Source organism: Streptomyces sp. NPDC102360 (genome assembly GCF_044766085.1).
In the GTDB taxonomy this organism is placed as follows: Bacteria; Actinomycetota; Actinomycetes; order Streptomycetales; family Streptomycetaceae; genus Streptomyces.
Window position 1 is genome coordinate 230687 of record NZ_JBIWLG010000007.1, and the last position, 55660, is coordinate 286346.

Consider the following 55660-nt stretch of genomic DNA (forward strand, 5'->3'; position numbering starts at 1 on the left):
CGTCGTCGGTGACGCCAGCCAGACGATCTACTCCTTCACCGGGGCCACCCCCGACCACCTGCTGGGCTTCCGCACACGCCACCCCAGTGCCACCGTCGTCAAGCTGGTCCGCGACTACCGCTCCTCGCCCCAGGTCGTGCACCTTGCCAACGGGGTCCTGACCAGAGCGAGCGGTCGCGCCGCCGAGCACCGCCTGGAACTGATCTCGCAGCGCGAGGCGGGTCCCGAGCCGGCCTACGTCGAGTACGCCGACGAGCCCGCCGAGGCCGAAGGCGCCGCAGGCCGCATCCGGGAGCTGATCGACTCCGGGGTATCGGCCGGCGAGATCGCGATCCTGTTCCGGACGAACGGGCAGTCGGAGATCTACGAACAGGCGCTCGCCGACGCGGGCGTGCCCTACCAGCTGCGAGGCGCCGAGCGCTTCTTCGAGCGGGCCGAGGTGCGCAAGGCGCACCACGAGCTGCGAGCGGCGGCCCGCTTCGGTGACAACGACGCGGGGCTCGACGAGGCTGTCGATCTGCCGTCCCAGGTCAGAGCCGTGCTGTCCGGCGCGGGCTGGACCAGCGACCCGCCCGCGGGTTCCGGTGCGGTACGCGACCGCTGGGAGTCGCTCGCCGCCATCGCCCGGCTCGCGGGAGACTTCGCGAGAGCCGAGCCCACCGCGACGCTGAGCGCGTTCGTGGCGGAACTCGACGCGCGGGCGAGTGCGCAGCACGCCCCGACCGTGGAAGGCGTCACCCTCGCCTCGCTGCACGCGGCGAAGGGTCTCGAGTGGGACGCGGTGTTCCTGGTCGGCCTCGCCGAGGGCATGATGCCGATCACCTACGCCAAGACCGACGAGCAGATCGAGGAGGAGCGGCGGCTCCTGTACGTCGGCGTGACCCGCGCGCGGCGCCACCTCGGCCTTTCCTGGGCGCTGTCCCGCTCGCCGGGCGGCCGCCCGAACCGTAGGCCGAGCCGGTTCCTCGACGGACTGCGGCCGGGGTCGACGGGTTCGGCGGGGCGCGGCGCGAGTGCGGGGCGTGGGGGCATCGAGTTCGGCACCCGTGCGGGCACCCGCGAGCCGCTCGGCACCACACGCCCCAGGGGCGACAGGAAGGTGGCCCGGTGCCACGTGTGCGGGCGCACCCTCGAAGCCGCAGAGATGAAGCTGATGCGCTGCGAGGACTGCCCGTCGGACATGGACGAGGGGCTGTACGAGCGACTGATCGAGTGGCGCGGTCGCACGGCGGCGGGCCTCGGCCAGCCCGCGTTCTGCGTCTTCACGGACAAGACCTTGATCGCCATCGCCGAGACCGCCCCCGAGGATGCGGCCGAACTGTCCCGCATCCCGGGCGTCGGCCGCCGGAAGTTTCGGACGTACGGATCCGATGTTCTGGCCATTTGTGCAGGTCAGACGATTAGTGATCAGGCCGAAGAGGAGGCCGGGGACGCCTGACGCAAACTCGTCGAAAAAATAGTTTGCGCATGCCCCAACAATCCCCATAGGTTCTTAAGCACGAAAGCAGAGGCCTTCTCGGAGGCCCTGGTTCCGTGGTGTACTTGAATGCCGTCGGACCGGTTCGCACCGGTCCCCGATACGCCGAGAGGAGGCGATTCCAGTGATCAGCATCAACGCCAGCTCCATCAGCACCGCCAAAATGACCGATCGCTCAGTCGTCGCTTCCTGCCTGCTCGGCTTCTCGAACCTGGGCACCGGTCTGTCTGGCGTCTCCGCCACGCGTCCGGAGTCCGGCATGTCCCTCGCGGGTCTTCCCATTCGCGAGCGCAATGAGCGACCGACCAAGGCACCGGAAGCAGTAGCGACGGCACAGGCTCAGGCCTATGCCTTTGCGGCGGCCGGTGCCGGATTCCGGAAGCAGACGACGCAGCACCACACGATGTGGGCCTTCCGTGGGCCTGACCCCTGGAGCGATCCAGCCTGATCGACGATCAGGCCGGCGCCTTCAGGGCCGCGGAACCCCACCCGGGATCCGCGGCCCTTCTGTTTTCCCGGAAGACCCAGCGATCTTCCGAGGAACCAGAGCGAAGGGGCCTCGGGACAAGAAAAGAACCCGGTACCACCGCCCCCCGGCCCACCGGCCGGACGACCAGACGAGGAAGCAGACACCGTGCAACTCGAAGCGCACGCCCCGTCCGTACCGCCTTCAGACCCTCTTTCTCAGCCCGTGTCCACGGAGGACTCCACCTTGAACCCGCTGACCGCGCTCACCGCGCTCGATGACGCCATCGAGAACCTCGACGTGCCCGTCCCCTGCCGTGCCTATGACCCCGAGTTCTTCTTCGCGGAGTCGCCGGCGGATGTCGAGTACGCCAAGTCCCTCTGCCGTACCTGCCCGCTGATGGAGGCCTGCCTCGCAGGCGCCAAGGAGCGGCGTGAGCCCTGGGGCGTCTGGGGTGGCGAGCTGTTCGTCCAGGGCGTTGTCGTCGCCCGGAAGCGGCCGCGTGGCCGCCCGCGCAAGAACCCGGTCGTGGCATGAACACCCCCGGAACGATCGACCGCCCCCTGACGCACGACCCCATGAAGCAGGCCCCGATGAAGACGTCCCCGAGCGAGCCCGCAGGTTCCGCGATCCCAGACTTCACCACCGCCGGCGCGAACGAGTCGCGCCAGAACAGGACCCGTCAGATGCAACTCATCCCAGAAGCCCTGGCTCGTGCGCATATGCACGAGCAGCTGCGGGTGGCCGAGAGCGAACGCCGGGCCGTGCGCCTGGTCACCGCCCGCCGAATGCAGCGCCGAGCCGAGCGCGCTTCGCTGCGCGCCCGGCGTGCGCTCGCCATGGCCGTCATGCAGTAACCGATCCGTCGACGCAGTTCGTCGATATACGCCGCGACAGCGCGGCTGCTCCCTCGGGGCCGGTCCGTTTCGGACCGGCCCCGAGGCGTGTGGCGCCCGGCGTTCATCGGCTCATCGAGTTATCGTCGCCGGGTGACGTCTCTTCCTGGCGGGGACTCCGCGACACAATCCGACCACCAGGCCCTCGCGTGCGCGCGATGCGGCATGACAGCCCCGGAAACGCCGTTGACCTGGACATGTTCCGTCGAGGGCGGCACCCGGCGGTACTTCTGCGACGGATGCGCCCGAGAGAACATCAGCGCCATCGAGGGACGGCTCGACTCCGACTGGTGGTGATCAGCCCTCCACCGCCGGCCGGTCCTCGGCGCCCGCCGCATCCTCGGCGGCGAAGCCCGGCACCCAGGCCTCCAGTTCGTCCCGCAGCCGCACGGTGGCCCCGAGCTGGCACAGCACCCCGATCGTGCTGAGCGTCACCCGATGTATCAGCAGGTACGACGGCGGCAGGTTGAGCTGCTTGCCCAGTTGATGGGCGGGGGAGCGGGGGTCGGCTATCCGGGCCGCCTGATTGCGCATCCAGGAGCGGGTGAACGTGAAGGCGTCGACGCGGGCCGGCTCGATGATCGGCAGCAAGTAGTCGAGCACCGCGTCCGGTTCGAGCTCGATCGACTCCTTGACGAAGCCCTCCTCGCAGAGCAGCTCGTAGACCGCCTCCGCCTCCCCGTCGAGCGTCCTGCGCAGGGAGGCACCGATCGGCTCGGGCAGGCCGCCGGGCAGTCGATCGACCGTGCCGAAGTCGAGGACACCGAGGCGCCAGCCGCCCTTCTCGTCCGGCAGCAGCCGGAAATTACCCGGGTGGGGATCCGCGTGCAGCAGGCCTGTGCGCGCGGGCCCCGAGAACAGGAAGTGGGCCAGGAGCTGACCTGCGCGATCGCGCTCGTCCTCGCTGCCGTTGTCGATGATCTCGGCGAGTGGTGTCCCGTCGATCCACTCCGTCACCAGTACCTGCTCGCACTGGTGCACCACGTGCGGCACCACGACATCGGGGTCGTCGTCGAACTCTTCCGCGTGCGTCTGCTGGGCCTGCGCCTCCAGCGCGTAGTCCAGCTCCTCGGAGACCCGGTCGCGCAACTCGGCGATGAGCGGCTTGATGTCCATGCCGGGGACCAGTGGGCCCAACAGGCGTGCGAAGCGGCTCAGTTGGCCGAGGTCCGACAGCAGGGCCGCGCCCGCGCCCGGGTACTGCACCTTCACGGCGACCTCGCGACCGTCGTGCCACACGGCGCGATGCACCTGCCCGATCGACGCGGCGGCCGAGGGCTTGTCGTTGAACTCGAGGAACAGCTCCCGCCATTGCTCGCCGAGCCGCTCGTCGAGCACCGCGTGCACGGTACGGGTCGGCATCGGAGGCGCGGCTTCCTGGAGCTTCGTCAGGGCGGCCCGGTACGGGCCCGCGACGTCCTCCGGGAGGGCGGACTCGAAGACGGACAGGGCCTGCCCGACTTTCATGGCGCCGCCCTTGAGCTCACCGAGCACCTTGAACAGCTGCTCCGCCGTGCGCTGCTGCAGCTCCCGCCCGACGAGCTCGGCGGACTTGCCGCCGATGCGTCTGCCGATGCCCCAGGTCGCCCGACCCGCGAAGCCGATCGGCAGCGCTGCCAGCTTGGCGGTACGGGTAACCGCCTTCCGGGGAAGATCAGACATACACCCCTCCAAGTGCCGAACAGTCATGCCGTGCATGCCCGGGTGCCGTGGTGCCGACAGCCATTGCCTACCCCGCCATTGTGTCGTGCGGCACGGTGTCCACGGAGACCTCCTGCCCGTTACCTCTCTCACCCGCACCACACGGGCACTGCGGATGTGGCCACACCGGTCGGGCGTGCCAGTCCAGACCCGGCGCGGCCGCCTCCCAGCGTGCCCCCGTACTCGACGGCAACTCCCCGTCGAGGAAGGCTAGTCCATGTGCCGCGGCGAGGCCTGCGACAGCGGTGGCAAGGCCCAGGTCACAGGCCTGCACCTGACGGCCGGCCTGCCCCGAACTCCACTGGACGAGCAGCCGGGGCCAGGCCGGATCGCGGTCCGTGCGCCCGAGGAGCAGACAGTGCGCACAGCCCGTCCCGCCGGGCAGCACCAACGGCCCGACCACGCCGGTGGCCTCGACGACACCCGCGTACAGGTGGGGAATGCCGGCCGCCAGCAGGTCCTCGACCGCGGCCGGATCCGGGGAGTGGACCGCGAGTCCGTCACGCGGAGCGATGATCACGAGGGAGAGCGGGGGCTCTTCGGGATCCGGCTCCACAAGGCGCTCGGGGGCCGGCCTGCGCCGATCGGGGCGCGGTGGCCTGGCCGGGGCCATCGCGTGCACCACCCGTCGTGCGGACACGTCCCTGCGCTCGCCCGTCGCCTCCACCGGATGCCCGCCCGGTGCCACGTCCCAAGGCTCGACGCATCCGCCGTCCCGCACGTCGACATGGCCGACGCCCGCGGACGCGAGCACCGAGGCGATGACCGCGCCCACCCGCCCGGCGCCTCTCACCTGGACCCGCATCGCGCGCCGGGCGGTCAACTTCAGTATCGCTTCGGCCGGTTCCGATGTCGTGACGGTCAAGGCGGCGTGGTCAGGGCGGAGCCGATCCATTGCTCGCGTCTGTTTGCGCAGTTCAGCGCCGGGCTTGCCGCCACCGGTCGCGTCGTCGAGGAGCCCCGCTCCGCTCAGCCGCTCCAGGAGTGCGTCCATATGACCGTCCGGAAGGCCCATTTTCTGGGCCTCTTCCCGCAGGAGCGGGACCCCGCGGGTGCCGTCGAGCAGTGTCAGGAAGCTCCCGGTGGCCGTGTCGACCGGGCCGAGTACCACCGCGTGCGCCGGGGTGAGCCCGAATTGCACGGTGCTCAGGTCGTGCCAGCCGCGCCGCAGGGCCGGCTTCAGGATCGGATGCATGGCTGTCCCCCCGTACCGTGCCGACGGTGTCGTTCCCGTCGATCGACCGCCAGCATGCCCGGACGGCCGCAGCCGTGCGGAAAGTTGTCCACAGGGTGTGGGTGATGGTCGTACTAATCGAGGGGCGGGTCGCGGGGCCGCACCGAAGACTTCCGGAGGCGGGACTTCCGCCCGGTCCAGCGGGTAACGTCGGGGCGTGTCCGCCGACCCACTGCACCGTGCCACGAACACGCAGCGCAGCATGACCAGCCCGCCCTCAGGCGGCCTGGGGGCGAGCGCGGTCGAGGTGCGCAGAAGCTCCCGGCGTCGCAGGACCGTCTCCGCGTATCGCGAGGGAGATCGCACCGTGGTGCTCATTCCGGCGCGCATGTCGGAGGCCGAGGAGAAGCGTTGGGTGGGCGTCATGCTCGACAAGCTCGCCGCGCAGGAGAGCAAGCGGGTGCTCGGTGACACCGAGCTGGCGGACCGAGCGGAGCGCCTGTCGGACCAGTACCTCGAGGGGAAGGCCCGCCCCGCTTCCGTCCGGTGGGTCACGAACCAGAACACCCGGTGGGGTTCGTGCACTCCGGCGGAAGGCAGCATCCGGCTCTCGCACCGGCTGCAGGGCATGCCCGAGTACGTCGTCGACTACGTACTCATCCATGAGCTCGCGCACCTGCTGGTCCCCGGTCACGGGCCGCGATTCTGGAGGCTTCTGGACGCGTACCCGCGCACGGAGCGGGCGCGCGGGTATCTCGAAGGAGTGGTCGCGGCCGACCGGCTCCCGCATTTGCCCGCCGCGCGCGGCGACTGATCGTCCCTCAACGCGACTTCTGTACCAGGGGTGTACCGACTTCTCCCGCTGTCGGTGTTTGCGGATAGCCTGGCGCGACGCAATCACCATCGGGATGGGGGACGGTCGTTACGCATGGCCAGGGAATTCCAACGCGGCCACAAGGCCAAGATCAGTGACCTCACCGCTGGCACGGATCTGTACGTGGGTGTACAGATCACCGGCCCCGGACTGAGCTTCGACATCAGCTGCTTCGGCCTCGACGCCGAGGAGCGGTTGTCCGACGACCGGTACTTCGTCTTCTTCAACCAGCCGAAAACCCCCGAGGAATCCGTCCAGCTGCTCGGCGCGCAGGCCGGTGACACGGAGTCCTTCCGCGTCACACTCGAGAAGATCCCCGCGAACATCCAAAAGCTTTCTTTCACCGCGACCATCGACGGTGCGGGACAGATGTCGCAGGTCGCTCCCGGATACATCCGTATCGTCGCCGGTGGTGAGGAAGTCGCGCGGTATTCCTTCCAGGGTGGTGAGTTCTCCACCGAGCGTGCGGTGATGCTGGGCGACTTCTATCTGAAGGACGTGTGGCGGTTCGCCGCTGTCGGGCAGGGCTTCGACGGGGGCCTGGACGCGCTGCTGAAGAACTTCGGTGGCGAGGTCGCGGAGGAGGAGCCCGCCGCCGCGCCGCAGCAGGACGCGGCCCCCAGCTTCGCGCCTCCCGCCCAGGCCGCCGCGCCGCCGTCCTTCGCGGCCCCGGCAGCGCCCGCTCCTGCACCCGCGCCTGCCCCGCCCGCGCCCGCGCCCGCTCCGGCGCCCGAGCCGATGCCGCAGAACGCCGCCCCGGCGCAGGCCCCCACGCCCCCGCCGACCCCCGCGCCTTCGGTGCACGCGGCGCCCACCATCGCCGCGCCGCTCGCCACGCCGCCCGGTACGGTCCCGCCGCCGCCCCCGGCGCCGAGCGCTCCGAGCCCGTACGGTCAGCAGCAGCCGCAGTTCGGTCAGGTCCCCGGCCAGGGCAGTGCGACCCTGCCGCCCGGCTACGGCCAGCAGCCGCAGACGCCGCCCGCTCCGCAGGGCTTCGGGCAGCAGCCCCAGACGCCGCCGGCTCAGCACGTCTTCGGCCAGCCCCCGGCCGCTCCCTCCCCGCAGGGCGCGCCGCAGGGCATCCCGCAGCAGGCCGCCGCGCCGGGCGTGGCCGCCGCCCTGGAGAAGTTCCGTGAGGCTCCCACGGGGCAGCGCTGGACGCTCCAGAACAAGAAGCTGATCCGGGTCGACCTCGGAGCCGCCGGTGACCAGCCCGTCCTCGCCCGCCAGGGCAGCATGGTGCTCTACCAGGGCAAGGTTGAGTTCAGCTACAAGGGCGCCGGGTTCGCGGGCCGCATCGTGGGCAACGCCACCGGCCAGGAGATGCAGCTGATGCGCTGCACCGGCCGTGGCCAGGTCTTCTTCGCGGAAGAGGCCACCCACGTGCACCCCATCGAGCTCCAGGGCGACGCGATCTGCGTCTCCGCGGAGAACGTCCTCGCGTTCGACGAGAGCCTGCAGCACGAGGTGCGCAGGATCGAAGGGCACGGCATCCCCGGAGGGGCCCTGTTCGTGATGCAGTTCCAGGGCACCGGAACGGTCGTCGTGAAGACCCACGGCACGCCGGTCGTGCTGCCGGTCACGCCCACTACGTTCGCCGACTCCAACGCCGTCGTGGCCTGGTCCGCGGCCGCACAGGCGATCGTCTCCAACCAGGTCCGCATGCGCCGCAACGCCTATCCGGGCGACAGCGGCGAAGGCGTCAACCTGCAGTTCCGGGGCGCACCCGGCAACTTCATCGTCGTCCAGCCGTACGAGGTCTGAGGGAGTCCGTCATGAACCAACCGCTCGCGGGCTTCGCCCCGACTCCGGTAGCCGCCCGCATGGAGAACCACGGCAGCAACATGCTGAAGGTCGCCATGCAGACCGGAAACGACCTCTTCGCGCGCGTGGGCTCGATGGTCGCCTACGAAGGCTTCGTCCAGTACGAGCCCAACCCGCCCGCCGTCCGTCAGGTCGCCCGTGACTGGATCACCGGCGAGGGCGCACCTCTCATGAAGTGCTCCGGTGACGGCCTGCTCTACCTCGCCGACTACGGCGCCGACGTCGTCGTCATCAACCTCGGTGGCGAGTCGATCTCCGTCAACGGCACCAACCTCCTCGCCTTCGACGCACACCTCCAGTGGGGCGTCGAGCGCGTCAAGGGCCTCGCCAAGTTCACGGGGCAGGGCCTGTGGAACATCACGATCGGCGGCCAGGGACACGTCGCGCTGACCTCGCGAGGTACCCCCATCGTGGTCGACTGCGGCCGTGGCGAGGACGAGACCTATGTGGACCCCGACGCGCTCATCGCCTGGTCGCCGAGCCTGAAGGTGAAGGGCAAGCGCAGCTTCCGGGCCGGCTCGCTCATCGGGCGCGGCAGCGGCGAGGCCTACCAGATGGGCTTCTCCGGGGAAGGCATCGTCGTCGTACAGCCCAGTGAGGACAGCACCGACCGTCTCCGAGTCCGGGGCTGAGGGGGAGCGAAAACACCATGCAGAGTCCGCTTTTCGCATACACCGAGCAGCAGACCCAGGAGCGCTACACGGTGCAGAACCCGCAGATGCTGCGGGTCGCCCTGGAAGGTCACGACGACATCCTCGCCCGCAAGGGCGCGATGGTCGCCTACCAGGGGCTGATGGAGTTCGACGGTGAGTACCAGACGTCCGGACAGCAGCGCGCCCGCGCGCACACCGGCGAGGGCCTCAGCCTGATGCGCTGCCACGGGCAGGGCACCGTCTACCTGGCGAACCTCGCCCAGTACATCCACGTAGTGGATGTCGAACAGGACGGCCTGACCGTCGACAGCAGCTACGTGCTGGCGATGGACTCCTCGCTGCACCACGAAGTCGTCGCCGTGGACAGCCAGTTCGGCATCTCCGGCTCCGGCAAGTACCAGCTCAACATCACCGGGCACGGCAAGGTCGCGCTGATGACGTCCGGCCAGCCGCTGATGCTCCAGGTCACGCCCGACCGGTACGTCAACGCCGACGCGGACGCCATTGTCGCCTGGTCCACCGGGCTCCGCGTGCAGATGCAGGCGCAGACGCATTCGTCCGGCGTCTGGCGGCGTCGGGGCAACACCGGTGAGGGCTGGGAGCTCAGCTTCATGGGCAGCGGTTACGCGCTGGTCCAGCCCAGCGAGCTGCTGCCGCCGCAGCACGCGGCGGTCGGTGGAGGCCTCGCCGCGCAGTACGGGATGGGGCAGCAGGGCGCCCGCGGCCAGAACCAGGGCAACGTCTGGAGCTAGCCGCTCCGCAGGGACGCGTAAGGGGCGAGCACCAGGGTGCTCGCCCCTTACGCATGTCTTCCTAGAGCCGCGCCCGCGTGGCCTCCACGAGACGGACCACGGACGTGTCGGCGACGTCCGCCACCTCGTCGTAGCCGAACCAGCGCAGGTCCAGGGACTCGTCGCTGATGGCTTCCGTGGCGTCCGCCGGGGCGAGCGCCGCGTACTGCACGTCCAGGTGCTGGGTGCACGGCCCCGGAATCGGGTGCCGGTCCAGACGGACCGGGCCGCCATCGACGAGCGTGAGGCCGGGGATGCCCGACTCCTCCGTCGCCTCGCGCAGGGCCGCGGCCCGCAGGGTCGGGTCGTCCTGCTCGCAGTGCCCGCCCATCTGAAGCCACATCTGCAGCTTCTTGTGGAGCGTGAGCAGCACGCGCCCGCGCGTGGGGTCGACGACAAGCGCGCTCGCCGTGATGTGCCCCGCGGTGCAGGGCTTCCACAAACCGTCGGCGCCGTGCTCCGACAGATGGTCCAGGTACGCCTGGCGCAGTTCCGTCTGGTCCTCGTAGCTCTTGAGTACGAGGACCGTGTCGTCGTACAGGCTCACTTGTCGGAGTCGTCCTCGCCCTTGTCGCCTTCGCCCTTGCCGTCCTCGTCCTTCCTCAGGTTCGGCTTCTCGGGGGAGCCGCCACTCGCAGCCTCGCCGAGCATCTTGTCGATCTCGGAGAAGTCCAGCTGCTCGTCGCGGTGCACGAAGCCGTCCGGGTCGTCCAGGTCGGACGCCGTCGGCAGCATGTCCGGGTGCGCCCACAGGCCGTCCCGCCCGTCCACACCGCGCGCGTCCGTGAGCGAGGCCCACAGGCGCGAGGCGTCGCGCAGCCGCCGTGGACGCAGCTCCAGGCCGATCAGCGTCGCGAACGTCTGCTCCGCGGGGCCACCGGTCGCACGGCGGCGGCGCAGCGTCTCGCGCAGCGCGTCGGCGGACGACAGACGCGGCTTCGCGGCCGCGTGGACCACCGCGTCGACCCAGCCCTCGACGAGCGCGAGAGCCGTCTCCAGGCGGGCCAGAGAGGCCTTCTGCTCCGGGGAGTCCTCCGGCTGGAACATGCCCTGCTGGAGCGCTTCCTGGATCTGCTCGGGGTTCTGCGGGTCGAACTGGCCGACCACGTCCTCCAGCTTCGAGGTGTCGACCTTGATCCCGCGCGCGTACCCCTCGACCGCACCGAACAGGTGCGAGCGCAGCCACGGCACGTGCGAGAACAGCCGCTGGTGAGCGGCCTCGCGCAGCGCCAGATAGAGGCGGACCTCCTCCTGCGGGACCCCGAGGTCCTTGCCGAAGGCCTCGACGTTCAGCGGCAGCAGCGCGGCCTTGCCGGCCGGGGCCAGCGGCAGGCCGATGTCTGTGGACCCGACGACCTCGCCCGCGAGCACGCCGATGGCCTGCCCGATCTGCTGGCCGAACATGGCGCCGCCCATGGAGCGCATCATGCCGATCAGCGGACCCGCCATGGCCTGCATCTCCTCGGGCAGCACATCGCCCATGGCCATGCCGACGCGCTCGGCGACCGGGTCGACGAGCTCCTTCCACACCGGAAGGGTCGCCTCGACCCACTCGGCGCGGCTCCAGGCCACCGCCGAGTGCGCGCCCGAAGGCAGCGATGTCGCGTCGTCCAGCCACAGGTCGGCCAGGCGCACGGCCTCCTCGACCGCGGTGCGATCGGAGGGGCCCACGCTGGTGTCCTTGACGCCGTCCTGCGTGCCCTGGGAGACCGTCTGGCGGGCGATGTCCTTGGCCATGTCCCAGTTCACCGGCCCGCCCTCGTAGGAGAGCATCTGGCCGAGCTGCTGGAAGGCCGCCCCCAGATCATTCGGATTCATCGAGCCGAACATGGCCGCGAAGGGGTTGTCCCCGCCTTCGCCGCCCGGGCCGCCCGCGCCGGGCAGGCCCGGGAACCCGAATCCGAACGGGCCGGCCGGTCCCTGACCGCCACCGCCCTGCTGGTCCTTCTTCTTGCCCTCGTCGCCGTCTTCCGGCTCCTCCGGCGGAAGGCCGAAACCGAATGGGGTGTCACTCACGGGATTCCTCGGCTGGTTGGGCCGCCGGTTTCTGGGCCCGGCGGCGACTGCCCGACTACACACCCAGCGTAGACACCATGACCGGATCGGGCCTCAGTGCTTCGCCGACGAATGGCCTGCGGCAGGATGGATGCCTCCTGGTACGTACGCGTCATACGGGTACGTACTGAAGACAACCGCTGGAGACGCCCGGTGAGTTCCCCAGATCCGCAGGTTCGCGCAGCGCGAAACCCTGCATCCCGTTCAGCCGTCCGCGGCCCCGTCGTCGCGGTCACCGGTGCCGCGTCCGGCATCGGCGCCCTGCTCACCGAGCGGCTCGCCGCGTCGGACGAGATCAAGCAGGTCCTCGCCATCGACGAGCGGCGCGGCGAGTGCACGTCCGCGACCTGGCACGTCCTGGATGTGCGGGACCCGGCCATCGCAGAGAAGCTGCGCGGCGCCGACGTCGTCGTGCACCTGGCCCTCGACCTCGACCTGGAGTCCGACCCCGCGGCCCGCACCGCGTACAACGTGCGGGGCACCCAGACGGTCCTCACCGCCGCGGCCGCCGCGGGTGTGCACCGCGTCGTCCTGTGCACCTCGACGATGGTCTACGGGGCCCTCGAGGACAACGAACTTCCGCTCGCCGAGGACGCGGAGCTGCGCGCCACCGCGGAGGCGACCGGGGTCGGCGACCTCCTGGAGGTCGAGCGGCTCGCCCGCCGTGCCCCGCGCGCGCATCCCGGCCTGAACGTCACGGTGGTGCGCCCGGCGGTGCTCGTCGGCGGTACGGACACGGCGCTCACCCGGTACTTCGAGTCGCCGCGCCTTCTTGTGGTGGCCGGTTCGCGGCCCGCCTGGCAGTTCTGCCACGTGGACGACCTGTGCAGTGCCCTGGAACACGCCGCCCTGGAGAAGGTCGACGGAGAGCTCGCGGTCGGCTGCGACGGCTGGCTGGAGCAGGAGGAGGTCGAGGAACTCAGCGGGATCCGGCGCATGGAGCTGCCCTCCGCCGTCGCCCTGGGCGCGGCGGCCCGGCTGCACCGGATCGGCCTGACGCCCTCCCCGGCGGGCGATCTCGCCTACACGATGTACCCGTGGGTGGTCAGCGGCAGCAGGCTGCACGAATCCGGGTGGAGGCCCCAGTGGACCAACGAGGAGGTCCTCGCGGAGCTGCTCGAGGAGGTCGCGGGTCGGCGCACGGTCGCGGGCCGACGCCTCGGCCGCAAGGACGCGACGGCGGCCGGCGCCGCGGGCGCGACCGTCGCGCTGCTGGGTACGGCGGCCGTGGTGCGGCGGGTCCGCAAGGCGCGACGGCGCATCTGACCACCGCCGGACCTGTAGGAGGCTCCAAGCCGGTACGCGCGCGTGCCGGTCGAAAACGCTATTCACGGTTGTCGGCGGCGTGCGGCACGATGAGGGCATGGCACCCACTGAGCACGACCACCCCGGTGAGCTGAGGGCACAGGACCCGATCAAGCTGCTCGCCATCCGAGAGACACCGCTCACCGTCGACGAGGTCTTCCGGGCCGTCGGCGACGACGCGGCGGGCGGCACCGCGCTCTTCGTGGGGACCGTGCGCAATCACGACGGCGGGGCCGACGTGGACAAGCTGGGCTACTCCTGCCACCCGACCGCCGAAGCGGAAATGCGGCGCGTCGCCGAGAAGGTCGTCGCCGAGTACCCCGTGCGCGCCCTTGCGGCCGTGCACCGAATCGGCGATCTGACGGTGGGCGATCTCGCGGTCGTCGTCGCCGTCTCCTGCCCGCACCGGGGCGAGGCCTTCGAAGCCTGCCGCAAGCTCATCGACGACCTGAAGCACGAAGTGCCGATCTGGAAGCACCAGACGTTCTCGGACGGGACGGAGGAGTGGGTGGGAGCCTGCTGAGGCTCCAGTTGCGTAACCGCCCCCCTGCGGCGAGCGTTGGGACTGCGGATGGTTAATCTGCTGATACGTCAGTGGCAGTCGCTCATGGGGTCGGGAGGTCGGCATGGCAAGTCTCCTGTGGCTGCTCATCCCGGTTGTCGCTGCGGTGGCTGCCGGGCTCTGGGGCAGCTGGGCCGGCCGGCAGCGGCACAAGACCGGGGATGTCACGGAACTCAGTGGTTACGCGCGCTTCCGTGAGGCGATGGAGAAGTCGCACCAAGGCACCTGACGGGCCCGGCCCCACAGGTGCGCCGACAGAGTCGTCCCGTACTGTCGTTCCATGCCACGCCGCACTGCGACGATGCTCGCCTCGACCCTGATGCTGATCGCGCTCTTGTGCGCGGGGGTGCTCATCAAAGTGCCCTACGCGGAGATGTCGCCGGGACCGACGGTGAACACGCTCGGGGACCACGGCGGCGAACCCGTGATCCAGATCTCCGGCCACAAGACGTACGACGCGTCAGGCCACCTGAACATGACGACGGTCCGCGTCACCAGCGCCGACTACAACATGAACTTGGCCTCGGCCGTCTACGGGTGGCTCGCGCACGACAGCATCGTGGTGCCGCACGAGACGCTCTACCCGGACGGGCAGACCGAGCAGCAGTCCTCGCAGCAGAACGCCGAGGAGTTCAGCCAGTCCCAGGAGAGCGCCAAGGTGGCGGCGCTGAACGAGCTGGGCATCCCCGTGAAGTCCTGGGTGATCGTCTCCAGTGTCGTCAAGGACAGCCCGGCGCAGGGCAGGCTGCACGCCGGAGACGTCATCAAGTCCGTCGACGGCACCAAGGTCACCAAGCCCACCGACGTCGCCAAGCTCGTCACCAAGCACAAGCCGGGCGAGAACGTCGTCTTCACCGTCGTGCCTGTCAAGGAGGCGGCCGCCGCCGAGAAGGCCGGCAAGGAGGCGACGCGTACGGAGAACGTGACGATCAAGACGGAGAAGGCCGGGGACGACCGCGCGATCGTCGGCATCCAGGCCGGGACCGACCACACCTTCCCGTTCGAGATCGACATCAAGCTCGCCGACGTGGGCGGTCCGAGCGCGGGCCTGATGTTCTCCCTCGGCATCGTCGACAAGCTCACGTCGGACGACCTGACCGGCGGCAAGTTCGTGGCCGGCACCGGCACCATCGATGACGACGGCAAGGTCGGCCCGATCGGCGGCATCGGTATGAAGACGGTCGCGGCGCGCGACAAGGGCGCTCAGTACTTCCTGACGCCGAAGGACAACTGCGCCACCGCGGCCAAGGACACCCCGGACGGACTGACGCTCGTCAAGGTGGGCACCATGGACGACGCGATGGACGCCCTGAAGGACATCCGCAGCGGCGACACGGCGGACCTGTCCACGTGCACGGCCAAGGGCTGAGCAAGCGCAAACACCGCACTACGTAGAGGGGCGCCACCGGAACTCACCGGTGGCGCCCCTCTACGTAGATGAGGAGAACGTCACTCGGAGAACGTCACCGACAGGGCCTCCGCGAGTCCCGGTACGAGGTTCGAGCCCGTGAGGACCTCCGTCGTCGCGTCCTTCTCGCGCAGTCGCAGCGCCGAGTCGCGGGTGCCGTCGCGCAGGACGCCGACCGTCATACGGACCTCCTGGCGGTCCGGGTGCTCGGCCACCCACTTCGTGAGCTTCGAGTCGCTGAGGCCCTCCGGGACGGACGCCTCCGCGGACGGCGGCAGCATGAGGCGCTCGACCGTCAGCGCGCAGCCCACGACGGCGTCGGGCCACGCGATGGTGCCGAGGAACTCGTCCAGCGGCTTTCCGGCAGGAATCTCGTCCTGCTCGATCGGGGTGAGGCCGGGGGCCTCCTGCTCGCCCTCGAGCCCGAGCTGGGCGGCGAGAGCGGGTTCCTGGGCGCGCAGCGCGGCGGTGTCGACGAGGGCGAAGAGGCGAGCGGGCTGGTCCCAGCCAAGCCCGGCGGCGTACTCGTCGATCTCGAGTACGGCTCGGGTGAGGGGGCTCGCTGCCATGGGAGTGTTGGACATGGTCACAATCCTGCCTCGTTCCTGCCCCGAACCGGGAACTGAGTAAAGCGTGAGTAAGTTGCATAGGTGATGGGTCCGCGATCTCCGGGGCCCGACCGACCGATCGAATACCGAACTTCGAGGTGTACACCTTGGCTTTCCAGATGCCGGACCGCGGCGGGGGCCCGACGGGTCCGCGGATCAGAGTCGGCCGACCCTCCCGGCGCGCCCGGACACTTTTGTTGACGCTGGGCGTCCTGGCCGTGCTCGGCATGGCCTTCGTCATGTTCGCCGGATTCTGGACCGATTGGCTCTGGTACCGCTCGGTCAAGTTCTCGTCCGTCTTCACGACTCAACTGTGGACGAAGATCGGGCTCTTCTTCGTCTTCGGACTGCTGATGGCGCTCGCCGTCGGCGTGAACGTCTGGCTGGCGCACCGGCTGCGCCCGCCGCTGAGCGCCATGTCGATGGAGCAGCAGAGCCTCGATCGCTACCGGATGGGCATCGCGCCCTTCAAGCGCTGGCTGCTCGTCGGCATCACCGCCCTTGTGGGTCTGATCGCGGGAGCATCGGCCGCCAGCCAGTGGCGTACGTGGCTGATGTTCGTGAACGGCGTGCCGTTCAACCAGAAGGACCCGCAGTTCCACATGGACGTGTCCTTCTACGCGTTCGATCTGCCCTGGTACCGCTTCCTGCTCGGCTTCGGGTTCGCGGCAGCCGTCATCGGCCTCGTCGCCGCAGCGCTGACGCACTACCTGTACGGCGGCCTGCGGATCACCAGCCCGGGGGCGCGGGCCACGGCCGCGGCGACGGGGCACCTCTCCGTCCTGCTGGGCGTGTTCGTCGCCCTGAAGGCGGTCGCGTACTGGCTCGACCGGTACGGGCTCGCGGTGAAGCAGAGCGACTTCAAGGCGACGGACAACTGGACGGGCCTCAGGTACGTCGACGCCAACGCGTATTTGCCGGCGAAGACGATCCTGTTCTGCATCGCCGTCATCTGCGCGATCCTCTTCTTCGCGACCCTGTGGCGGCGTACCTGGCAGCTGCCGGTCATCGGCTTCGGCCTGATGGTGCTCTCGGCGATCCTGATCGGCGGCCTCTACCCGGCCATCGTCCAGAAGTTCCAGGTCCAGCCGAACGAGCAGTCCAAGGAAGCCCCGTACATCAAGAAGAACATCGAGGCGACCCGCAAGGCGTACGGCATCGACAATGCCAAGCCCGTGGACTACAAGGGCAAGGGCTCGGACGACGCCGCGAAGCAGCGGACGGAGTCCGACTCGGCGGCCAGCTACCGGCTCAACGACCCGAACATCGTCTCGCCGACCTTCCAGCAGCTCGAGCAGCAGCGGAAGTACTACCAGTTCCCGACGACGCTGGACGTGGACCGCTACAAGGGCCAGGACACCGTCGTGGGTCTGCGCGAGCTCAACCTGAGCAAGCTCGACAAGCGCAACTGGATCAACGACCACTTCGTCTACACGCACGGCTACGGGGCCGTGACGGCGAAGGGCACGGCGACCTCAGGGGGCGCCCCGCAGTTCACCGAGTCGGGCCTGCCGACCACTGGCGACCTCGGCGACTACAACCAGCGCATCTACTACGGCGAGAAGACGTCGCAGTACTCGATCGTCGGTGGGCCGCAGAAGGAGCTGGACTACGAGCAGGACGACGGCACCCAGAAGACGACGAGCTACAAGGGCAAGGGCGGCGTCAATCTGGCGAACCCGCTCAACCGCGCCGCGTACGCCGTCGCCTTCAGCGAGCCGCAGATCCTGTACTCGGGGGCCATCGGTGAAGGCTCGCGGATCCTCTACAACCGCACTCCCAAGGAGCGCGTCGAGGCCGTCGCGCCGTGGCTGACGATCGACGGGGACCCGTATCCGACGGTCGTGAACGGCAAGATCAAGTGGGTCATCGACGCCTACACGACGTCGAACGGCTATCCCTACGCGTCCCGTACGACGCTGGGTGACAGCACCGCCGACTCGCTCAACGAGGCGGACAGTCAGCGCGCCGTGGTGGCGCAGCAGAACCAGGTCAACTACATCCGCAACTCGGTGAAGGCGACCGTCGACGCGGGCACGGGCGAGGTCAAGCTCTACACCTGGGACGACAAGGACCCGGTCCTGAAGACCTGGAAGAAGGCGTTCCCGGGCACGGTCGAGGACAAGAGCGCGATCCCGGCCTCCTTGAAGGAGCACCTGCGCTATCCGCAGGACATGTTCAAGGTCCAGCGTGAGCTGCTCAGCCTCTACCACGTGACGAACTCGAACCAGTTCTACAACGCGTCCGACGCCTGGCAGGTGCCGAACGACCCGACCAAGAAGGACAACAGCGCGGTTCCGCCGTACTACCTGTCCATGAAGATGCCGGGCCAGACCAGCCAGCAGTTCTCGCTGACGACGACGTTCACGCCGAGCGGCAGGCCCAACCTGAGAGCGTTCATGGCGGTCGACGCCGACGCGACGAGCAAGGACTACGGCGCCATAAGGCTCCTCAGAGTCACCGAGGACAAGGTCGCAGGGCCCGAGCAGGTACAGAACACGCTCAACTCCTCGGGCTCCGTGGCCAACTGGGTGCGCGATATGAAGGGTGCCGACTCGACGGTCCTGTACGGCAATCTGCTGACGGTGCCACTCGACAAGGGCTTCCTCTACGTAGAGCCGATCTACGCCCAGGGCCGCAATGCCGAGTACCCACTCATGCGCAAGGTCGCTGTCTCGTACGGCAACAAGATCGGGTTCGCGGACTCGCTGTCCGATGCGCTCAACGAGGCCTTCGACGTGAACGGGGACACGCCTGCCGAGCCGGAGAAGCCCGGCGGGGACCCGAACAAGACGCCTGAGAACTCGACCGTGAAGGATGCGCTCGCGGACGCGGACGAGGCCTTCAAGGACGGCCAGGAGGCACTGAAGGACAACGACTGGACCGCCTACGGCAAGGCCCAGGACCGGCTGCAGGACGCCTTGCAGCGCGCCGAGGACGCGCAGACCAAGGCCGACAAGGCAGCAGGTGACAACAAGAACGACAAGAACAGCGGCACCGGCGACAACAAGGAGGCGGCCGGCGGCTGACCGGTCAGATGCCCCCTCCGCACCGTGGTACGGTTTGAACACAACGGCGCGGGGTGGAGCAGCTCGGTAGCTCGCTGGGCTCATAACCCAGAGGTCGCAGGTTCAAATCCTGTCCCCGCTACTGATGATCGAAGGCTCGGAAGCTAAGGCTTCCGGGCCTTCGGTGCGTCGTGGCCCCTGCTGTCATGAGCCACCGGCATGTGCGAAGCGTGTGCGAACGATGCCTCGCTCGGGGGGAGTTGCGAAAACCGTGTTTCGCTTGTCTCCCTGTGGGCATGTCGACAAAACGCTGAAGTGACCTCACTGGCTGCGGTATACCAGGTGTACCCAGGTTGCAGGTGGTGCGACGATGGACGTTATGGGGGACAAGGCAACTCTGTTGGAGACAGGGCGGTTTGTGCAGCCGACAGATCGGGACGAACCCGGCGAGGCTGCGGAAGAAGCACGCCAGCGGCTGGCCGCGGAGGCCGGCGACGTCGAGGCGATGAGTGTCCTCGGCGCCATGCTGCTGCGCCGCGGAGATCTCGGCGGGGCCGAGCCGCTGCTGCGTGCTGCCACCGGCGCAGGTGACCGGGCCGCGGCCAACAACCTCGGAGTCCTCCTCCACCAGCGTGGCTACGCGGACGAGGCCGCCGGCTGGTGGCGCGTCGCCGCCGTCGCGGGCTCCGCGCCCGCCGCGCACGCCCTGGGCCGGCACTTCCGCGAGCGTGGGGACGAACCCGCCGCCGAGTACTGGCTGCGCCAGGCCGCCGAGCACGGCCACACCCTGGGCGCGTACGCGCTCGCCGATCTTCTGGAGCACCGCAGCGACGTCGGCGCCGAGCGCTGGATGCGGGTCGCCGCGGAGCGCGGGCACCGGGAGGCCGCGTACCGGCTCGCCCGCGCGCTCGACCGGAAGGGCGGCACCGACGTACTCGTATCCGGTGCGGGCAAGGACCCGGCGGAGGAGGCCGAGCAGTGGTACCGGCAGGCCTCCGCGCGCGGGCACCGGCGCGCCGCGCTGCACCTCGGGTCGATCCTGGAGAAGCGCGGCGAGTTGAAGGAGGCCGGGCGCTGGTACCTGACCTCCGCCAAGGACGGTGAGGCGCGTGCCGCGTGCGCCCTCGCGTTCTTGCTGCGCGACGCGGGCGACGAGGAGAGCGCCGCCGTGTGGTGGCTGCGGGCCGCCCAGGACGGCGACGGCAACGCGGCGAACGCGCTGGGCGCCCTGCACGCCGAGCGCGGCGAGACGCAGACCGCCGAGCGCTGGTACCGCGCGGCCATGGACGCGGGCGACAACAACGGCGCGTACAACCTCGGCCTGCTCTGCGCCGAGCAGCAGCGCACCGCGCAGGCCGAGGGCTGGTACCGCCGTGCCGCCTACGCGGGTCACCGCGAGGCGGCCAACGCGCTGGCGGTGCTGCTCCTGCAGAACGGGGACGCGGTCGGCGCCGAGCCCTGGTTCTCCAAGGCGGCGGAGGCCGGAAGCGTCGACGCGGCGTTCAACCTGGGGATCCTGTACGCGAGTCGGGACGACGAGGCGGCCGCGCTGCAGTGGTACGAGCGTGCCGCGGCCGGCGGGCACACGGAGGCGGCGCTGCAGGCCGGGATCGCGCGGCAGCGCGAGGGCGACGAGCAGGCCGCCGAGCGGCACCTGCGGTGCGCGGCGGGGGGCGGCAGCGGCGAGGCCGCCTACCGGCTCGCCTCGCTGCTCGATGTGCGGCGGCCGCCCGCCGTCCGGCACGAGTTGGGTGAGCCCGTCACCGAGAAGAGCGAGTGCGAGGAGTGGTACGAGAGGGCCGCCGAGCACGGGCATCGCAGGGCGCAGGTACGGGTCGGGATGCTGGCCGCCGCGCGGGGCGATGTGGTGGAGGCGGCGCGCTGGTACCGGGAGGCCGCGGAGGCCGGGTCGCGCAACGGGGCGTTCAACCTTGGGCTGCTGCTTGCCCGGGAGGGGAGCGAGCCGGAGGCGGCGCTCTGGTGGACGCGGGCGGCCGATGCGGGGCACGGGCGCGCGGCGCTTCGGCTCGCGCTGCTGTGCGCGCGGCGCGGTGACCTCGCCGAGGGGCAGAAGTGGGCATCCCGAGCGGTCGATCTCGGTCCCGCGGAGGTCGCGGAGCGGGCCGGGCGGCTGCGGGACGCGTTGCGGCAGGAGCTGTCGGCGTAGCGCCGCGGGTGATCGACGACGGGATTTGCGCTGGTCGGGAGGCGTACCGTAGAGTTGTGAACACAACGGCGCGGGGTGGAGCAGCTCGGTAGCTCGCTGGGCTCATAACCCAGAGGTCGCAGGTTCAAATCCTGTCCCCGCTACTGAAAGACTTGAGGCCCGGATTCGTACGGATCCGGGCCTCAGGCATTTCCAGGGGCGTCCTCAGGGCTTGTGGCCGACCGCCTCCTCGTACAGCTTCCTGTTCACCGTCTTCGACTCCGGCAGCGGATCACCCTCGGAGACGCCCGCCGCCTTGTACGCGGCCTGCAGCCGGTCCGTCGTGCCGGAGCGGATCTCCCAGTCCATCCGCAGGGACGGCGTCTCCTCCAGGACCTTCTTGTCCGTCTTCAGGAGGCGGGCCAGCTCGGTCACGAAGGCGGGGTCCTTCTTGTAGTCGCCGCGGAAGTACGTGTTCACGGTCCGGATGTACGCGCGCAGGAACGCGACGCCCGCGTCCGGGTCCTTGCTGAGGAGGTTCGGCCCGTACAGGAGGCCGCCGAGCGGCTCGCCCTGGGGCTGGCCGCCGAGGAACGCGTAGCGCTTGTCGCCGTCGACCTTGCGCCAGATCGGGTCGAGGAGCCAGGCCGAGTCGACCCCGCCGTTCTGCAGCCCGGTCAACACGTCGGCCGAGCCGAGCTGTTGGAACTGAATCTTGTCGAGGTCCCCGCCGTGCTTCTTCAGGGCGATGTTCATCGGGTACGAGGCGACCGACCCCTTGCCGATCAGCGTGCCCATCTTCTTGCCTGCCATACGGACCTGGGCCGCGCTCTGCCCCTTCTTGAGGCGCACCCAAAGACCGCTCTTGGACTTGGGGTCGGGGGAGAAGTTGCCGGACACCCACTTGATGTCGAAGCCGCCGAGGATGCCGTTCATGACCGCCGCCTCCGGGGCGGCCCACTGGGCGTCGATGTCTCCCTTGGCGAGGAGGGGGAGGGCGTCGGGGGTGGGGAGGACCTTCAGCTTCACATCCAGCCCCTCCTTCTTGAACTCGCCCTTCTTGACGGCCATTTCGAGCGGGGCCACGTACTCCGCGCTCAGCGTGCCCGTCGCGATCGTCAGCTTGCGCGGCTTGCCGAGCTTGACCGGCGCGGGCGCGTCCTTGTCGCAGCGGGCCGGTTTCCGGTCGGGGGAACGGTCCTTCGGATCGGTCCAGGAGCCCTCTCCGCAGCCCGCGACCGCCTTGATCGCACGAGGCTTCGCCGCGGCGTCGGACGACGTGTCGCTCTTGGCGCAGGACGTCGTGCCGAGGAGCAGGGCGCCGACCGTGAGCAGGGTCGTACCCAGGTATGTCGTACCTACGTATCTGGTGCGCATGGATCCTCCGTACAAGAATGCGGATGGCAGAAGTCAGGACTGGCCGCGGCCGCGGTCGCGTGGGGCCCAGGGGGTGAGGAACCGGCCTGCCAGGCGCACCAGTTCGGAGAAGAGGACACCGAGGGCGGCGACACAGACGATGCCGACGAACATCACGTCGTTCTGGAAGAGGGCGCGGGCGTCGAAGATCAGGTGGCCCAGGCCGTCGTTCGCGGCGATCTGCTCCGAGGCGACGATGACCAGGACCGCGACACCCGCCGCGATACGCGCGCCGACCAGGACGGCGGGGAGCGAGGCGGGCAGCAGGATGTGCCGGAACATCTGCCAGGGGGACGCGCCGAAGACCTGGCCCGCGTCCCGGTGGCCGGTGGGGACGGAGATCACCGCCGCCATCGTCGAGATCCATACGAAGAAGAAGACCGTCGCCGCGACGAGGGCGATCTGCGGCCCCTCGCCCAGGCCGAACATGTTCAGGAAGATCGGCAGCAGGGCGAGCTTCGGCACTACGTAGAGGGCGTCGAGGAGCGGTTCCAGCGCCGCGCGGACCAGGGAGATCGATCCCATGAGAAGACCGAGGAGGTAGCCCGACACGGTGCCGATGACGTAGCCGGCGAGGACCCGCTTCAGGGTGGCCCATACGTCCGGCCACAGTTCGCCGTCGGCCGCGCGCTGCCAGCCGTCGGCGAGGATCGTGGACGGGGCCGGGTAGATGCGCTCGTCGATCCAGGACTGGGAGGCCGCGAGCTGCCAGAGCAGGATCAGGACCACGGGGACCGCGATCGCGAGGGAGAGTTCGAGGGCGCGGCGCCGGTGTCGTGCGCGGGTGGGGTGGAGTTCCTCCGGGCCCGGAGCGCGGACCAGCAGGTCGTCCGTGGGCTTCGTCGAGGTGAGCGAGCTCATGCCGGGACCGCCTCCTGGTGCACCTCGCAGCGCAGTAGATCCCACAACTCGCCTTTCAGGGAGGTGAATTCGGGGGCGTCGCGGATGTCGCCGGTGCGCGGGCGCTCGAACGGCGGTCGGCGCTCGGCGATCACACGTCCGGGCCGGGCCGACATCACCAGGACCCGGTCGCCGAGGACGATCGCCTCCTCCAGGCTGTGCGTGATGAAGAGCGTGGTGGTCCGCGTCGTCTGCGTGAGCGCCAGAAGCTCGTCCTGGAGGATCGTGCGGAGCTGGGCGTCGAGGGCGGCGAAGGGTTCGTCCATGAGGAGGATCTCCGGCTCCACCGCCAGCGCCCGTGCGATCGCGACGCGCTGGCGCATGCCGCCGGAGAGGGCGGACGGGTAGGCGTCGGCGAAGTCGGCGAGGCCCATCCGGGCGAGCCAGTCGCGGGCGCGGGCGTTCGCCTCCTTACGCGGGGTCTTCTGGATGTCGAGGCCGAAGCGGACGTTGGCCAGGACGGTCTTCCAGTCGTAGATCCCGTAGTCCTGGAAGATCATGGCTGCCGGGCGAGGGCTCGTCGTGCGGATCTCCAGGGTGCCGCTGGAGGGGCGGGTGAGGCCCGCGGCTATCCGGAGCAGGGTGGACTTCCCGCAGCCCGAGGGGCCGACGACGCAGACGAACTCGCCGGGAGTGACCGTCAGGTCGAGTGGTCCGAGGGCGTGCGTGGTGCCGAAAGTCCTGGTGAGTGCGCGGGCTTGGAGCTTGGGGTGCATGGGCCCTCCGGGGTGCGGCGGATTCGCGTGGGCGACCGCGAGAATATGACGACCCGTCAGATTGTGGAAGGGGGTGCGTGGTTGGCTCATGCAATGCAAAAGGCCCGCACCATGCGGTGCGGGCCTTGCGGAGCAGGTAGGTGCCGGAGCTACGCCTTCGCCGCGCAGTTCGGGCACAGTCCCCGGTACGTGACCTCGACGTCCGAGATCGTGAAGCCGAAGCGCTCGTCGGAGGGCAGAGCGGTCAGTGGATTGCCCGTCGGGTGCACGTCGCGGATCTGGCCGCACACGTCACAGACCAGGTGCTGGTGCGGGCGGTGCGCGTTCGGGTCGTAGCGCTTGGCGCGCTTGTCCGTCGCGACCTCGATGACCTCGCCGAGCGAGACCATCTCACCCAGCGTGTTGTAAACGGTGGCCCGGGAGATCTCGGGGAGCTTCGCCGTCGCGCGGGAGTGCACCTCGTCGGCGGTGAGATGCACATGGTCCCCATCGAGCACCTCGGCCACGACGCGCCGCTGGGCAGTCATGCGCCAGCCGCGTCCGCGCAGTCGTTCCAGCAGGTCACTCATAAGGGCCAGCCTAACAGTCAGGGGACCTTGGCCCCGATTGGATGTGACTTTGGAGCTTTCCTTGACTTAGACATTGTCCATTGTAGGATCAGGCTCGGCTATAGCCAAGCGACAGGACGACTCGGGAAGGGCACCCAATGTCCGAGAAGCAAGAAGAATTTGTGACGGACCCCAACGCGGAGGCGGGCGGTTGTCCGGTCGCGCACGGGCGAGCCGCGCACCCGACGCAGGGCGGCGGGAACCGGCAGTGGTGGCCCGAGAGCCTCAATCTGAAGATCCTTGCGAAGAACCCGGCCGTGGCGAACCCGCTGGGTGAGGAGTTCGACTACGCCGAGGCGTTCAACTCCCTGGACCTCCCGTCGGTGAAGCGCGACATCGCCGAGGTCCTGACCACTTCGAAGGACTGGTGGCCGGCCGACTTCGGCCACTACGGCCCGCTGATGATCCGGATGGCCTGGCACTCCGCCGGTACGTACCGCATCAGCGACGGCCGCGGTGGTGCGGGCGCGGGCCAGCAGCGCTTCGCCCCGCTCAACAGCTGGCCGGACAACGGCAACCTGGACAAGGCCCGCCGGCTGCTGTGGCCCGTGAAGAAGAAGTACGGCCAGAACATCTCCTGGGCCGACCTTCTGATCCTCACCGGCAACGTCGCCCTGGAGACCATGGGCTTCGAGACCTTCGGCTTCGCCGGTGGCCGCGAGGACGTGTGGGAGCCGGACGAGGACGTCTACTGGGGCCCCGAGCAGATCTGGCTCGACGACAAGCGCTACACGGGCGACCGTGACCTCGAGGACCCGCTGGGCGCCGTCCAGATGGGCCTCATCTACGTCAACCCCGAGGGCCCCAACGGGAACCCGGACCCGATCGCCGCGGCCCGCGACATCCGTGAGACGTTCCGCCGCATGGCGATGAACGACGAGGAGACCGTCGCCCTCATCGCCGGTGGCCACACCTTCGGCAAGACGCACGGCGCGGGCGACGCGGACCTGGTCGGTGCCGAGCCCGAGGGCGCGCCCATGGCGCAGATGGGCCTCGGCTGGAAGTCGGGCCACGGCTCGGGCAAGGGCCGCGACGCCATCACCTCCGGCCTCGAGGTGACCTGGACCGAGACGCCCACCCAGTGGAGCAACTACTTCTTCAAGAACCTCTTCGAGTACGAGTACGAGCTCACGCAGTCCCCGGCCGGCGCCAACCAGTGGGTGGCGAAGAACGCCGAGGCGATCATCCCGGACCCCGAGGACGCCTCGCAGAAGCGTCTGCCGACGATGCTCACCACGGACCTCTCGCTGAAGTTCGACCCGGTCTACGAGCCGATCTCGCGGCGCTTCTACGAGAACCCCGAGGAATTCGCCGACGCGTTCGCCCGCGCCTGGTACAAGCTGACGCACCGTGACCTGGGTCCGGTCGTCCGCTACCTCGGCCCGGAGGTCCCCTCCGAGGAGCTGCTCTGGCAGGACCCGCTGCCGGCGCGCGAGGGTGAGCTCATCGACGCCTCCGACGTCGCGGCGCTCAAGCAGCAGATCCTCGCCTCGGACCTCACGGTCCCGCAGCTGGTGTCCGCCGCCTGGGCCTCGGCCTCCTCCTTCCGCGGTGGCGACAAGCGCGGCGGTGCCAACGGCGCCCGGATCCGCCTCGAGCCGCAGCGCGGCTGGGAGGTCAACAACCCGGAGAGCCTCGCGCAGGTGCTCCGCGTCCTGGAGGGCGTCCAGGAGTCCTTCAACGCCAAGGGTGGCAAGAAGGTCTCCCTGGCCGACCTGATCGTGCTCGCGGGCTCCGCGGCCGTCGAGCAGGCCGCCAAGGACGGCGGCGTCGAGGTCGAGGTGCCGTTCACGGCCGGCCGTGTCGACGCCTCGCAGGAGCAGACGGACGTCGAGTCCTTCTCGGCCCTTGAGCCGAAGGCCGACGGCTTCCGCAACTACGTGGGCAAGGGCAACCGACTCCCGGCGGAGTTCCTGCTCACCGACAAGGCGAACCTGCTGACCCTCAGCGCCCCCGAGATGACCGTCCTCGTCGGCGGTCTGCGCACCATCGGGATCAACGCGGGCGGGTCGAAGCACGGCGTCCTGACCAACCGTCCGGGCACGCTGAGCAACGACTTCTTCGTCAACATCACGGACATCGACACCCAGTGGGAGTCGACGACCGAGGCGCAGGACGAGTTCGTGGGCCGCGACGCCTCGGGGCAGGTCAAGTGGACCGGCACCCGAGCCGACCTGGTCTTCGGCGCCAACTCCGAGCTGCGTGCGCTCGCCGAGGTGTACGCGAGCGACGACGCCAAGGAGAAGTTCGTGAAGGACTTCGTCGCGGCGTGGACCAAGGTCATGGACCTCGACCGGTTCGACGCGCGCTGATCGCGGACTGTTGAGCAGAGAGGGCCGGTTCCCTTCGGGGAGCCGGCCCTCTCTGTCGTGGGTCTACGCAGGGAGCGGAGCGGGCTGTCGCCGGGCCGGGGCCCAGCGGCGGATGATGTCGCGGACCGAGACGATGCCGACCGGCTCCTGTCCGTCGAGCACGATGAGGTGACGGAAGCCGCCGTGCGCCATGGCGGCGGCGGCCTCCTCGACGGTCCACGAGGGGGCGGCGAAGACGACGTCCGTGGTGGTGTGGGCGCCGGCGGTCTCCAGGTCCGGATTCTGGTTCTGGCCCAGGGCGTTGAGGATGTCGCGCTCGGTCAGGATCCCGACGCCGCAGCCGTCCGGATCGAGGACGACGGCGGCGCCGATGCGGCGCGCGGACATCAGCCGGGCCGCTTGGCGCAGGGTGTGGTCGGGGCCGATGGTGAGGACCATCGTGCTCATGGCGTCACGGACGAGCATGGATGGAGCCACCTTCCTGTGTGAGGCACTTGTGGCACCGGGCCCGTGTGGAACGAGAAACGGTTCACAAGTTCACAAGTGGGGGGACTCTCAGAGTTGCAGGTAAAGGGAATGTCAACAAGGGGGCGCGAGAGGTGAGTTCAGCCGCGCGGGTGGCTCAACCCGAGGTGCGCGAGTGGCTCACCACGCCCTGCGCCGGTCGATCACACCGAAGCGCGCAGGTAGCTCAGCAACTGGTCGTGGAGCAGGCCGTTCGAAGCCGCCGCGTTGCCGCTGTGCGGGCCGGGGCGTCCGTCGAGCCCGGTGTAGCTGCCGCCCGCCTCGGACACGACGATCGACGGCGCCGCCATGTCCCACAGGGAGAGCTCCGGTTCGGCGCACAGGTCGATCGCCCCCTCGGCGACCATCATGTACGGCCAGAAGTCCCCGTAGCCGCGCGTGCGCCACACGGCCCGCGACAGGTCGAGGAACCCGTCGAGCCTGCCCTGCTCCTCCCAGCCGGTCAGCGAGGAGTACGCGAACGAGGCGTCCTCCAGGCGGCTCACCTTGGAGGCGTGGATGCGCGACGCGGAGGTCAGACTGCGGCCCGTGTACGCGCCCGCTCCCTTCGCCGCCCACCAACGACGCTGCAGCGCCGGGGCGGAGACGACGCCGACGACCGGCTGGTAGCCGCCCTCGCCCGCCTCCATCAGGGAGATCAGCGTGGCCCAGACCGGGACGCCGCGCACATAGTTCTTGGTCCCGTCGATCGGGTCGATGACCCAGCGGCGCGGGCCCGTGCCCTGCATCCCGTATTCCTCGCCCAAGATCGCGTCGCGCGGCCGCGCCCGTTGGAGGTTGCCGCGGATCAACTCCTCGGCGGCCTTGTCCGCCTCGCTCACCGGAGTCATGTCCGGCTTGGTCTCCACCTTCAGGTCGAGAGCCTTGAACCGGTCCATCGTCGCGGCATCGGCGACGTCCGCGAGGACGTGGGCGAGCCGCAGATCATCTTGGTAGTCGGGCATGAGTGCACAGTATCGATCGTGGTACGCCGACTGCTACAGGGACCGATCCGACGAGGGGCCCGGTGTGCCCGACGAGGGGCCTTGACACCGCGTACGAGCGCGTCAACTGTGGCCACACAGGCCTTACGAAACCCGGCGAACCGGGGAGGCGACGATGCCTGCAGCGCGGGAATCCCTTCTGGAAGCGGCTTACACGGCGCTCGCGCGGCGACCGTGGGGCGGTGTGCGGATGGTCGACGTGGCGGCGGTCGCCGGGGTCTCCCGGCAGACCCTCTACAACGAGTTCGGCAGCAAGGAGGGCCTTGCTCGCGCCCTCGTGCGCCGGGAGGCCGACGCCTATCTCGCGGGCGTGGACCGGGCGTTGAAGGAGGGCGGGCTCGACGGCGTGGCCGAGTGGACCGTCGCCAGCGCGCGGCGCAATCCGCTCGTGCGGGCCGCGCTCACCGGGTGCTGGAGCGAGCGCCTGCCCTCGCCGACGCTGTCCGCCGTACCGTCCTCCTCGTCCGTGCCGGCCCAGCGCAGAGCGGACGGGCCGCTGCCGGGGCCCGGCGACTTCGTGGTCGCGGTGCGGGATCGGAGCGTGGCCGCGCTCGGGGTGCCGGGCGTCGCGAAGAGCGAGGCGGAGGCGCTGGCGCGGGACTGCGAGGTGGCGGTGCGGCTCGCGCTGTCGTGCGTGTTGGCTCCGCCGGGGGTGGACGGGGGTGCGGGGCGGCTCGTCCGGGAGGTGCTGGGCCGCTCGCGCGGCGCGAGCTGACCCGTGGCCGGGGCCGTCGTATCTGTTGCGCGGCACCGGGCGCCGCCTTGCCCACCCTGCCGCCCTTGGCGGCAGATTGCCCAAGGCGGCCGGGCGGCAGATTGCCCAGGGCGGCCGAGCGGCGGATTGCCCAAGGCGGCCGGGCGGCGGATTGCCCAGGGCGGCCGAGCGGCGGATTGCCCAAGGCGGCCGGGGCGGCAGATTGCCCAAGGCGGGGCGGTCCCGAGGCGGTCGCAGGAGCTAGTGCGCCGAGCCCGAGAGTTGGAGGCCGATCACGCCCGCGATCACCAGGCTGATCGAGACGAGCTTCAGGACCGAGACCACGTCGCCGAGGAAGACCATGCCGTAGATCGCCGTGCCGGCCGCGCCGATGCCCGTCCACACCGCGTAGGCGGGCCCCACGTCGAGCTTCTTCAGGGAGAGTGTGAGGAGTCCGAAGCTGCCGAGGGCGAACGCGGCGAACGCGACCGTCGGCCACAGTCGCGTGAAGCCGTGGGAGAGCTTCAGGCAGACGGCGAATCCGGTCTCCAGGATCCCCGCGACGACGACCAGCAGCCACGCCATGTCCTTGTGCCTCCCGCGTTCCACTGATCTCTGAATGTCTGCGATCTTGCGTCCGGCTTGGTGCGATTATGCCCTTACCTGTGTGGCGCGGCAGCAAACAAGTGCGAGTCAGTCGCCCTCCCGGCGCTCCCGCGTCGCGAGGAGACGGCGCAGCGAGTACAGCCGGGCCGGATCCGCGTGCCCCTCCTCCACGTAGGCGTCCAGGGCGCAGTCGGGCTCGTCGTGGCTGCACGCGCGCGGGCAGTTCTCCGTGCCCGGCACCAGGTCCGGGAAGGCGTTGATGACGCGCGACGGGTCCACGTGGTGCAGTCCGAACGACCGCACGCCGGGCGTGTCGATCACCCAGCCGGCGTCCCCCGACAACGGCAGCGCGAGCGCCGACGTCGTCGTGTGCCTGCCGCGGCCCGTGACCGCGTTGACGTGCCCCGTCGTACGCCGCTGATCGTCCGGCACCAGCGCGTTGACCAGCGTCGTCTTTCCGACGCCCGAGTGGCCGACGAACGCCGTGATCTTCCCGTCGAGCTGCTCGCGCACCCGCTCCACGGCCGTGCCGTCCTCCAGCTCCGTACGGCTCGTGACGACGTACGGGATGTCGAGCGCCCCGTACAGCTCCAGCATCTTGTCCGGCGGGGCCAGGTCCGACTTCGTCAGGACGAGGAGCGGGGTGAGGCCGCCGTCGAACGCCGCCACCAGACAGCGGTCGATCATGCGCGGGCGCGGCTCCGGGTCGGCGAGCGCCGTGACGATGGCGAGCTGGTCGGCATTGGCGACGACCACCCGCTCGTACGGGTCGTCGTCGTCCGCCGTGCGGCGCAGCAGGGAGCTGCGGCCCTCGATGCGGACGATGCGCGCGAGGGTGTCCTTCTTGCCGGACAGATCGCCGACGACGGAGACCCGGTCGCCCACGACCGCCGCCTTGCGGCCCAGCTCGCGGGCCTTCATCGCGGTCACGGGGACGTCGTCGATGAGGACGGTGAGGCGGCCGCGGTCGACCGTCAGGACCATGCCCTCGGCCGCGTCCTCGTGCTTGGGACGGATATTGCTCCGCGGCCGGTTGCCCTTGCGGTTCGGGCGCTGGCGGATGTCGTCCTCGTCGGTGTGCTTGCCGTAGCGGCGCATCGCGGTGTGCCCCTACGCCCGGTCGGTCCCGAGCATCGCGGCCCACATGTCGGGGAAGTCCGGCAGCGTCTTCGCGGTGGTCGCCACGTTCTCGATCTGTACGTCCTTGACCGCGAGGCCGATGATCGCGCCCGCGGTGGCCATGCGGTGGTCGTCGTACGTGTGGAAGATCCCGCCGTGCAGCCTGCGCGGGCGGATGTGCAGACCGTCGGCGGTCTCCGTCACGTCACCGCCCAGCTCGTTGATCTCCTTGGTGAGGGCGGCGAGCCGGTCCGTCTCGTGCAGGCGCAGATGGGCGACGCCGCGCAGGGTGGACGGGGAGTCGGCCAGGGCCGCCACCGCGGCGATGCCGGGGGTCAGCTCGCCGACCTCGCTCAGGTCGACGTCGATGCCGTGGATCGACCCCGACCCGGTGAACTCGAGCCCGCGCTCGGTCAGCTCACAGCCGCCGCCCATCTGCGTGAAGATGTCGCGCAGCGCGTCGCCGGGCTGCGTGGTGTGCTCCGGCCAGTCGGGGATCGTCACCTTGCCGCCGGTGACCAGGGCCGCGGCCAGGAACGGCTGGGCGTTCGAGAGGTCCGGCTCGATGGTGATGTCCCGGCCGAGCAGGGCGCCGGGCGTGACCCGCCACACGTTCGGCTCGCCGCCCGACTCCGGGGTGTCGACCTGGGCGCCGACCGCGCGCAGCATGTCGACCGTCATGCGGATGTGCGGCATGGAGGGGAGCGCCGAGCCCGTGTGCCGGACCTCGACCCCCTGGTTGAAGCGCGGGCCCGACAGCAGCAGGGCGCTCACGAACTGGGAGGACGACGAAGCGTCGATCTCCACCGGGCCGCCCTCCAGGGCGCCCCCTCCGTGCACCGTGAGCGGGAGCGCGCCGCGCCCCTCGTCGTCGATGCGTGCGCCGAGCGCGCGCAGCGCGTCGATCACGCCGTGCAGCGGACGCTCGTACGACCGCGGGTCGCCGTCGAACCGGATCTCCCCGTCGGCGAGCGAGGCGACCGGCGGCAGGAAGCGCATCACGGTGCCCGCGTTGCCGACGTCGACCGTGGCGGGCCCCTGAAGGCCGGACGGGATGACGCGCCACGCCTCACCGGACCCGTCGGGCCCGCCCGCGACGGAGGAGCTCGAGGACACCGTCTCCTCGATGCCCACGCCCATCTCACGCAGCGCGCCCGCCATCAGGAGCGTGTCGCGGGAGCGCAGCGGGCGGCGCAGCCAGCCCGGCTCCGCGGCGAGCGCGGCGAGCACGAGCGCCCGGTTGGTGACGGATTTGGATCCCGGCACCTGAACAGTCGCGTCGACGGCTCCGCTCGCGAGAGGGGCGGGCCAGAGGGCGGTGTGGGCCGGGTTCGAGGTCATGCCCCAACTCTAAGCGGCCTCGGGGAAGACCTGGCACGTCCCCGAGGCCGCTTGGCCCCCGGGAAGGCACCTGCTCACAGCCCCAGCAGCCAGCGGCCACCGCCGAGCAGTGAGCACAGGGAGACGGCGTGGAAGAAAAACAGCCACATTCCCGCGGGGACGTGCGTGAGGCGCGAGAGCTGGTCGGCGTCCGAGTCGCCCGCGCCTCCCCTGTGGCGCTTGCGCTGCAGCTCGAAGGCGGGGCGTACGCCGCCGATGAGCAGGAACCAGACGACCGTGTACGCGAAGGCGGCCTGGACCTGCGGCCCCGCGAGCCAGGAGACGAGGACGAAGGCGCCGCCGGTGACCACCACGGTCAGCGCTCCGTACGCGTTCCGGATCATCACCAGCATCACCACGAGCAGCGCCGTGGCCAGCCACAGCAGCAGCGTGATGTGCCCATCGGAGAGCAGGGCCGCGCCGCCGAGGCCGAGCAGCGGCGGGGCCGTGTACCCGGCGGCCGCGGTCAGGACCATGCCGAGCCCGGTCGGCTTGCCCCGGCTGACGGTCAGACCGCTGGTGTCGGAGTGCAGCCGGATGCCGTCCAGCTTGCGGCCCATGAGGAGCGCGATCAGGCCGTGGCCGCCTTCGTGGGCGATCGTGATGGCGTTCCGGGTCAGCCGCCAGACGGCGTGCGGGACGATCGCGGCGAGCGCGACGACGGCCGTGGCGATCGTCACCCACTGGTCGGGGTCGGACTGGGTTCCGAAGATCCGGTCCCAGAGGCTGGAGTCCATGGGTGGAGGCTGCTCCCGTTCGGGTTCGGCGGCGGGTCGGCATCTGGCACTGTGGCACGTATGTGCGGACGTTATGCATCGAGTCGCAGGCCCGAGGATCTCGCAGGAATCTTTGAGATCGAGAAGTGGGAGCCGGAGGAGGCCTATGAGGCCGACTTCAATGTGGCTCCCACCAAGGAGGTCTACGCGGTTCTCGACCGCCCTGTGAGGGACGCCGGGACCGCGTCTCAAGGTTCCTCCGTCACGGGCGGTCCGGTTCGCCAGTTGCGCAAGCTCAAGTGGGGGCTCGTGCCGTCGTGGTCCAAGACGCCGGAGGGCGGCGCCCGCATGATCAACGCGCGGGCGGAGACGGTCCACGAGAAGCCCTCGTACCGCCGTGCCTTCACCACGCGGCGCTGCATCCTGCCCGCGGACGGCTATTACGAATGGGTGACCGCGGCGGCCGAGCGCGACCTGGAGGTCGAGGGCAAGAAGAAGCGGCCCCGCAAGCAGCCGTACTTCGTGACGCCCGCGGACGGCTCGGTCTTCGCGATGGCCGGGCTCTACGAGTTCTGGCACGACCGGACGCTCCCGGATGAGCACCCGCTCGCCTGGTGGGTGACGTGCACCGTGATCACTACGGAGGCGGAGACCGCGCCGCTCGGGGTCGCGCCGGAGGAGGGGCCGCGGTCGCTTGCCGATATTCATCCTCGGATGCCGTTGATGCTGACGCCCGACCGGTGGGACGAGTGGCTGGACCCGGCGCGTACGGACGTCGACGATCTGCGCTCGCTTCTTGCCCCTCCTCCGGAGGGGCTGATGCGGGCGTATCCCGTGTCCACGGCGGTGAGCAATGTGCGGAACAACGGGCCGTTGCTGGTGGAGGAGCTGGAGGGGCCGGAGGAGGGCACGCTCTTCTGAGGTGTGCGGTGGGCCGGGGGTGACGTCTCGGGGCTCTGCCCCGGACCCCGCTGCTCAATCGCCGCAGGGGCTTGATGTGGCCCAGCGGCCTGATGTGCCGCAGCGGTTTGATCCTCGGTGCACCATGGCCATGTGACCCGTAGTGAAATCGTCTCCACCGAAATCGGTGACGCCCGCGTTACCTGGTACGTCGCCAAGAATCCGAAGCTGGTCCTGGCCGCGAGTCATGGGGCAGGGGGCGGGATCGAGGCGCGGGATCTGCAGGCCCTCGCCGCGACGCTGCCCGCCCATGGCGTGAGCGTCGCCCTCGTCGAGCAGCCCTGGCGCGTCGCGGGGAAGAAGCTCGCGCCTGCCCCGAAGACGCTCGACAAGGCGTGGCGGGGCCTGTGGCCCGCGCTGGAGAAGCCCGGGCTCCCAGTGGCCGCCGCAGGGCGGAGCGCGGGAGCCCGCGTCGCCTGCCGCACCGCGGGGGAGCTCGGCGCCGCCGCCGTCCTCGCGCTCAGCTTCCCGCTGCACCCGCCGGGCAAGCCGGAGAAGTCCCGTGCCGACGAACTCCTCGGCGCGGGCGTGCCCACCCTCGTCGTACAGGGTGGCAACGACCCCTTCGGGAAGCCCGCCGAGTTCCCGGAGCAGGGCACGTACGAACTCACCGAAGTCCCCTACGGGGACCATGGCTTCGCCGTTCCGAAGCGCGCGGACATCACCCAGGACGAGGCCCTCGCCGTCATCACCGACGCGGTCACGAAGTGGACCCGGTCACTCGTCTAGGGCCCTTCTGACGGATCTTGCTGGAGTCGCGGAGCCGAATGACGCGGCCTCCCGGGCCCAGCCTGATCCGTCAGAAGGACCCTAGCGGCCGGGAATGTTGAGAGCGGGACCACTGTTGTGCGGACTGTCGGTGCACAGAGTTCGTACGAGAGGAAGTCCGCCGCATGGGTTCAGTCGCTTGCCCCAGCCGTGCCACCGCTCCTGACCTGGAGTGGAGCGTGCTGAGCGCGGCCAAGACCGCTCCTGTTCGGGCGGCGGGCGGACCGGATCGTCGTCTATCCTCCGATTCGAGCGGGGTCTCGTTCGTCCCCGCGACGTCGCTTGAGGAGGTGGGTCCGGTCACAGGGACCGACGCAGGGACCGAGCACGGCCAGGCGGACGAGCGCCCGGAGCCGGCGGAGACGACCGCCGAGCGCAATGCCCGTTTCGAGCGGGACGCGCTGGAATTTCTCGACCAGATGTATTCGGCTGCCCTGCGCATGACGCGCAACCCGGCCGACGCCGAGGACCTGGTGCAGGAGACGTACGCGAAGGCGTACGCCTCGTTCCACCAGTTCCGGGAGGGCACGAACCTCAAGGCGTGGCTGTACCGGATCCTGACGAACACTTTCATCAACTCGTACCGCAAGAAGCAGCGCGAGCCCCAGCGCAGCGCCGCCGAGGAGATCGAGGACTGGCAGCTGGCCCGCGCCGAGTCGCACATGTCGACCGGTCTGCGCTCCGCCGAGTCGCAGGCGCTCGATCACCTGCCCGACTCGGACGTGAAGCGGGCCCTGCAGGCGATCCCCGAGGAATTCCGCATCGCGGTCTATCTCGCGGACGTAGAGGGCTTTGCGTACAAGGAGATCGCGGACATCATGGGGACACCCATCGGGACCGTGATGTCCCGGCTCCACCGGGGCCGTCGTCAGCTGCGCGGAATGCTGGAGGACTACGCCCGTGACCGCGGGCTCGTCCCCGCCGGCGCCGGAGAGTCGAACGAAGCGAAAGGCTCGGGCTCATGAGCTGCGGAGAGCCGCACGAGACGGACTGCAGTGAAGTTCTCGATCATCTCTATGAGTTCCTTGATCATGAGATGCCGGACTCCGACTGCACCAAGTTCGAGGTGCACTTCGAGGAGTGCTCCCCGTGCCTGGAGAAGTACGGCCTGGAGCAGGCCGTGAAGAAGCTGGTGAAGCGGTGCTGCGGTCATGACGACGTGCCCACCGATCTGCGGGCCAAGGTCATGGGGCGGATCGAAGTGATCCGCTCGGGCCAGGCCGGCCCCGAAGAGGGCATGGGCAACCCGCTCGCCTGAGCCGAGCCGCTTGTTCACCCGATCGTGCGAATCCGGGGCCCGAGGCCCCGGCAATCCGCGCGATGCCGCGCGAGCGCCCTTCGGTGCGTCCTATCCTCCCTGAACTGAACGCCTTGGGGAGGGAGTTGGGGCATGCGGTCGGTTCCGCCTGTGGCCCGTGCGTATGTGCTCCTGACCGCCGGTGTCGCCGTCGTCTGCGCCGCCCCCGCGTTCTCCGCCGGCACATCGTGGCCCGGCGTCGCGCTGCTCGCGTTCCTCTACGCGGGGTGTGAGCAGCTCGGCCGTTGCCGGCTGGTCGGGCGGCGCGCGCCCAAGGGCATGGGCACCTTCTTTCCCGTACTGCTCGCGGGGGCGTTTCTGCTGCCGCCGGCCGCCGCCGCGCTCGTCGCCCTGCCCGGCGCCCTGCTCGCCTCCGTCGAGCGGCGGCCCGCGTGGCTGCGCAAGGTGTGGCGCGCGGCCCAACTCGCCCTCTCCACCTGGGCCGCGGCGCGGGTCTTCGGCGCGTTCGGCGGGCCCGAGGCGGTCGCCGATCCCCGGTTCCCGTACGCGCTCGTGCCCGGCGGCGCCGCCGTCCTCGCGTTCTGCGTCGCGCTCACCGTGCTCGACGGGGGCGTGCTCGCCACCGCGGAGCGGGTTCCGCTGCGCAGCGCCTGGCGCGGGCTCTTCCTGCGGATGCTCGCGCCGGTGGCCGCGCACGGGCTCGCCGGGCTCGTGATGGCGACGATGTGGACGAGTTCGTACGGTCCGCTCGCCGCGCTGCTCGTGCTCCTGCCGATGTACATCTCCTGCTGGGTGTTCGCCCAGTACCAGCGCGAGTGGTCGGCCCATCAGGCCACGATCCGGGCGCTCGTGCAGGCCGTCGACATCAAGGACGGGTACACGCGCGGGCACAGTGAGCGGGTCGGACAGGCGTCGATGATGATCGCGCGCGAACTCGGAATGGCGGGGGAGCGGGTGGAGGGGCTGCGGTTCGCCGGGATCCTGCACGACGTGGGCAAACTCGGCGTTCCCACACGGTTGTTGCGGAAGGACGGGCCACTGACACCCGAGGAGCGCGAGGTCATCCAGCTGCATCCCGAGTACGGGCACGAGATGGTGCGGGGCATCGCGTTCCTGGGCGAGGCGCGGGCGGCGATCCTGCACCACCACGAGCGGCTCGACGGGAGCGGGTACCCGTACGGGCTCGCGGGAGCGCAGATTCCGGAGTTCGCGCGCGTGGTGGCGGTGGCGGACGCGTTCGACGCGATGACCTCCACGCGTACGTATTCGCGGGCGCGGCCCGTCGCGGTGGCGCTGGCGGAGTTGGAGCGGTGTGCCGGGTCGCAGTTCGATCCGGTGATGGTGGAGGCGCTGGTGCGGGTGCTCGGGCGGGACGGGTGGCATCCCGTGGTCACGGCGGACGAGGCGGTGGTGCCCCCGGCCCGCACGGAAGGCGTCGCCGCGCCGGGGGCGGCCTCCCTGTGACGGGGGCAGAGCCGGGGCTCCGCGCCGAAACGGGCGGCCTGCCCAGGACGGGGCGGCTGCCCGGGTTGTTGGTGTTGGTGTTCGGGGTCGCCGTGGTGGTTGCCGCCGTGGCGCTCGGGGACACCGTCTGGCACGGGGTCGTCGAGCGGGGGAACGCGCTGGCGTTCGGGGTGCTCGTCGCCGTGGGGGAGCTGGCCCGGTGGGGCGGCGCCGAGGACCGGGAGGCCGCGCCGCTCGGGGCCGCGGGGGCGCTCGCGTACGCGTTGCTCGGGGAGGTCGCGGGGCGGCCCACGCACCATGGCGCGCTACAGGTCGTCGCGATCGTCGTCGCGGGCACGCTCGTCGGCTGCATACCGCATGTGGCGCGCGGAAAGGGTGCCTCGCTCGACCACGTGACGCGGCGCGTGCTCACCGTCGCCTTCGCCGCCGTCTGCTTCCAACCGCTCTACAACGAAGGCGTGTTGACGGAGTGGCCCGGGGACGGGGCGTACTACGCGCTGTTGCTCGTCGGGCTGCTTGTGCTGACCGCGCTGTGCGACGCCGTACTCGCCGCCGCCATGGCGCACGCCAGGACCCGCTGGCCGTTCGGCCCGCTGCTGCGCGACGAGCTGCGGGCGATGCTCGGGATCGGGTCGGCCGTGTGTGCGACGGGGGCCGTCATGGCGCTCGCCGTCGCCGTCGCCGGGCTGTGGGCGCTGCCGCTGATCAGCCTGCCGCTGCTCCTCACCCAGCTGGCGTTCCGGCGGTACTCCGTGGTCAAGGCCACGTACCGGCAGACGATCACCTCACTGGCCCGCGCCACCGAGATCGCCGGCTACACCCCGCACGGGCACGCCCGCCGGGTGGCCGCGCTCAGCCGGGCCGTCGGCCGCGACCTGGGGCTCTCCCAGCCCGACCTGTCGGTCCTCGAGTACGCGGCGCTGATGCACGACATCGGGCAGCTCTCGCTCGTCGACCCGGTGGCCGAGGGCGCCACCGCCGCGCTGCCGCCCGCCCAGCAGCGCCGGATAGCGCTGCTCGGCGGCGCCGTCGTCCGCCAGACCGGGGTGGACACCCAGGTGGCCGTGGTGGTCGAGCGGCAGGCCGATCCGTACCGCGAGCAGCCGCTCACCGCCCGGATTGTGCGCACAGCGAACGCGTACGACGAGATGGCGAGGGAACAGGGACCTCAGGGGCCGCTCAGGGCCCTGGAAAGCCTCCGTCTGGCCACGGGGCGCGACTACCAGCCGGAGGTCGTGGAAGCGCTGGCCAGGGTGGTCGCGAGCCCCGGTCTGAGCCTAGGGTCGGTTGGGTAACCCATGGGTAATGAGCGGTCGTCCGACCGTACGTGGTTGGATGCGAAGCAACCCAGAAAACGCAGACATGCAAGGACACGCGGAACACGCAGAAGCTCAGAGTCCGGGGGCCCAGGCCCCGAGTATCGGCAGGCGGGAATCGTGAGGATCTTCGGCAAGGGACGGCACCGGCCCTCCGCCTCCTGGCGGCAGGCCACGGATCGCGCGTTCACGCTGATCGGCGACGGCCGGTACGAGGACGCGGGAGCACTGCTCACGCGCGCCGCCGACCTGGAGCCCTGGCTGTCGGAGTCCTGGTTCAACCTCGCGCTGCTGCACAAGTTCCGGCACGACTGGGAGCAGGCCCGCTCCACCGGCCTGCGGGCAGTCGCCCTGCTCGAGAAGGAGGGCGGGGCACCGGACTGGTGGAACGTGGGCATCGCCGCCACCGCCCTGCAGGACTGGCCGCTCGCGCGCAGGGCCTGGCAGGCGTACGGGCTGAAGGTGCCGGGCGGCGTCGCCGCGGCCGGGGAGCCGACCGGGATGGACCTCGGGAGCGCCGCCGTGCGGCTCTCGCCCGAGGGCGAGGCGGAGGTCGTGTGGGGGCGCAGGCTCGACCCCGCGCGCATCGAGCTGCTCTCCATCCCGCTGCCGTCGTCCGGGCGGCGCTGGGGCGAGGTCGTGCTGCACGACGGCGTCCCGCACGGGGAGCGGACCACGGCGTCCGGGAACTCGTACCCGGTCTTCGACGAGATCGAGCTGTGGGCGCCCTCGCCGGTCCCCACCTGGGTGGTGCTGCTGGAAGCCGCCACCGAGGACGACCGGGACGCGCTGGAGCGGCTGGCCGCCGACGCGGGCTACGCCGCCGAGGACTGGTCGTCCTCCGTACGGCTGCTCTGCCGGACGTGCTCGGAGTCGCGGATGCCGTCCGACGAGGGGGACGGCACGCATCTCGACCCGCACGACCACAGCGAGCCGGGGCATCCGGGGCCGCTGGGACACCGGACCGACGGGCAGTTGTGGGTGCCGGAGCGGGAGTGCGGGGTGGCCGCGCCGGCCTCGCTGGTGCGGGGGCTGCTCGACGGGTGGGTCGCGGATTCGCCGGACTCGCGTGACTGGCGGGACCTCGAAGAGGTGTGCTGAGTCGCGCAGCGAGGTGTGCTGAGCCGCGCGGCTGGGCCCCCGTACCCTGTTAACCAGCATTCTCACCCCGTTTCCCAGGAAGGCTCGCGTCCGTCATGGCTCAGCAGGACACCGATCAGCAGCACACCGATGGGGTCCTCCCCGTGGACGACGAGGGCTTCGTCATCGACACCGAGGACTGCGAGGCGCGGGAGGCGGCGTACCGGGAGCGCGGTACGTCGCGGCCGATCACCGTCGTCGGGAACCCGGTGCTGCACAAGGAGTGCAAGGACGTCACCGAGTTCGACGACGAGCTGGCGAAGCTCGTCGACGACATGTTCGCGAGCCAGCACACCGCCGAGGGCGTGGGCCTCGCCGCCAACCAGGTCGGTGTGGACCTGAAGGTCTTCGTGTACGACTGCCCGGACGACGACGGCGTGCGGCACACCGGCGTCGTCTGCAACCCGGTCCTGCGCGAGCTGCCCGCCGAGCAGCGGCGCCTCGACGACTCCAACGAGGGCTGCCTGTCCGTGCCGACGGCGTACGCCGAACTCGCGCGCCCCGACTACGCGGTGGTCGACGGCCGGGACGAGAAGGGCAACCCGATCACGGTGCGTGGCACCGGCTACTTCGCGCGCTGCCTGCAGCACGAGACGGACCACCTGTACGGATACCTGTACATCGACCGGCTGTCGAAGCGGGAGCGCAAGGACGCGTTGAAGCAGATGGAGGAGGGGACGCCGCGTTACCCGGTGGTCTCCAACGGCTGAGCAACCATCGTTCCCCATAGGGGAAGTTGAGGCGTCATGCGGCGCCCGGTGCGGAAGTGACCTCCGGCCGGGCGCCGTTCGCGTGTGCGGGCAGGGGCACCGAGCCCGGCCGCGTACCGCCCGAATCCGGTCATGGCGCGTGAAGAATCAGGAAGTGAGGGGTAGTGAGGGGAGCAAATCTGTTCCCACGGCGGTCAGTTATGGTGCTGAATAGAAAGCGCGGGGTTACACGACGGCGCGCGACCGGCACAGCGGGAGGCGCGCGCTGCAGGCCACAGAGAGGGGTTACTACGTGCCTGCTTTCTCACATACGTCGGTTCCGGCGGCTGTGGCACTTCCGGTGGTCGAGGGTGCGTTTCCTCGCCGACTGCACCCGTATTGGCCAAAGCTCCAGGGAACGACAAGGTCCTGGCTCCTCGAAATGGGGCTCATGCCGCCCGACAAGGTGGCCAAGTACGCAGACGACCTGTGCTATTCGGACCTCGTCGCGGGCTACTACCTCGGCGCCCCCGACGAACTGCTCGCGACGATCAGCGACTACAGCGCGTGGTTCTTCGCCTGGGACGACCGGCACGACCGCGATGTGATCCACGGCCGCGCGGACAACTGGCGGCGGCTCGTCGCCCAGCTGCACGCGGCGACCGAGGCGCCCGAACTCCACCTGGACCACAGGGATCCGCTGGTCGCGGGGTTCGCCGACTGCCTCCAGCGGTTCTACGGCTCGCTGAGCCACACCTGGAACCTTCGGTTCGCCCGGCACTTCCACCCGGTGATCGACGCGTACGACCAGGAGTTCAGGAACCGGACGACGGGAACCGTTCCCGGTGTCGACGCGTACATAGAGTTGCGCCGGCAGACTTTCGCGCACTGGATCTGGATAGACCTGCTCGAGGCGACGGCGCAGTACGAACTCCCCGCATGGGTGCGCAAAACACCGGCTTTCATGCGTGCGGCACTCGCCGTCCAGGACTTCTCTGCCTGGTACAACGACCTTTGTTCGCTCCCCAAGGAACTCGCAGGGAAAGAATTACACAACCTCGGGATAAGCCTCATCGAGCACGAGGGGCTTTCCGTCCCCGAGGCCACCGCGGAAGTACGGCGCCGCGTCCTCGGATGCGTTGACGATTTCCTCGAGGCGGAAGTCGAGGTCGGGAATATCGCGGACGGCGTCGAGACGCTCGGCGAAAAAGGAAAAGACCTCTCCGCGGCCATGAGGTCATGCCTGGAGAACATGCGGAACTGGTTCAGTTCCGTCTACTGGTTCCACCACGAATCGGGCCGCTATCAGGTCGACGACTGGGAGGACCGCAGCAACCCGCCGTACGTCAGCGACGAGCCGGTCGGCGCCGACACCGTGCCCGGCGCGGGCCGCGTCCCGAGGCAGGCACCCCACCGGATCCCCGACGGGGTCCCCGAACAGGCAGGTGAGTGCGCATGACCGTGGAATCCACGCTGCCGCCCCCGGCGCCCGGCCAGGCGGGAGCGTCACTGCCGCCGCTCGCACCCGGCGGCGCGCCGCTGCTCGGCCACGCCCCGCAGATGCTCCGCGACCCGCTGGCCTTCCTGACCCGGCTGCGCGACGGCGGCGACGTGGTGCGGCTGCGGCTCGGCCCCAAGACGGTCTTCGCGGTCTGCGACCCCGTACAGGTCGAGAAGCTGCTCAAGAGCCCGGACTTCCTGGTCGGCGGCGCCATGTGGGACACGCTCGAGGTGCTGCTCGGCCAGGGCGTGGCGAGCAGCAACGGGCAGAAGCACCGGCGTCAGCGGCGCGCCATCCAGCCCGCGTTCCGGGCCGAGCGGATGGCCGACTACGCGTCGCTGATGGCGGAGGAGGCGCAGGCCGCGGCCGACCGCTGGCAGGACGGGCAGACCGTCGACATCAACGCCGAGATGTTCCGCCTCGCGGCCCGGATCACGGCCCGCGCCATGCTGCACATCGACGCGGAGGACGACCGCTCGGACCGCCTCGGCGAGACGATGGGCACGGTCTTCGCGGGCATGTACCGGCGGATGATCCTGTCCTTCGGACCGCTGTACCGGCTGCCCCTGCCGGCCAACCGGCGCTTCGAGCGGGCGATGGCCGAATTGCACCGCATGGTCGACGAGATCGTCGTCGAGCGAAGGGCTCAGGCAGCCGAGGGAATCGACACGGGGGACCTTCTCGCGGCATTGCTCGACGCGCATGACGATGACGGGGAAGCGGTCACCGACCAAGAGATCCACGATCAGGTTCTGGCTCTCCTGTTGGCCGGCGGCGAAAATGTCTCCAAGACGCTGGCATGGACGCTCGGACTCCTCGCCGAACACCCGGACCATGAAAGCCGGTTGTACGAAGAGGTTGAATCGGCTACCGGTGGCGACAGGCAGGTGGCTTTCGGTGACCTCGGGAAACTCGCATATATGCGGAACCTTCTCAACGAGTCGATGCGCATTCGCCCCAGCGTGTGGATATTCACGCGCGTTTCGGCGGTCGATACGGTGCTCGGCGGGTACCGCATTCCGGCCGGGACGGACATCGTCTACAGCCCGTACGCGATGCAGCACGACCCGCGCTCGTTCGACGACGTGCACGTCTTCGACCCCGACCGCTGGCTGCCGGAGCGCGTCACGGACGTGGCGAACGTGGCGCACCAGCCGTTCGGCACCGGTAACCGCAAGTGCCCGGGCGATCATTTCAGCATGGTCGAACTCGCGCTGATCCTCGGCACGTTGGTGTCCCGGTGGCGGTTCGAGGAGGTCCCCGAGACGAACGCGACGGCGAAGCTGGGGATCACCATCGGCCCCAAGAACGGCAACCTACGGGTGCGGGCCCGCGGCTGACCGCCGCTGACCAGGGCCTAGGAGGCGAGCCTCACCCGGAACGTCCTACGGAAGGCGTTGGGCGTCGTGCCCAGTGCCTTCATGAACTGATGGCGCATCGCCGCCCCGTTGCCGAACCCGGCGCGCGCGGCGATCGCGTCCACCGTCTCGTTCGTCCGCTCCAGCAACTCCTGGGCGAACAGCACTCGTTGGCGCAGCAGCCAGCGGTACGGCGTCGTCCCCGTCTCCTGCTGGAAGCGCCGGGCGAAGGTGCGCGGGGACATGTGGGCCCGCGCCGCGAGCTCCTCCACGGTGACCGGCTCGTCCAGGTGCCGCTCCATCCAGGACAGCACCTCACCCACCGTGTCGCAGCGCGTCGCCGGCAGCGGCCGCTCCACGAACTGGGCCTGCCCGCCGTCCCGGTGCGGCGGTACGACCATGCGGCGGGCGATCGTGTTCGCGACCTCGGCGCCGTGCTCGGTCCGCACGATGTGCAGGCAGGCGTCGATGCCCGCGGCCGTCCCGGCGGAGGTGATGACCGGGCCCTCGTCGACGTACAGCACATCCGGGTCGACGCGGGTGCGCGGGAAGCGGACGGCGAGCTCGCGCTCGTAGCGCCAGTGGACCGCGCAGCGGCGCCCGTCGAGGAGACCGGCCGCGCCGAGCACGAACACGCCGGAGCACACGCTGAGGACGCGCGCGCCCCGGTCCACGGCGCGCCGCAACGCGTCGAGCAGCGCGGGCGGATACCCGTCCTGCGGTTCGGTGGCGGCCGGGACCGCGATGAGGTCGGCCTCGTCCAGGCGGTCGAGCCCGTACGGGGTGGAGATGGTCATGCCCGGCACATGGGTGCCGAGCGTCGGACCCGCGGCGGAGGCGACCGCGAAGTCGTACACAGGCAGCCCGGCCTCGCTCCGGTCGAGGCCGAACACCTCGCAGACGACGCCGAGTTCAAAGGGGTGCACGCCGTCCAGCAGCACGGCGGCCACGTTTTTCAGCATGCCTGTCAGTGTGCCGCATGCCTGGCAGTAATTCGAGGGTTGCTGACGGTCCTGCCACTGCCGCGCGGTCCTGGCCCGGCGGAGAGTGGAGGACATGAACACAGCGATGAACTACCTCGCCGTCCTCTTCGTCTTCCTCCTCCTGGCCGCCCCGTCCCTGTACGGCATGGCCCACGACCGCGGCATCGACCGCCAGCTCCGGGCCGCCGCGGCGCGGCACACCGGCCACCACCGCCCCCGCTACGAGAAGGCGGCCTGACCCGGCCGTCGTCCGAAGACCAGCAGATGCGAGCTCGCGACGAGCAGCTCCGGATGTGCCTCGGCGAGCCGGGCGGCCGCCAACGCCGAGGCGAACAGCCCGGATTCCTCGGGGACCTGCCGACCGGTGGCGGACTCGGCGGCCTTCAGTATCGAGTCGGCGGGCCCTTCCACCCCGTACAGCCGGGTGTCGTCGACCCCGGCGCCCCGCACTTCCGCCGCCAGGTCCTCGGCGCGGTGGAAGTAGGCGAAGGTGAACTCCCGCCCTTCGTTCCTGCCGGTCGCGAGCACCCGCCCCGAACGCTCCTCGCGCCCGTCGAGGTGCAGCCGCCCCAACGAGGCGTGGTCGAACAGCGCCGCGAACCGCTGGATCCCGGCGGCCACGACGAGTCCGCCGGGCCGCACCACCCGCAGCGCCTCTGCCAACACCCGGTCCCGGTCCGCCCGTTCGGGCAGGTGGTACAGCGGCCCGAGCAGCAGCACGACATCGTACGAGGAGTCGGCGGCACTCAGCGCACGCGCATCACCCACCTCAACCGTGCAACCGGTGCGCGCCGCCTCCCGTACGTGCCGCTCCACGGGGTCGACGAGATGGACCCGGTACCCGTCCTCGACCAGCCAGCGGGCGTGTGCGCCGGGGCCGCCGCCGACGTCGAGCACCGAGGCGGGAGCGGCGGGCAGATGACGTCGCAACAGCTCCTGCGTACGGACGAGTTCGAGCACGCCGACGGCGGATGAGGTCAGCCGGGCGTGCTCGTCGAACCGGGTGGAGTAATAGGCGAGGATTTCGTCTGCGACCTGGGGTGCCGTCATACGGATGCAGTGTGCGCGGCGCACAACGATCGAAGCACCTCAATTTTCCCCTCGCGCGCTGTTGAGGCGGCGGCTAGGACTCCTCGTGGAACCCGCTGCGGTCCGTCGACTCTGCCAGGATCCGTGCGATCACATCGGTGGACTGGCGGGGCAGAAGTGCGTAGGAGAGCAAGTGGTCGAAGAGCCGCCGGTAACCCTCGACCTGGGCGGTCTCCATCAGGCACGTGGTCTGCGGCCATCGAGGTACCGCGACGGCGCACATGCTCGGCGGGCCGTCATGTCTGATGACTCGGAACGGCCCCCAGTCGTTGGGGTAGCCGCCGCGTGAGAACGGCACGATGCGAATGCTCAACTCCCTGCGGCTGCCGAGCTCGAGCAAGTGCCTCAGCTGCTGCGCCATGATGCGGGCATCGCCCACAGCTCGATGGAGCGTGGCTTCGTCGAGTACCCAGGTGAACCTGGTTCCGTGGTCGCGATCCAGGACTGCACGTCGACGGGCGCGCAGCTCAGTGCCGAACTTCCCTGCTGTTGCCGATTGTGGGTCCGTGTCCTGGATCAGGGCCTCGGCGTATTCGGGCGTTTGTAGGAGTGTGGGCAGGGTGGAAAAGCCGTACTCCAGGACCGTGTCGGCGGAGTCCTCGAGCTCGATGACGCTCAGGAGGTCTGGCGGTAGCTCTTCCGCATACGCGTGCCACCAGCGGGTTCCGGGTCGCGGCCGTTCTCGGAGCAGCGCCACCAGGCTGTTGCGCACCGCCTCGTCGCGAACTCCGTAGAAGTCGAGCAGAGCCAGCAACTCCAGTCGGCGGATGTTCTGACGACCTGTTTCGATCTTCGAAAGCTTTCCTTGGGCGCCGTCGATGTGTTCTGCGGCAAGGTGCTGCGAGATCTGTGCCTGCTCTCTCAAGCGACGGAGCTCCGCACCCAGTTGGCGCTGCCGAAGCGAGGGAGTGGGTTGTGTCGGCATGGTGTCCCCACGTGCGTTCCGGGCGTCCGGGGCCAGACCTGCGCCCGGGGCAGGACAGCCTACGCGCGACGCTCGAGCGCGTCACTCGATCGAATGTATTCGACCAAGCATGTTGCTCTACTTCGACACCCGGCACGAAGCTGAGTCCACATCCCAACCCGGCGTGGATGAGGCCCAGTTGTGTCGGGTTCCGCGAGCGTCGGCCATCGGAAGGTGAACAAGTGGAAGCAACTTCGTATGGGGCGATGCATCCTGGGTTGGCGGACGCGCTGGAGATGGGAGGCAGGTTCGAGGAGTGGCTGGCCGGCCGCACGCCAGTGGTGTCCTACGCTCGCGTGAGCCTCGACGGTCTCGGTGAAGGCAGGGGAGTGAACCGCCAGCACCTCAACAGCGACGTGGCGGCGACGAAGGCAGGTTGGGCGGTGGTGCACCGCTACACGGACAGCGGTGTCACGGCGTCGGATCCCACGGTGGAACGACCGGCCTTCGTGCAGTTGCTGCGCGCCCTGCGCATGGGGCGCACTGAGGACGGCGTCGCTCTGCATGGTGTCATCGCCATGGAGGAGGAACGGCTGGTCAGGCTGGCCCGGGACGAGGCGCTTCTGCACCGGGCTCTCGCCGGAGGGTGCAACGGCTTTCTGTACCTAGTGGACGAGGGGGAACTGATTCACCCGTCCTTGCACTTGAGCGAAGTGGGAGTCGGCCGATCGGCCCCAGCGGGGCAGCGGGAGTCCGAACGGATGAGCAAGCGAAGGCTGAGGTCGGTCCGGGACCATGCCCGAGAGGGCAGAGGCACAGGTGGGGCCCGGCGCTTCGGATGGCTCGGCCCGGATGCGGTGGTGGGACGGCGGTCGAACACGCTCCTCCATGAAGACGAGTCGCCGTATCTGCGTGAGGCCATCGATCGCGTGCTGGCCGGACAGTCCTGGACCGCGATCACCGACTGGCTGACCGCAGAAGGGGTTCCCACGGTGCGTGAAGGACGGTGGACCGTCACCACCGTGCAGTCAATGGTGACGAACCCTGCGATTTGCGGCTATCGCGTGGTCGATGGTGCATTGGTGCGTGATCCCCGTACCGGGGAACCGGTGGTCGGTGACTGGCAGCCGGTCGCGACTCCGGGCGAGTGGACGAGGCTCATCGAGCGTTGCGGCCGGTGGCATGCGCCAGGCTTGGGGCGACGCGCCACGAGGAGTTCGGTAAGCGCCGGCGAGGGCGTGCAGTCATCGGGCAAGGAACGTAAGTATCTGCTCGCCGGGTTCTTGGTCTGCGGCCACCCAGGGCTGGATGGAGCCCGCTGCGGAGCGAAGATGGGAGGCCAGCCCCCTAAGGGTACGAATCGCCACCCGTCGTATCGGTGTGTGGCTGCTGGTTGCCGGAGAGTGGGGCGGCGGGTCGATCTGGTCGACGAGTACGTCGTGGGTATCGCGCTGGGCGCGCTCGAGGAGCGGTACAGCGGGAGAGCGGCCGATCGTCGTCCGTTTCCCGCTGAACAAAGACTTGCGGATCTTCGGGCTTGCGCAGAGGAGGAGGGCCACGTCGCAGCGCTGATCCGCGACCTTGAGGAAGACCGCAAGGAGTTTCTCGCGAGCCGGGCGAACGCCAACCTCCTTGCGGAGTTCACCCGAGAGCGATGGCCGCAACTCGACGTGAGCCAACGACGACTTCTGCTCAGGGAGGTGATCGAATCAGTGACGATCCTGCCGATCCCCCGGGACCGCAGCAGAAACGCACCCTTCGACCGCACGCTGATCCAGGTCGCTTTCAAGCAGGGAGTTGGTACTGGGCGGGCTGCTCCTGTTGTCGCTTGGGAACAGCCCGCACTGGTCTAGCGCGACTCAGAAGTCCTCGTCGAAGCCGACCGAGCCCTCGACCGCGACCTGGTACGCCGAGGGGCGGCGCTCGAAGAAGTTGGTCAACTCCTGGACGCCCTGGAGCTCCATGAAGGAGAAGGGGTTCTCAGATCCATAGATCGGAGCGAGGCCCAGTCGGACCAGGCGCTGGTCCGCGACGCACTCCAGGTACTCACGCATCGAGTCGGTGTTCATGCCGGGCAGGCCCTCACCGCACAGGTCGCGCCCGAACTGCAGCTCGGCGTCGACCGCTTCTTTGATCATGTCAGTGATCTGGCGGTCCAGTTCCTCGTCGAACAGATCGGGCTCCTCCTCGCGCACGGTGTCGACCACGGCGAAGGCGGCGTTCATGTGGCCGGTTTCATCGCGAAAGACCCAGTTCGTGCCGGTCGCCAGACCGTGCAGCAGCCCCCGCGACCGGAACCAGTACACGTACGCGAACGCCCCGTAGAAGAACAGGCCCTCGATGCACGCCGCGAAGCAGATCAGGTTGAGGAGGAAGCGGCGGCGGTCCGCCTTGGACTCCAGGCGGTCGAGCTTCTCGACCGAGTCCATCCAGCGGAAGCAGAACTCGGCCTTCTCGCGGATGGACGGGATGTTCTCCACCGCCGCGAACGCCGCCGTCCGGTCCTCCGGGTCGGGGAGGTAGGTGTCGAGCAGCGTCAAGTAGAACTGGACGTGCACGGCCTCCTCGAAGAGCTGGCGGGACAGATACAGCCTCGCCTCGGGGGAGTTGATGTGCTTGTAGAGCGTGAGGACGAGGTTGTTCGACACGATCGAGTCGCCCGTCGCGAAGAACGCGACCAGGCGGCCGATCATGTGCTGCTCACCGGGCGACAGCTTCGCGAGGTCGGCGACGTCCGAGTGGAGGTCGACCTCCTCCACCGTCCACGTGTTCTTGATGGCGTCGCGGTAGCGCTCGTAGAAGTCCGGGTAGCGCATGGGGCGCAGGGTCAGTTCGAAGCCCGGGTCGAGCAGGTTCTTTTCCGAAGAAGTGGTGGTCATTACTGGCAGGCCTCGCAGGACTCGGGGTTTTCCAGGGAGCAGGCGACCGCGTCGGGTTCCGGGGTCGCCGGGGTCGTGGTCTGGGCGGGGACGGTGCTGTTGCCCGCCGCCCGCGCGATGCGCGTCGCGGGGCGCGAGCGCAGGTAGTACGTCGTCTTCAGGCCCGACTTCCAGGCGTACGCGTACATCGAGGAGAGCTTGCCGATGGTGGGCGTCTCCATGAACAGGTTCAGGGACTGGGCCTGGTCGAGGTACGGGGTCCGCGCCGCCGCCATGTCGATGAGGCCGCGCTGGGGGATCTCCCACGCCGTGCGGTACAACTCACGCACGTCCTCCGGGACCCAGGTGAAGCCCTGCACAGAGCCGTTGGCCTCGCGCAGCGCCTCGCGGGTCTTGGCGTCCCAGACGCCGAGCTTCTTCAGCTCGTCGATCAGGTATCCGTTGATCTGGAGGAACTCGCCCGACAGCGTCTCCCGCTTGAAGAGGTTGGAGACCTGCGGCTCGATGCACTCGTAGACCCCGGCGATCGAGGCGATCGTGGCGGTCGGCGCGATGGCGAGGAGGAGGGAGTTGCGCATACCGACGGACGCGATGCGCTCGCGCAGCGCCGTCCAGCGCTCCGGCCAGGTCGGCTCGACGCCGTAGTGGTCGGGGTGCAGCACGCCGCGTGCCGTACGGGTCTTCTCCCAGGCGGGAAGGGGACCGTTGCGCTCGGCCAGGTCGGCGGACGCCTCGTACGCGGCGAGCATGATGCGCTCCGCGATGCGGGTGGACAGGGCGCGGGCCTCGGCCGAGTCGAATGGCAGGCGCAGCTTGAAGAAGACGTCTTGGAGGCCCATCGCGCCCAGGCCCACCGGGCGCCAGCGGGAGTTGGAGCGGCCTGCCTGGTCGGTCGGGTAGAAGTTGATGTCGACGACGCGGTCGAGGAAGGTGACGGCCGTGCGGACCGTCTCGTCGAGCCGCTCCCAGTCGATGTCGCCGTCCTTGACGAACGACCCCAGGTTCACCGACCCCAGGTTGCAGACGGCCGTCTCCCCGTCGTCCGTCACCTCCAGGATCTCCGTGCAGAGGTTGGAGGAGTGGACCGTGTGGCCGGGCTCCGCCGTCTGGTTGGCGGTGCGGTTGGCGGCGTCCTTGAAGGTCAGCCAGCCGTTGCCGGTCTGCGCGAGGGTGCGCATCATGCGGCCGTACAACTCGCGGGCGGGGATGGTCTTCTGGGCCTTCCCCTCCGCCTCGGCCTTGCGGTAGGCGGCGTCGAACTCCTCGCCCCACAGGTCGACGAGCTCGGGCACGTCGGCCGGCGAAAACAGTGACCACGGCTGGTCGGCGTTCACCCGGCGCATGAACTCGTCCGGGATCCAGTGCGCGAGGTTCAGGTTGTGGGTGCGGCGCGCGTCCTCACCGGTGTTGTCGCGCAGCTCAAGGAACTCCTCGATGTCGGAGTGCCAGGTCTCCAGGTAGACCGCGGCGGCGCCCTTGCGGCGGCCGCCCTGGTTCACGGCGGCGACGGAGGCGTCCAGCGTCTTCAGGAACGGGACGATGCCGTTCGAGTGCCCGTTCGTGCCGCGGATCAGCGAACCGCGGCTGCGGATACGGGAGTACGAGAGGCCGATGCCACCCGCGTGCTTCGAGAGGCGGGCGACCTGGTGGTACCGGTCGTAGATCGAGTCGAGCTCGTCGAGCGGGGAGTCGAGCAGGTAGCAGCTCGACATCTGGGGGTGGCGGGTGCCGGAGTTGAAGAGCGTGGGGGAGGAGGGCAGGTAGTCGAGGCGGCTCATCAGGCCGTACAGGGCGGCCACTTCGTCGAGCGCGCGCGTGGAGTCGTCCTCGGCCAGGCCCGCCGCCACGCGCAGCATGAAGTGCTGCGGGGTCTCGATGACGTGCCGGGTGATCGGGTGGCGCAGCAGATAGCGGCTGTGCAGGGTGCGCAGCCCGAAGTAGCCGAAGCGGTCGTCGCCCGCGACGTCGATCAGCGCGTCGAGGCGCGCCGCGTGCACCCGTACGAACTCGGCCGTACGGTCCGCGATCAGGCCCTCGCGGTGCCCGACGGCGACCGACCCGGTGAAGGACGTGACGCCCTGCGAGGCGGCCTCCGCGGCGATGGAGCGGGTGAGCAGGCGGGCGGCGAGCCGGGAGTAGGCGGGGTCCTCGGAGATCAGCCCGGCCGCGGCCTCGGTGGCGAGATCGCGCAGCTCCGCCTCATCGGCCCGCGCCGAACGGCCGCGCAGCGCGGCGGCCGCGATCCGGCCGGGGTCGGCGTCGGGGAGGTCGGCGGTCAGCTCGGTCAGGGTGCGCAGAAGTGCGGCACCCGGGCCGTCCTGGGCGGTGGCTGAGACCGGTTCGGCGGGCGCGATGGTCACGTGGGGGCTCTCCCTCGCTCGGCTCGAGGCCTGCGGGGAGGAGGTGGCAGCGCGGGCGCGCACGGGCGGGCCCTCGTCCACCGGCCCTTTCCGCGAGGCCCGGACGTCGTCGACGCCCGGGCCGGACGGCTCGGGCGTGCCGTCGACAGGTCATCGGACTCACGCGGGCGTTTTGGTACGCCTACGTACACCGTTGCGGGACAGTTCCGGATTCGCACCGGATTCCCCTGTGGTGACAGCGAGAGCGAGCATACATGTTGTGTTGGGCTTTCGCTTCAGCCCCATATGTTGTGTCGGCGTGGCGATACCGTCAGTCGGTCGCCAGCTTCAACTGGTACGCCCGCAGCGTCACTTCCGGGATCGGAGCCCAGTCGCGGTCCGGGATCCGGGCGAAGCCGAGGCGCTCGTAGAGGCGGTGCGAGGCGGTCGCGAGCGGCTGCGTGCACAGCACCACGGCCGATTTCCCGGCCGCGCGGGCCCGGTCGATCACGGCCCGCACGAGCGCCTCGCCGACGCCCTTCCCGCGCGCCTCCACGTCGACGGCCAGCATCCGGAACTCGGCCTCCGAGGGACGGGCCAGCTCCGCGTACGGGTGGTCGTGCGTGGGGACGTAGGTGACGCCGCCGAGGACGCGGCCGTCCGCGTCCTCGGCGACGAGCACCTCGGCCTGCCGGGCGCGTTTCTCGACGTCGCGCAGTTCGGCGGCGTACCAGTCGTCCTCGCCGAACGCGAGGAGGCCGCTGCCCAGGTAGGCGCGGGCACTCAACTCGCCGAGCGCGGCGTACTCATCGGGGCGCACTGTTCTGATCACGAGGCCATGGTTACGCGACCCCCGGCCGTGGCCGCAACGCTTTCCGGAAAATGCGTCGGGCCCCTCCGTGATGGAGGGGCCCGACGCGTGCGGATGCGTGTGTCTAGTGACCGGCGCCCGCGCCGACCGTCGGCAGGTCGGTCTGGACGCCCTTGTCGCCCGCGTCGGCCGTGTAGTCCTCCGCGGTCGTCTCGTCGACGCCGTCCGGGGCCTTGACCGCCTTGAGGACGAAGGTCAGGACGACGGTGACGACGACGTTGAGGACGAACGCCGTGAAGCCGATGTAGCCGATCTCACCGATGCCGGGGATCTCCGCCGACGAGCCGCCGAAGTGCTTCTGCGTCGGCGACGCGACGCCCCACGCGGCGAGCGTGCCGTAGACCATGCCGACCGCCCAGCCGGCGAGCAGCGCCCACCGGTGGAACCAGCGCGTGAACAGGCCGCCGACCAGGGCCGGGAAGGTCTGCAGGATCCAGATGCCGCCGAGCAGCTGGAAGTTGATGGCGACCGTCTTGTCCATGGTCAGGACGAAGGCCAGCGCGCCCACCTTCACGAGCAGCGACACCAGCTTGGAGACCTTGGTCTCCTGCGCGGGCGTCGCGTCCGGCTTGATGAAGTCCTTGTAGATGTTGCGCGTGAACAGGTTCGCGGCGGCGATGGACATGATGGCCGCGGGGACCAGCGCGCCGATGCCGATGGCCGCGAACGCGACGCCCGTGAACCAGTCGGGGAACATGTCCTCGAACAGCTGCGGAATCGCCAACTGCCCGTTCTGCACCTTGATCCCGGCCGCGATCGCCATGAACCCGAGCAGTGCGAGCAGGCCGAGCATCAGCGAGTACAGCGGCAGGATCGTGGTGTTGCGGCGGATCACGTTGCGGCTCTTGGAGGAGAGCGTCGCCGTGATCGAGTGCGGGTACATGAACAGCGCCAGGGCGGAGCCGATCGCGAGCGTCGCGTACGTCCAGGTCCCCGAGGAGCCCGGTGCGAGCCCGGCGACCGGTTTGCCCGCCGCGTCGTTCGCGGCGTCGAACTTGTCGTTCGCCGCGGCGAAGATGTGATCGAAGCCGCCCAGCTTGATCGGGATGTAGATGATGGCGACCGCGATCACGAGGTAGATCAGGCCGTCCTTGACGAACGCGATCAGCGCGGGCGCCCGCAGGCCCGAGGAGTACGTGTACGCGGCCAGCACGCCGAAGGCGATCAGCAGCGGCAGGTCCTTGATGAACCAGTGCGTGTTCTCGCCACCGCCGACGCCCATCACGTCGAGCACGGCCTGGATGCCGACCAGTTGGAGCGCGATGTACGGCATCGTGGCGAGGATGCCGGTGACCGCGACCGCGAGCGAGAGGCCCTTGGAGCCGAAGCGCCCGCGCACGAAGTCGGACGTGGTCACGTACCCGTGCTTGTGCGAGACCGACCACAGGCGCGGCAGGAACGTGAAGATCAGCGGGTACACCAGGATCGTGTACGGCACCGCGAAGAAGCCGGAGGCGCCGGCCGCGTAGATCGCCGCGGGCACGGCGACGAAGGTGTACGCGGTATAGAGGTCGCCGCCGAGCAGGAACCAGGTGACCCAGGTGCCGAACGAGCGGCCGCCCAGGCCCCATTCGTCGAGGGACGCCTCGTTCTCGGCCTTCCGCCAGCGCGCGGCGAGGAAGCCCATGACCGTGACGGCCACGAAGAAGATGATGAAGACGGTGAGCGCGACACCGTTGACGCCGCCGTTCACGCCTGGCCTCCAGCCGACTGAGCAGACTTACGGGCGCGCTGGTCGCGCTGCCACAGCTTGTACGCGGTCATCGTGAGCGCGGTCGAGATGAGCACCCAGAGCATCTGGTACCAGTAGAAGAACGGGATGCCGATGAAGGTCGGTTCGACCTTGGCGTAGGAGCTGACCCAGAGCATCGCGACGAACGGTGCGGCCAGACACAGTGCAATGATCACGCGTACCGGCGTGACCACCGGTTGTTTCACTTCAGGCGCATCGGACATTCGCGGTTCCGTTCCCCTCGCTCATCAGAGATCCCACTTATCTCATGCTTAACGCCCGGGAAATCTAAGCGAGAGTCTTGATCTACGGAACCCCTGTCCGGATAACGGATGGGTGCACGGGCCGGTTCAGCAGCAGCGGAACCCCTGCCGCGGATCCGATTCCTGCCGGTCCGTCCGCATGCGCTCGAAGTCGCGCCGGGACGGCACGGACGCCCCCGGGTGGGTCTCCCCGAGGTGCGTCACATACCGCTCGTACGCGCTCTCGTCCGTCAACTCCCGGACGAACCACCGCACATACCTAGCCACCCGTAGCACTGCCGACGCCGGCATCGCGCGCCTCCGCCTTCTCCTCCTGCGTGGGGACGAGCCCGGCCGGTGCCACCAGCGTGGACTCGACGTACGGCGCCTCGCTCAGCTTGGACGACTGCGGGTTCCGTACGTGCTTCACACATACCCGTAGCGCGTCGAGAACCACCACGACGATGAGGAGGGCGAGCGTGGCCGAAAGGACGCCGTCCACCGTGGAGTTGGTGACCACGGTGTGCATGTCGTCCATGGTCTTGGCGGGCGGCAGGATCCTTCCGGCGTCGATGGCGTCCTGGTAGTTGGAGCGCTGCTGGAAGAAGCCGACGCGCGGATCGGACGAGAATACCTTCTGCCAGCTGGCGGTCAGCGTCACGACGGTGTCCCAGACCAGCGGGATCCCGGTGATCCAGGCCCACTTGAGCCGCCCCGACTTCACGAGCAGCGTCGTGCAGACGGCGAGGGCGACGGCGGCGAGCAGCTGGTTGGAGATGCCGAAGATCGGGAAGAGCTGGTTGATCCCGCCGAGCGGCTCGTGCACGCCGACCCACAGGAAGTAGCCCCACAGGCCGACGACGACGGCGCTGGTGAGCAGCAGGCCCGGCTTCCAGCTGATGTTCTTGAACGGCTTGTAGACGTTGCCGAGCATGTCCTGGAGCATGAAGCGGCCCACGCGCGTGCCCGCGTCGAGCGCGGTCAGGATGAACAGCGCCTCGAACATGATCGCGAAGTGGTACCAGAAGGCGCGCAGCCCGCCCCCGGTCACCTGCGAGAAGATCTCCGAGACGCCGACGGCGAGCGTCGGCGCACCGCCCGTACGGGACAGCAGGCTGGCTTCCTCGACGTTCTTGGCCGCCTGCGCCAGCTCGGCCGGTGAGATCGAGTAACCGAAGCCCGCCACCGCCTGCGACGCGGACTGCACGCTGTCGCCGATGACTCCGGCGGGCGCGTTCATCGCG

Annotated in this window: 54 protein-coding genes, 2 tRNA genes and 1 riboswitch (2 of these 57 cut by a window edge); of the genes, 31 read left to right on the forward strand and 25 right to left on the reverse strand. The window is 69.7% G+C overall.

Features of this window, described 5'->3' with window-relative positions; all coding sequences use genetic code 11:
* From ACIRHA_RS26550 to ACIRHA_RS26570, 5 genes are all read left to right on the forward strand, one after another.
* Positions 1-1438, forward strand: the 3' portion of a protein-coding gene (locus tag ACIRHA_RS26550; RefSeq protein ID WP_403850632.1) for an ATP-dependent DNA helicase UvrD2. 806 nt of this gene lie to the left of the window's left edge; the window shows 1438 of its 2244 coding nt (coding positions 807-2244); its start codon lies beyond the left edge, outside the window; it ends in the stop codon at positions 1436-1438.
* A 163-nt stretch (positions 1439-1601) separates the two neighbouring features.
* On the forward strand, positions 1602-1925 hold the full coding sequence (locus ACIRHA_RS26555; RefSeq protein WP_403850635.1) for a hypothetical protein: 324 nt from the start codon (positions 1602-1604) through the stop codon (positions 1923-1925).
* Positions 1926-2111: 186 nt separating this feature from the next.
* On the forward strand, positions 2112-2480 hold the full coding sequence (locus ACIRHA_RS26560; protein ID WP_351333546.1) for a WhiB family transcriptional regulator: 369 nt from the start codon (positions 2112-2114) through the stop codon (positions 2478-2480).
* Positions 2477-2800, forward strand: a complete 324-nt coding sequence (locus tag ACIRHA_RS26565) for a hypothetical protein (RefSeq protein ID WP_403850637.1) — start codon at positions 2477-2479, stop codon at positions 2798-2800. The genes ACIRHA_RS26560 and ACIRHA_RS26565 overlap by 4 nt, the downstream gene beginning before the upstream one ends.
* Before the next feature lie 204 nt (positions 2801-3004).
* A complete protein-coding gene (locus ACIRHA_RS26570) occupies positions 3005-3136 on the forward strand; it encodes a hypothetical protein (RefSeq protein ID WP_403850640.1) in 132 nt (43 codons plus the stop codon).
* Here the strand turns inward: ACIRHA_RS26570 and ACIRHA_RS26575 are convergent, their stop codons facing one another.
* Entirely contained in the window at positions 3137-4501 is a 1365-nt protein-coding gene (locus ACIRHA_RS26575; RefSeq protein ID WP_403850643.1) for an ABC1 kinase family protein, read from the reverse strand.
* A 67-nt stretch (positions 4502-4568) separates the two neighbouring features.
* Positions 4569-5735: a TOMM precursor leader peptide-binding protein gene (locus tag ACIRHA_RS26580; protein WP_403850645.1), complete on the reverse strand. Its 1167-nt coding sequence runs from the start codon at positions 5733-5735 to the stop codon at positions 4569-4571.
* 196 nt (positions 5736-5931) lie between these two features.
* Between ACIRHA_RS26580 and ACIRHA_RS26585 the strand changes: the two genes are divergently transcribed.
* From ACIRHA_RS26585 to ACIRHA_RS26600, 4 genes are all read left to right on the forward strand, one after another.
* Complete coding sequence (locus ACIRHA_RS26585) at positions 5932-6528, forward strand: M48 family metallopeptidase (protein ID WP_403850648.1); 597 nt, start codon at positions 5932-5934, stop codon at positions 6526-6528.
* Between the two features lie 114 nt (positions 6529-6642).
* Positions 6643-8352 (forward strand): TerD family protein, encoded by a 1710-nt coding sequence (locus tag ACIRHA_RS26590; protein WP_403850651.1) that lies wholly within the window; start codon positions 6643-6645, stop codon positions 8350-8352.
* 11 nt (positions 8353-8363) lie between these two features.
* Positions 8364-9044 carry an AIM24 family protein gene (locus ACIRHA_RS26595; RefSeq protein WP_403850653.1) on the forward strand — a complete coding sequence of 227 codons (681 nt, stop codon included), beginning with the start codon at positions 8364-8366 and terminating at the stop codon, positions 9042-9044.
* A gap of 17 nt (positions 9045-9061) precedes the next feature.
* Positions 9062-9817, forward strand: coding sequence for an AIM24 family protein (locus ACIRHA_RS26600; protein ID WP_403850655.1), 756 nt, complete (start codon positions 9062-9064; stop codon positions 9815-9817).
* A gap of 61 nt (positions 9818-9878) precedes the next feature.
* Here ACIRHA_RS26600 and ACIRHA_RS26605 read toward each other — a convergent pair whose 3' ends face one another.
* Complete coding sequence (locus ACIRHA_RS26605; RefSeq protein WP_403850657.1) at positions 9879-10403, reverse strand: NUDIX hydrolase; 525 nt, start codon at positions 10401-10403, stop codon at positions 9879-9881.
* On the reverse strand, positions 10400-11872 hold the full coding sequence (locus tag ACIRHA_RS26610) for a zinc-dependent metalloprotease (protein ID WP_403850659.1): 1473 nt from the start codon (positions 11870-11872) through the stop codon (positions 10400-10402). The genes ACIRHA_RS26605 and ACIRHA_RS26610 overlap by 4 nt, the downstream gene beginning before the upstream one ends.
* A gap of 192 nt (positions 11873-12064) precedes the next feature.
* Between ACIRHA_RS26610 and ACIRHA_RS26615 the strand changes: the two genes are divergently transcribed.
* From ACIRHA_RS26615 to ACIRHA_RS26630, 4 genes are all read left to right on the forward strand, one after another.
* Positions 12065-13177, forward strand: a complete 1113-nt coding sequence (locus ACIRHA_RS26615) for an SDR family oxidoreductase (protein ID WP_403850661.1) — start codon at positions 12065-12067, stop codon at positions 13175-13177.
* 97 nt (positions 13178-13274) lie between these two features.
* On the forward strand, positions 13275-13739 hold the full coding sequence (locus ACIRHA_RS26620) for a molybdenum cofactor biosynthesis protein MoaE (protein ID WP_403850663.1): 465 nt from the start codon (positions 13275-13277) through the stop codon (positions 13737-13739).
* Positions 13740-13842: 103 nt separating this feature from the next.
* Positions 13843-14007: a hypothetical protein gene (locus ACIRHA_RS26625; RefSeq protein ID WP_403850666.1), complete on the forward strand. Its 165-nt coding sequence runs from the start codon at positions 13843-13845 to the stop codon at positions 14005-14007.
* 51 nt (positions 14008-14058) lie between these two features.
* On the forward strand, positions 14059-15147 hold the full coding sequence (locus ACIRHA_RS26630; RefSeq protein ID WP_403850669.1) for a PDZ domain-containing protein: 1089 nt from the start codon (positions 14059-14061) through the stop codon (positions 15145-15147).
* An 80-nt stretch (positions 15148-15227) separates the two neighbouring features.
* Here the strand turns inward: ACIRHA_RS26630 and ACIRHA_RS26635 are convergent, their stop codons facing one another.
* Positions 15228-15770, reverse strand: a complete 543-nt coding sequence (locus ACIRHA_RS26635) for a PPA1309 family protein (protein WP_403850672.1) — start codon at positions 15768-15770, stop codon at positions 15228-15230.
* A 143-nt stretch (positions 15771-15913) separates the two neighbouring features.
* Here ACIRHA_RS26635 and ACIRHA_RS26640 point away from each other — a divergent pair, with 143 nt between their 5' ends.
* The 4 genes from ACIRHA_RS26640 (at position 15914) to ACIRHA_RS26655 (ending at position 21112) form a co-directional block, all read left to right on the forward strand.
* Positions 15914-18823 carry a UPF0182 family protein gene (locus ACIRHA_RS26640; RefSeq protein ID WP_403851144.1) on the forward strand — a complete coding sequence of 970 codons (2910 nt, stop codon included), beginning with the start codon at positions 15914-15916 and terminating at the stop codon, positions 18821-18823.
* 47 nt (positions 18824-18870) lie between these two features.
* Positions 18871-18944: transfer RNA gene (locus ACIRHA_RS26645), tRNA-Met, on the forward strand.
* Positions 18945-19172: 228 nt separating this feature from the next.
* Positions 19173-20969: a tetratricopeptide repeat protein gene (locus ACIRHA_RS26650; RefSeq protein WP_403850674.1), complete on the forward strand. Its 1797-nt coding sequence runs from the start codon at positions 19173-19175 to the stop codon at positions 20967-20969.
* A gap of 69 nt (positions 20970-21038) precedes the next feature.
* Positions 21039-21112: transfer RNA gene (locus ACIRHA_RS26655), tRNA-Met, on the forward strand.
* A 61-nt stretch (positions 21113-21173) separates the two neighbouring features.
* Here the strand turns inward: ACIRHA_RS26655 and ACIRHA_RS26660 are convergent.
* The 4 genes from ACIRHA_RS26660 to ACIRHA_RS26675 form a co-directional block, all read right to left on the reverse strand.
* A complete protein-coding gene (locus ACIRHA_RS26660) occupies positions 21174-22325 on the reverse strand; it encodes an ABC transporter substrate-binding protein (RefSeq protein ID WP_403850676.1) in 1152 nt (383 codons plus the stop codon).
* A gap of 33 nt (positions 22326-22358) precedes the next feature.
* Positions 22359-23225 carry an ABC transporter permease gene (locus tag ACIRHA_RS26665; RefSeq protein ID WP_403850678.1) on the reverse strand — a complete coding sequence of 289 codons (867 nt, stop codon included), beginning with the start codon at positions 23223-23225 and terminating at the stop codon, positions 22359-22361.
* On the reverse strand, positions 23222-23980 hold the full coding sequence (locus ACIRHA_RS26670) for an ABC transporter ATP-binding protein (RefSeq protein WP_403850681.1): 759 nt from the start codon (positions 23978-23980) through the stop codon (positions 23222-23224). Before ACIRHA_RS26670 ends, ACIRHA_RS26665 begins: the two co-directional genes overlap by 4 nt.
* A gap of 149 nt (positions 23981-24129) precedes the next feature.
* The gene (locus ACIRHA_RS26675; protein ID WP_403850684.1) at positions 24130-24549 is read right to left on the reverse strand and encodes a Fur family transcriptional regulator; all 420 of its coding nucleotides are present in this window, start codon (positions 24547-24549) and stop codon (positions 24130-24132) included.
* 137 nt (positions 24550-24686) lie between these two features.
* Between ACIRHA_RS26675 and katG the strand changes: the two genes are divergently transcribed.
* Complete coding sequence (katG, locus tag ACIRHA_RS26680) at positions 24687-26900, forward strand: catalase/peroxidase HPI (RefSeq protein WP_403850686.1); 2214 nt, start codon at positions 24687-24689, stop codon at positions 26898-26900.
* Positions 26901-26963: 63 nt separating this feature from the next.
* Here katG and ACIRHA_RS26685 read toward each other — a convergent pair whose 3' ends face one another.
* Complete coding sequence (locus ACIRHA_RS26685) at positions 26964-27365, reverse strand: cyclic nucleotide-binding/CBS domain-containing protein (protein ID WP_403850689.1); 402 nt, start codon at positions 27363-27365, stop codon at positions 26964-26966.
* 203 nt (positions 27366-27568) lie between these two features.
* Complete coding sequence (hisN, locus tag ACIRHA_RS26690) at positions 27569-28369, reverse strand: histidinol-phosphatase (RefSeq protein WP_403850692.1); 801 nt, start codon at positions 28367-28369, stop codon at positions 27569-27571.
* Positions 28370-28523: 154 nt separating this feature from the next.
* Here hisN and ACIRHA_RS26695 point away from each other — a divergent pair, with 154 nt between their 5' ends.
* Complete coding sequence (locus ACIRHA_RS26695) at positions 28524-29123, forward strand: TetR/AcrR family transcriptional regulator (RefSeq protein WP_403850694.1); 600 nt, start codon at positions 28524-28526, stop codon at positions 29121-29123.
* Between the two features lie 240 nt (positions 29124-29363).
* Here the strand turns inward: ACIRHA_RS26695 and ACIRHA_RS26700 are convergent, their stop codons facing one another.
* The 4 genes from ACIRHA_RS26700 to ACIRHA_RS26715 all read right to left on the reverse strand — a co-directional run bounded on the left by ACIRHA_RS26700 (position 29364) and on the right by ACIRHA_RS26715 (position 32944).
* On the reverse strand, positions 29364-29687 hold the full coding sequence (locus ACIRHA_RS26700) for a multidrug efflux SMR transporter (protein ID WP_326013912.1): 324 nt from the start codon (positions 29685-29687) through the stop codon (positions 29364-29366).
* A gap of 108 nt (positions 29688-29795) precedes the next feature.
* Entirely contained in the window at positions 29796-30806 is a 1011-nt protein-coding gene (rsgA, locus tag ACIRHA_RS26705) for a ribosome small subunit-dependent GTPase A (protein WP_403850697.1), read from the reverse strand.
* A 12-nt stretch (positions 30807-30818) separates the two neighbouring features.
* Positions 30819-32168 carry a 3-phosphoshikimate 1-carboxyvinyltransferase gene (gene aroA / locus ACIRHA_RS26710; RefSeq protein ID WP_403850699.1) on the reverse strand — a complete coding sequence of 450 codons (1350 nt, stop codon included), beginning with the start codon at positions 32166-32168 and terminating at the stop codon, positions 30819-30821.
* 74 nt (positions 32169-32242) lie between these two features.
* On the reverse strand, positions 32243-32944 hold the full coding sequence (locus ACIRHA_RS26715; protein ID WP_403850701.1) for a M50 family metallopeptidase: 702 nt from the start codon (positions 32942-32944) through the stop codon (positions 32243-32245).
* Between the two features lie 60 nt (positions 32945-33004).
* Between ACIRHA_RS26715 and ACIRHA_RS26720 the strand changes: the two genes are divergently transcribed.
* The 10 genes from ACIRHA_RS26720 (at position 33005) to ACIRHA_RS26765 (ending at position 43359) form a co-directional block, all read left to right on the forward strand.
* Positions 33005-33844, forward strand: coding sequence for an SOS response-associated peptidase (locus ACIRHA_RS26720; protein WP_403850703.1), 840 nt, complete (start codon positions 33005-33007; stop codon positions 33842-33844).
* A 132-nt stretch (positions 33845-33976) separates the two neighbouring features.
* Positions 33977-34612: an alpha/beta family hydrolase gene (locus tag ACIRHA_RS26725; RefSeq protein ID WP_403850705.1), complete on the forward strand. Its 636-nt coding sequence runs from the start codon at positions 33977-33979 to the stop codon at positions 34610-34612.
* Between the two features lie 329 nt (positions 34613-34941).
* Complete coding sequence (gene sigR / locus ACIRHA_RS26730; protein ID WP_403850707.1) at positions 34942-35616, forward strand: RNA polymerase sigma factor SigR; 675 nt, start codon at positions 34942-34944, stop codon at positions 35614-35616.
* A complete protein-coding gene (gene rsrA / locus ACIRHA_RS26735; protein WP_403850710.1) occupies positions 35613-35909 on the forward strand; it encodes a mycothiol system anti-sigma-R factor in 297 nt (98 codons plus the stop codon). The genes sigR and rsrA overlap by 4 nt, the downstream gene beginning before the upstream one ends.
* A 132-nt stretch (positions 35910-36041) precedes the next feature.
* Complete coding sequence (locus ACIRHA_RS26740) at positions 36042-37373, forward strand: HD-GYP domain-containing protein (protein WP_403850713.1); 1332 nt, start codon at positions 36042-36044, stop codon at positions 37371-37373.
* Positions 37374-37438: 65 nt separating this feature from the next.
* Positions 37439-38668: an HD-GYP domain-containing protein gene (locus ACIRHA_RS26745; protein WP_403851147.1), complete on the forward strand. Its 1230-nt coding sequence runs from the start codon at positions 37439-37441 to the stop codon at positions 38666-38668.
* 141 nt (positions 38669-38809) lie between these two features.
* Positions 38810-39790 carry a tetratricopeptide repeat protein gene (locus tag ACIRHA_RS26750; RefSeq protein ID WP_403850716.1) on the forward strand — a complete coding sequence of 327 codons (981 nt, stop codon included), beginning with the start codon at positions 38810-38812 and terminating at the stop codon, positions 39788-39790.
* Positions 39791-39885: 95 nt separating this feature from the next.
* Entirely contained in the window at positions 39886-40539 is a 654-nt protein-coding gene (gene def / locus ACIRHA_RS26755; protein ID WP_403850719.1) for a peptide deformylase, read from the forward strand.
* Positions 40540-40879: 340 nt separating this feature from the next.
* The gene (locus ACIRHA_RS26760) at positions 40880-41977 is read left to right on the forward strand and encodes a multidrug MFS transporter (protein WP_403851150.1); all 1098 of its coding nucleotides are present in this window, start codon (positions 40880-40882) and stop codon (positions 41975-41977) included.
* Complete coding sequence (locus tag ACIRHA_RS26765) at positions 41974-43359, forward strand: cytochrome P450 (RefSeq protein ID WP_403850721.1); 1386 nt, start codon at positions 41974-41976, stop codon at positions 43357-43359. The genes ACIRHA_RS26760 and ACIRHA_RS26765 overlap by 4 nt, the downstream gene beginning before the upstream one ends.
* A gap of 17 nt (positions 43360-43376) precedes the next feature.
* On the opposite strand, the gene ACIRHA_RS26770 is transcribed toward ACIRHA_RS26765, so the two are convergent.
* Entirely contained in the window at positions 43377-44339 is a 963-nt protein-coding gene (locus ACIRHA_RS26770; RefSeq protein WP_403850725.1) for a helix-turn-helix domain-containing protein, read from the reverse strand.
* 94 nt (positions 44340-44433) lie between these two features.
* On the opposite strand from ACIRHA_RS26770, the gene ACIRHA_RS26775 reads away from it, so the two are divergent.
* A complete protein-coding gene (locus ACIRHA_RS26775) occupies positions 44434-44598 on the forward strand; it encodes a hypothetical protein (protein ID WP_403850728.1) in 165 nt (54 codons plus the stop codon).
* Here ACIRHA_RS26775 and ACIRHA_RS26780 read toward each other — a convergent pair.
* On the reverse strand, positions 44580-45410 hold the full coding sequence (locus tag ACIRHA_RS26780; protein WP_403850730.1) for a class I SAM-dependent methyltransferase: 831 nt from the start codon (positions 45408-45410) through the stop codon (positions 44580-44582). The genes ACIRHA_RS26775 and ACIRHA_RS26780 overlap by 19 nt on opposite strands.
* A 73-nt stretch (positions 45411-45483) precedes the next feature.
* Positions 45484-46374, reverse strand: a complete 891-nt coding sequence (locus tag ACIRHA_RS26785; protein WP_403850733.1) for a helix-turn-helix domain-containing protein — start codon at positions 46372-46374, stop codon at positions 45484-45486.
* A gap of 221 nt (positions 46375-46595) precedes the next feature.
* Between ACIRHA_RS26785 and ACIRHA_RS26790 the strand changes: the two genes are divergently transcribed.
* Entirely contained in the window at positions 46596-48206 is a 1611-nt protein-coding gene (locus tag ACIRHA_RS26790; protein ID WP_403850736.1) for a recombinase family protein, read from the forward strand.
* A gap of 6 nt (positions 48207-48212) precedes the next feature.
* Here ACIRHA_RS26790 and ACIRHA_RS26795 read toward each other — a convergent pair whose 3' ends face one another.
* From ACIRHA_RS26795 to ACIRHA_RS26825, 7 genes are all read right to left on the reverse strand, one after another.
* Positions 48213-49232, reverse strand: a complete 1020-nt coding sequence (locus ACIRHA_RS26795; protein ID WP_403850738.1) for a ribonucleotide-diphosphate reductase subunit beta — start codon at positions 49230-49232, stop codon at positions 48213-48215.
* Positions 49232-51592, reverse strand: coding sequence for a ribonucleoside-diphosphate reductase subunit alpha (locus ACIRHA_RS26800; protein WP_403850741.1), 2361 nt, complete (start codon positions 51590-51592; stop codon positions 49232-49234). The genes ACIRHA_RS26795 and ACIRHA_RS26800 overlap by 1 nt, the downstream gene beginning before the upstream one ends.
* A 148-nt stretch (positions 51593-51740) precedes the next feature.
* Positions 51741-51819: riboswitch (cobalamin riboswitch) on the reverse strand.
* Positions 51820-51902: 83 nt separating this feature from the next.
* Positions 51903-52403, reverse strand: coding sequence for a GNAT family N-acetyltransferase (locus tag ACIRHA_RS26805; RefSeq protein WP_403850744.1), 501 nt, complete (start codon positions 52401-52403; stop codon positions 51903-51905).
* 103 nt (positions 52404-52506) lie between these two features.
* Positions 52507-54135, reverse strand: coding sequence for a monocarboxylate uptake permease MctP (gene mctP / locus ACIRHA_RS26810; RefSeq protein WP_403850747.1), 1629 nt, complete (start codon positions 54133-54135; stop codon positions 52507-52509).
* On the reverse strand, positions 54132-54398 hold the full coding sequence (locus ACIRHA_RS26815; RefSeq protein WP_403850750.1) for a DUF3311 domain-containing protein: 267 nt from the start codon (positions 54396-54398) through the stop codon (positions 54132-54134). The genes mctP and ACIRHA_RS26815 overlap by 4 nt, the downstream gene beginning before the upstream one ends.
* A gap of 126 nt (positions 54399-54524) precedes the next feature.
* Entirely contained in the window at positions 54525-54728 is a 204-nt protein-coding gene (locus ACIRHA_RS26820) for a YbdD/YjiX family protein (protein ID WP_327661653.1), read from the reverse strand.
* Positions 54697-55660: the 3' end of a carbon starvation CstA family protein gene (locus tag ACIRHA_RS26825; protein WP_403850753.1), read on the reverse strand. Its footprint extends 1199 nt past the window's final position; 964 of the gene's 2163 nt are visible here — the last part of the coding sequence; its start codon lies beyond the right edge, outside the window — the gene reads right to left on this strand; it ends in the stop codon at positions 54697-54699. Before ACIRHA_RS26825 ends, ACIRHA_RS26820 begins: the two co-directional genes overlap by 32 nt.

Excerpts from the sequence above, each read along its gene's own strand:
- ACIRHA_RS26565 (WP_403850637.1), top strand. The coding sequence starts at position 2,477 with ATGAACACCCCCGGAACGATCGACCGCCCCCTGACGCACGACCCCATG.
- ACIRHA_RS26570 (WP_403850640.1), top strand. The coding sequence starts at position 3,005 with ATGACAGCCCCGGAAACGCCGTTGACCTGGACATGTTCCGTCGAGGGC.
- ACIRHA_RS26575 (WP_403850643.1), bottom strand. The coding sequence starts at position 4,501 with ATGTCTGATCTTCCCCGGAAGGCGGTTACCCGTACCGCCAAGCTGGCA.
- ACIRHA_RS26580 (WP_403850645.1), bottom strand. The coding sequence starts at position 5,735 with ATGCATCCGATCCTGAAGCCGGCCCTGCGGCGCGGCTGGCACGACCTG.
- ACIRHA_RS26590 (WP_403850651.1), top strand. The coding sequence starts at position 6,643 with ATGGCCAGGGAATTCCAACGCGGCCACAAGGCCAAGATCAGTGACCTC.
- ACIRHA_RS26595 (WP_403850653.1), top strand. The coding sequence starts at position 8,364 with ATGAACCAACCGCTCGCGGGCTTCGCCCCGACTCCGGTAGCCGCCCGC.
- ACIRHA_RS26600 (WP_403850655.1), top strand. The coding sequence starts at position 9,062 with ATGCAGAGTCCGCTTTTCGCATACACCGAGCAGCAGACCCAGGAGCGC.
- ACIRHA_RS26620 (WP_403850663.1), top strand. The coding sequence starts at position 13,275 with ATGGCACCCACTGAGCACGACCACCCCGGTGAGCTGAGGGCACAGGAC.
- ACIRHA_RS26625 (WP_403850666.1), top strand. The coding sequence starts at position 13,843 with ATGGCAAGTCTCCTGTGGCTGCTCATCCCGGTTGTCGCTGCGGTGGCT.
- ACIRHA_RS26630 (WP_403850669.1), top strand. The coding sequence starts at position 14,059 with ATGCCACGCCGCACTGCGACGATGCTCGCCTCGACCCTGATGCTGATC.
- ACIRHA_RS26635 (WP_403850672.1), bottom strand. The coding sequence starts at position 15,770 with ATGTCCAACACTCCCATGGCAGCGAGCCCCCTCACCCGAGCCGTACTC.
- ACIRHA_RS26640 (WP_403851144.1), top strand. The coding sequence starts at position 15,914 with ATGCCGGACCGCGGCGGGGGCCCGACGGGTCCGCGGATCAGAGTCGGC.
- ACIRHA_RS26650 (WP_403850674.1), top strand. The coding sequence starts at position 19,173 with ATGGACGTTATGGGGGACAAGGCAACTCTGTTGGAGACAGGGCGGTTT.
- ACIRHA_RS26660 (WP_403850676.1), bottom strand. The coding sequence starts at position 22,325 with ATGCGCACCAGATACGTAGGTACGACATACCTGGGTACGACCCTGCTC.
- ACIRHA_RS26665 (WP_403850678.1), bottom strand. The coding sequence starts at position 23,225 with ATGAGCTCGCTCACCTCGACGAAGCCCACGGACGACCTGCTGGTCCGC.
- ACIRHA_RS26670 (WP_403850681.1), bottom strand. The coding sequence starts at position 23,980 with ATGCACCCCAAGCTCCAAGCCCGCGCACTCACCAGGACTTTCGGCACC.
- ACIRHA_RS26675 (WP_403850684.1), bottom strand. The coding sequence starts at position 24,549 with ATGAGTGACCTGCTGGAACGACTGCGCGGACGCGGCTGGCGCATGACT.
- katG (WP_403850686.1), top strand. The coding sequence starts at position 24,687 with ATGTCCGAGAAGCAAGAAGAATTTGTGACGGACCCCAACGCGGAGGCG.
- ACIRHA_RS26685 (WP_403850689.1), bottom strand. The coding sequence starts at position 27,365 with ATGCTCGTCCGTGACGCCATGAGCACGATGGTCCTCACCATCGGCCCC.
- hisN (WP_403850692.1), bottom strand. The coding sequence starts at position 28,369 with ATGCCCGACTACCAAGATGATCTGCGGCTCGCCCACGTCCTCGCGGAC.
- ACIRHA_RS26695 (WP_403850694.1), top strand. The coding sequence starts at position 28,524 with ATGCCTGCAGCGCGGGAATCCCTTCTGGAAGCGGCTTACACGGCGCTC.
- ACIRHA_RS26700 (WP_326013912.1), bottom strand. The coding sequence starts at position 29,687 with ATGGCGTGGCTGCTGGTCGTCGTCGCGGGGATCCTGGAGACCGGATTC.
- rsgA (WP_403850697.1), bottom strand. The coding sequence starts at position 30,806 with ATGCGCCGCTACGGCAAGCACACCGACGAGGACGACATCCGCCAGCGC.
- aroA (WP_403850699.1), bottom strand. The coding sequence starts at position 32,168 with ATGACCTCGAACCCGGCCCACACCGCCCTCTGGCCCGCCCCTCTCGCG.
- ACIRHA_RS26715 (WP_403850701.1), bottom strand. The coding sequence starts at position 32,944 with ATGGACTCCAGCCTCTGGGACCGGATCTTCGGAACCCAGTCCGACCCC.
- ACIRHA_RS26720 (WP_403850703.1), top strand. The coding sequence starts at position 33,005 with ATGTGCGGACGTTATGCATCGAGTCGCAGGCCCGAGGATCTCGCAGGA.
- rsrA (WP_403850710.1), top strand. The coding sequence starts at position 35,613 with ATGAGCTGCGGAGAGCCGCACGAGACGGACTGCAGTGAAGTTCTCGAT.
- ACIRHA_RS26740 (WP_403850713.1), top strand. The coding sequence starts at position 36,042 with ATGCGGTCGGTTCCGCCTGTGGCCCGTGCGTATGTGCTCCTGACCGCC.
- def (WP_403850719.1), top strand. The coding sequence starts at position 39,886 with ATGGCTCAGCAGGACACCGATCAGCAGCACACCGATGGGGTCCTCCCC.
- ACIRHA_RS26765 (WP_403850721.1), top strand. The coding sequence starts at position 41,974 with ATGACCGTGGAATCCACGCTGCCGCCCCCGGCGCCCGGCCAGGCGGGA.
- ACIRHA_RS26770 (WP_403850725.1), bottom strand. The coding sequence starts at position 44,339 with ATGCTGAAAAACGTGGCCGCCGTGCTGCTGGACGGCGTGCACCCCTTT.
- ACIRHA_RS26775 (WP_403850728.1), top strand. The coding sequence starts at position 44,434 with ATGAACACAGCGATGAACTACCTCGCCGTCCTCTTCGTCTTCCTCCTC.
- ACIRHA_RS26780 (WP_403850730.1), bottom strand. The coding sequence starts at position 45,410 with ATGACGGCACCCCAGGTCGCAGACGAAATCCTCGCCTATTACTCCACC.
- ACIRHA_RS26785 (WP_403850733.1), bottom strand. The coding sequence starts at position 46,374 with ATGCCGACACAACCCACTCCCTCGCTTCGGCAGCGCCAACTGGGTGCG.
- ACIRHA_RS26795 (WP_403850738.1), bottom strand. The coding sequence starts at position 49,232 with ATGACCACCACTTCTTCGGAAAAGAACCTGCTCGACCCGGGCTTCGAA.
- ACIRHA_RS26815 (WP_403850750.1), bottom strand. The coding sequence starts at position 54,398 with ATGTCCGATGCGCCTGAAGTGAAACAACCGGTGGTCACGCCGGTACGC.
- ACIRHA_RS26820 (WP_327661653.1), bottom strand. The coding sequence starts at position 54,728 with ATGCCGGCGTCGGCAGTGCTACGGGTGGCTAGGTATGTGCGGTGGTTC.